This is a genomic window from Candidatus Nitrotoga sp. BS, from assembly GCF_927797785.1.
Taxonomy (GTDB): domain Bacteria; phylum Pseudomonadota; class Gammaproteobacteria; order Burkholderiales; family Gallionellaceae; genus Nitrotoga.
This window is the reverse complement of sequence record NZ_CAKMLL010000050.1, coordinates 1-51,133: the sequence shown is the minus strand read 5'-3', so window position 1 is coordinate 51,133 and position 51,133 is coordinate 1. Positions and strand designations below refer to the sequence as shown.

Here is a 51,133-nt window from a genome sequence, read left to right as displayed (position 1 = left end):
ACAGGCAACGTAAAGCCAATTTAAATTTATTAATGTAGACACCATGGAATTAATCGGAAGGAGAGCAGGTACGTTCGGCGAAAAATATTTCACCTCCCCGAAAAATTGGTCTGCTACAACCTTAAGTATGAATATGGACTAGCGCTTCCAGCTTATTTTTCGCCGCGCCGCTGGCGATAACTTCTTTTGCTTTCTGTACACCTTCTTGTAGCGTTGCAGTTAACCCCGCCACATAAATAGCCGCACCAGCGTTAAGCTGTACGATATCACGTGCGGCACCGGGCTGGTTATCCAGCACCGACAACAGCATCGTGCGCGCCTCATCGGCATTGGCAACGCGTATGCTGTCCAGCGGTGCTGCCTGTAAACTGAAGTCTTGTGGTTGCACTAAGTATTCGAGTACCGCACCGTTGATCAGTTCTGCAATATAAGTTGGTCCGCTAATTGAAATTTCATCCATGCCATCTGCACCATGCACCACCAACACGTGCTGACTACCTAATTGCTGCATTACGTGTGCCAATTTTACAGTTAGATCCCGCTGGAATACCCCTATTACTTGGTTCTGTGCGCCTGCCGGATTAGTAAGCGGACCCAGCAGATTGAACAGCGTGCGCACGCCGAGTTCGCGCCGCACTGGAGCAGCGTATTTCATCGCGCTGTGATGATTGGGCGCAAACATGAAGCCCACGCCAAGCTCTTGCACGCAGCGCGCCACTTGCTGCGGTGTGTGATTGACATTAACGCCAAGCATTTCCAGAATATCGGCGCTGCCGCAGGTGCTGGAAACGGAACGTCCGCCATGTTTGGCTACGCGCGCTCCCGCTGCCGCAGCGACCAGCGCACTGGCTGTGGAAATGTTAAAGGTCTGCGCACCATCACCGCCAGTGCCGCAGGTATCAATCAAATGCTTATCATCCTGCACCGTCACTTTGTTCGACAGCTCGCGCATTACCTGCGCTGCCGCCGCAATCTCGCCGACAGTCTCTCCCTTCATGTTTAATGCGACCAAAACTGCTGCGATTTGAGCTGGAGTCAGCTTCCCGCCCATAATGTTCCGCATCAACTCGAGCATATCGTTATGCGGCAAGTCTTCACGCTTAAGCAAGCGATTGAGTAGGCTGGCGTAGTTCATTAACGTTCACCGCGCAAAAAATTAGCAAGTAGCTCGTGACCATATTCAGTGAGAATGGATTCCGGATGAAATTGCACCCCTTCTATCGCCATTGTTTTGTGACGTACTCCCATGATTTCGCCGTCTTCAGTCCATGCAGTAATTTCCAGACAGTCGGGCAGGGTGGCTCGTTCGATCACCAACGAATGGTAGCGTGTAGCGGTGAGTGGGTTTGGCAGGCCTTTGAAAACACTACTGTTGTTGTGAAAGATGGCTGATGTTTTGCCGTGCATTAGTTGTTTGGCATGAACTATCTTTCCACCGAATGACTGGCCGATGCTCTGATGGCCGAGGCACACCCCAAGAAGGGGGATGCGGCCGGCGAAGCGTTGAATGGTAGCGACCGAAATTCCTGCTTCGTTGGGCGTGCATGGCCCTGGTGAAACCACGATACACTGCGGTTGTAGCGTCTCAATCTGTTCCAGTGTAATCTCGTCATTGCGATGCACAAGCACATCTGCGCCTAGCTCGGCGAAATATTGCACCAAATTGTAGGTGAAGGAGTCGTAGTTGTCTATCATTAGCAACATAGTTATGCCTAATTATATGATTTATTAGTGTTATAAATAAAACATGTCCTGATTAGCCATGAAGCTTAGCCAGCGTAATCGACAAGTTTGAATGAGGAGCAAGATATGCTCATTTCGGCGAATGGTGATGTGAAAGTTGGATCAGAGACGTGCAGTTTCAAATGTTTTTTCAAATTTACGGATGATGAAATTGCGCGGCTGAACATTTTGTCTAATCAGGGAATTTGTTAACTGGCAAGCGTCAAGGCTATATCGTAAAATAATTGAAGCCAGCTCTTTAATCCGATAGCTCGGTATTGGGTTGCACTTCGCTAGCGCCCGAAACCTGGGTTGATTCTGATAAACGGCTTGCGAGTACCTTGTCAATTCGTTTTCCGTCAAGATCAATAACCTCCAACCGCCATTGTTCCCACACTACGACGTCAGCCACATTAGGCGGTCGTCCAAGCAACCACATCATCATGCCGCTAAGCGTATGGTATCGACCCTTATCTTCTTCAGGAACAGACTTCAACTCTAATTCATCTTTCAACTCGGGCACTGGAATCATTCCATCCAGTAACCACGAACCGTCTTCGCGCTGAACCGCCCAACGATCCGTATTATCGAGCGATATGAATTCGCCAGTAACCGCTTCCAATACATCCTGAAGGGTGACCAAGCCCTGAACCTCGCCATACTCATCTATGACGAAAACCATGTGAGTACCTGACGCTTGGAATTGAGCCAGAAGTTCCAATCCAGTTAACGATTCGGTCACGAAAACGCATGGGTTTACCTGTGCGGTCAGATCGGGTCGCCCACCATTAATTGTCTGGCTGAACAGTTGCTTGAAGGAGGTCACTCCCAGCAGGTCGCTCAAGCTACCCCGGCAAACTGGGAAGCGTGAATGATCAGATTCTGCTATCCGTAAGAGATTGGCCTCCAATGGCTGGTTGATATCCAGATATTCTATATCCGCTCGAGGGATCATGAGGGAGCCAACTTGTCGTTCATCCAGGCGGAAAACGTTGCGAACCATATCATGTTCGTGCCGCTCAATAATTCCTGCTTCGGAACCTTCTTCCAGCATTGCGTGAATTTCTTCTTCCGTTAAGCTACGTTCCACTTGCTGACTCATTCCCATCATTTTCAGAACAGCATCAGTAGATGTCGACAGTAATTTTACGAACGGGTGCGTAATTAATGCCAAGATGTGGATGGGTCTGGCCACTAGGCGCGCAATCCCTTCCGGGTTAAATTGAGCGATGCGTTTGGGTACTAGTTCGCCGATTACAATGGATAGATAGGTAATCACCACAACAACCAAAACGGTTGCGCCCAGCTCGCTTGGGCGTTGACTAACGCCGAGCGTTTGCAGCCATGCTGCAAACGGGGAAGCAAATACCGCCTCGCCAACGATACCATTCAGGATGCCGATTGAGGTGATTCCGATCTGAATGGCGGAAAGGAAACGTGTTGGATTTTCACCCAGACGTATCGCCACTTCTGCCGAGGCGTCGCCGTCTGCCGCTAGACGTGCTAGGCGTGAGTGTCGAGAAGTCACAAGGGCAAGCTCCGACATGGCGAAGATCCCGTTTAGCAAAATTAGGGTTATCAGGAACAGTATATCCATGAGATTATTCGAAAGAATGGTAATGAGGAGATGACTTGCAAATAACGGAACGGCTGCTTTGGCTGAGGGATTGCCAAATGAGAGATGGACGGAAACATAATGCCCGAGTAATTGAATTTGCTACAGTCTTGTAAATTAACAAGAGCAGCAATTCCATTCCGCCGCTACGTTTTTTTCCGAACACCAAAAAGATGACGATAACTCGAACGGTGAATAGACGGGAGAGCAGATAACAAAATAAGTTCTCTACTAAGGAATATCCCCAATTTAGTTTGCTTGTACTAATTTCAGTGGAAGATATATATGTAAGTAAACGATTACTACTGATATTCATAGGGCGGAGTAAAACCCCGCTCCTCCTGTCCATTATTTTAATGACAGACATCATAACAGACACTAGTAAAAATTTGTTAACAATTTGATTTTTATGTAAATTATTATAATAAACGTCTTTTTTTGTTTCAAATAAACGTTAATAATGTAGCTTTTAGCTCTTCAGGTAATCGGCTAAACGCAGTTGAAGTTTAACCACCGTAAATTAGGTTACTATTTTTAAACGCGACAATTTTAAAACTATCCCTTAGGCTTTTTCGAGACTCCAACTTTAAAGTTATAAAAATTACAATTGCTGCTATGGCATTGTCATCGGTTTGAGTTCGCATGGTATCTGAAACAGCTCACGATCTTCAAGGCGGATGGCGGTAAGTGTGCCGCCCCACAAACAACCGGTGTCGAGCGCAATGATTTGAGGGGTAACTTTCAACCCTAGTGCCGACCAATGTCCGCATACTAATGTTGCATTGGCGCTGGCGCGCCCTGGCACATCAAACCACGGCATGTATCCCTCGGGTATATTGTGCACCTCCCCCTTAAATTTGAATTCCATTTCACCGTTCGGGGTACAAACGCGCATGCGCGTGCAAGCATTAGTAATGACGCGCAGGCGCTCGTAACCGCAAAGGCCATCTTCCCAATGGTCAGGATTGTTGCCATACATGTACACGAGAAAATCGTGGTAGTGTTTACCCACTAATGTAGCCTCTACTTCATGCGCCAATTGTTGTGCCTGGTCCACCGTCCAGTTCGGCAGCAACCCGGCATGTACCAGGACGAAATCACCCTCTACATATAGCAGACGCTGCGCACGTAGCCAGGTTAGCAATTCGTCTCTGTCGGGCGCGTCAAGAATGTCATGTAGTGTGTCGCTACGGTGTAATTTGGCTGCGCCTTCAGCTATTGCAAGCAAGTGTAGATCATGGTTACCCAGCACGGTGATGGCGGCATCACCTAACGATTTTATTAGACGCAGTACGTTCACCGAATCCGGCCCGCGATTCACCAAATCACCTACCAGCCATAGCCTATCTATTGCTGGGTCGAAGCATATCTTCTCCAGCAACCGCAAAAGCTCGGTGTAACACCCCTGTATGTCTCCTACCGCGTAGGTTGCCATTATTCGCGAACAGTCAGTTTTTGAATTTTCTGTGCACTATGGATGTAAGCTCGGAGGATTATATGCCGAATATTTACAGTAAATTCGTGGCGAGTTGCATTTAGTGTCATATTGGTTTTTTTTCACCATTAAAATCTGGGCAATATTCTGGTACCCATTGTGTCAAGGCATGTTTAACTTCTGCATCGTCCTGTGTAGCGTCGGTATTGAACCAAATCAATAAATTTCCCAACCATGCTGCGTTCACTTCACGAGCCTGTGCGATGCGCAATTTTATATGAGGTGTGGGTAAAGTGTGCTCATTGTCAGCCAGCAATTCCTCATACAGCTTTTCACCCAAGCGCAGGCCAATGAATTCAATCCGGATATCATCCTTGCTTAGGCCGGAAAGACGAATAAGGTCATTCGCCAGATCAACAATTTTTACCGGGTCGCCCATGTCCAATACAAATATTTCTCCGCCTTTGCCCATTAAACTGGCCTGCAATACTAATTGCGCAGCTTCCGGAATCGACATGAAATAGCGTGTAATGTCCGGATGTGTGACAGTAATTGGTCCACCCTTCGCAATCTGTTCGCGGAACTTTGGAATGACGCTACCAGTGCTGCCGAGAACGTTGCCGAAACGCACCATTATGAAGCGCGTTCCGCTAGGTTGCTGCAATCCCTGACATACCATTTCTGCCAGACGTTTACTCGCCCCCATCACATTGGTTGGGTTGACTGCTTTATCGGTAGAGATTAATACAAATTTCGCTACATCATGACGCTGTGCAGCTGTGGCGACCGACCATGTGCCTAGCACGTTATTGCGTATCGCCTGCCAAGTGTTATGTTGCTCCATGAGGGGAACATGCTTGTATGCGGCTGCGTGAAAAACCATCGCCGGCTTATACTCAGAAAAGACTTGATCAAGACGGGCAGTATCACGTACATCGCCAATCAGGCAAACAATTTCCAGGTCATCAAATTTCGCGACCAGCTCCTGTTCCATGTTATACAGTGCAAATTCACTCAACTCGAACATCACTAAAATACGCGGTTTGAATTGTATGATCTGGCGACATAATTCAGAGCCGATGGATCCGCCGGCACCTGTTACCAGCACGGTTTTTCCGGTGAATAATTCGTGCAGCCCGGCCGCATCCAATTGAACCGGATCGCGCCCCAGCAAGTCATCCAGCTCCACGGCACGCAATTGCGAAATGGCAATACGCCCACTTAGCAGATCATCGAATGACGGCACCGTTAGTACCTTGACGCTGGCCTGATTGCAAATTTCAACCGCACGCTTGCGCACTTGGTGTGAGGTCGATGGCATGGCAATAATGGCTTGCTTTACACTTATGCGTTCCGCCCACTGCGGCAGGCTATCCAGCGCGCCTAGCACCTTGATCCCATTGAGGATACGCCCATGCTTATCAACATTGTCGTCCAGAAAACCCACCAGCCGCCAATCGCGGCTACGAGCCAGTTCCTTGGACAAGCCTACGGCTGCATCGCCCGCTCCTAACACGAGTACTGGTTCTACATTTAATTTAAGATTGCTATACAAGCCATGCTCTTTCCAGAGACGGTAAATAAAACGGCTTCCGCCCATTACAAGTAGCAAGAGCGCAGGGTTAATCACCAGTACCGAGCGAGGAATTACGGCATTGATACGAAACATCCATATCACCAAGGGAATCAATGAGGCAGCCATCAGCACCGCCAAAAAAATTCGGCGCAAGTCAGTTACACTGGCATAGCGCCATAGGCCACGATATAAGCCAAAGCGCCAGAAAACGATACCTTGCAATGGCACTACCCAGATCAGGGTGTGCAGCATCTCATTAATGAAGTGTGGTGGTGGTTCGAAATTGAAGCGCAACAGATAAGCTAAGCTCCAGGCAAATGCGGCCGCCACGAGGTCATGCAACATGGCCAGCAGGGTACGTGAATCTAGTTTAGCCACGCTGGCTTCGCTGAAATGCTTTCCAACGATTATCTAAGATCAGCATTAGCCCACCATACACACCACCCCATATCAGGAACAGAAGCCATGGCCATTCGGTGGACTGACTCAAATACCAAACGGCAGATGCGCCCACCGCAAGCATCAGAGTATATTCAAAAAATGCGACATTACGATGCCCCCAACCGATCTGCACCAAGCGTTGATAATAATGTTCGCGATGTGCTTGAGAGATTTTTTCACGACGCAACATGCGTTTCAGCAAGGTGACACTAGCATCTATGATGAAAGGAGAGAATACCAACAACGGAAACCATCCAGGCCATAGTTCCTGTTGCCAGCCCCACAATCCCATCGCGGCAGATAAAAAACCAAGAGGAATGGAGCCTGCATCACCCATGAAAACTTGAGCCGGATAAAAATTGTAATAAAGCAATCCCAAGCCAGCGGCACCTATTGAGAAATTTAGCATGGCCTGAGTATCTGCACCATGCATCAGCGCTGCTACGCCATACATGGTGAAACCGAAAAACGCCATACCTCCAGCCAAACCATCTGATCCATCCATGAAATTGAATAAATTTGTCATCCAAACTACGCACAGCATCACGAGTAAAGTCGTTGCAATACCCTGCGCCAGCAAACCCGAGCCGAGCACCAGAATCGCAGCAGCAGTGATGTGCGCTAACAAGCGTTGTCTTACTGGCAGGCCGCGTACGTCATCTAGTAAAGAAACAGCAAACAGTAAAAGCATGGGCAATACCACCCACCAAGCTAAGGACATCACCATTAATCCCCAGGCAGACAGGAGTCCTGCCATCAATCCTACTCCGCCAACGCGCGGAATTGGTGTCTCATGCAATGAGCGCTCATTGGGGATATCTTGAATTTTTTTACCGGTTTTACTAAATACAATAATAGTAATCACCAACATCGTGATTAGTGCTGCGATCATAGGAGCGAAATGCGACATGGGAACGTTACTCTATAACAAAATTGATAATTTCCGCGCAATCTACTTTCATGCGAGGTGGTTACCGTATGGAAAGTTGCTTAACAAACCCTCGGCTATGTTGGTATACTTTTTTCAACAATTGATAGCAACATAAGTAACATATGTATTAGCTTTTCTTACCTAAGCGTCGGTGCGACTCTGCAGTCGCTTGCAGCCCCTGATGCAAAGTATAAGGAGGAACCCACTTTAAATCACGGCGGATTTTACCACTATCGACCTGCAACGAGCCGAGTAACCGTTCGACTTGTTTAGATTTGCCGAATAACTTGCCCAGCTTACCTAACCAGCTTGACGGGAACGGAAATAGGCGTGCCGGACATTTCGTCGCGCCTCTTAATTGGCGCAATAAATCTGGGGTGGAAACATCCTCACCATCACATACTAAATAAGTTTGGCCTGCGGCGACAGGATGGGTTGCACAGCTTATCAAGGCATCCACTAGGTTTTCAACGTAAATCAAGCTGCGACGGTTATGTACAGAAGCAAATGGCAAAGGAATGTGTGTGGCCGCCACCTTTAGCATTTGTGCAAAGTTGCCTTTCACGCCAGAACCATATACCAATGGAGGACGCACAACAACAATTTCCATGCTGGTTTCTTGGGTAATGCGCCACAACGCTTGTTCGGCTTGCCATTTCGAGATACTGTAAAAATCTTGTGGGCAGGGTTCATCCAACTCTGTAAATGATTGAGTTGTGCTGGTCTGCTCGCCATTCACCTTGATCGAGCTAACGTAGACTAGCCGCTTCGCCCCAGAACAAGCTGCCTGCCGAGCGAGATTTAAAGTGCCGTGCAGGTTGACCTTAAGAAACTCCGCCAGTGGATCGGTAGTGCTCTCGTGCATTACATGCACTCGTGCGGCAAGATGAATCACTACATCCACATCGCGTAATGCCTCAGCCCAATTCGTCTTACTATCAATAGCGCCAATGATTATGGTTTCCGCTTTTTCAATCACTGAACTCCTTGAACGTACTGTCGCGCTTACAGATTGTCCTCGACGCAGCAATTCAGCACAGAGTGCTTTACCAACAAAGCCAGCAGCCCCGGAGATCATAAATTTCATGATGACAGCTTACGACTAAGCATAATTAAGTTGGATTAGCTTTCATTGCGCTACCGTACATTTGTTCATGGATTTTCTTTTGTCAAACGCAACCATAATATTTTTAAAAACAAAGAAGAACAAAAAAATCGCATCATGCTCATAAGATGCCACTGAAAATACTTGAAGCTGTGATGACTAGTCCTACGAGCAAGGTGAATCACCTTGGCATCAGGACATAAGATTACTGCATAACTCTTGAGTCTCAACCTCGCGCATAAATCTACGTCTTCATAATAAAGAAAGTATTGCTGATCAAATCCACCTAGTTCTTTGAATACGTCACGCGGGAATAACATGAACATCCCGCCCACCCAATCAGGAAATATCGAACTATTTTCTACAAGATAATCACTGCCTTTACATCTGCCGAATGCTTTGCAAAATATCTTGAGAGGCGTCGGGAAACGGCGGGCGCTGTCTTCTATCTTGCCGCTCATATTGAATATGAGCGGCGCAGACATGCCAACTTTAGAATCCTGTAGGCACGCAAGCAAAGCTTTAAATGGGTCGCTATTCAACCGGATATCTGGATTCATTACACAAAAGAATCGTCCCTCTGCGTATGTAAATGCTTGATTGTGATTGGTAGCAAATCCCATAGGAATGGGGTTGCGAATAATTTTTATTGGAAATGAAAAACTATCTGCCGCGAAGGGCAGTATCTCATCCAGGTTAAGTGTGAGTATCAATTCGATCAATGAAGCCCGGCAATGGCGGTTGATATCATGCAGTAGACATTCAATCAACTGAATTTGTGCATGACTGACAACAGAAATGGAAATTTCAGGGGGCTGCTTCGCGGCAATTTGGTTCATCAAAAATAACGAACCTGACGTACTTGAGTAACTTGCCTCGCTGTTAGGCTTTTATCCATAAAGTCTGTTCCGCTGGTGAGGAGCGATAATCACACATACCCTTTGGGAAAAATAAAATTAAGAAAGGACATCAATTCCCGGCAGATTAAAACGCCAGTTTTCGCTTCAGCTCAGATTCGATTAATAAATATTATTAACCGCAAGACCAAATTATCAAACCATTTTTGCCGCCATATTTCTTGGGATAGTACTAACTGAACACGACACCACAGTGATGATTTTGCTGCGATAAATTTATCGAGAGTTAATCTTTGAGATAAAGGGATGCTCTTTTCAAACAGATTTAAAAAAATGGAAGCTTGCAACCAAGCTTGCAACCAAAGCAATCCTCTTCCGCTGTAAATAAATCTATGCATTTTTCTATTTAATTCATCAAACATATTCGCGGTTGCGCCAATGGTATTATTTCCGTGCTGTCGATATTTAATATTGGAGTAACTATCAAAAACAATTTCGCCAAAACAAGAGAGAACTAAATAGCACCACCAATCATGCATCAACACTTTACTTGGAAGGTGCTTACATATAAGTTCCACTGCTTTTCGATTAAGTACCATCGTACAGCCGGTAGCAATATTTTCAACTAAAGCATTGCCAAAGCCAACTTTTCTTGGTGTATTGGTAAATCCAATATGGTTTAATTGTTCATCTACAATTTCTAACCTGGAGCAAAATAATGCCGGACGGTTATCGGCGACAACTAACAAGGCCGTAACCGCATGTTCAATTTTATGAGGTTGCCAAACATCATCTTGATCACAAAAAGCAATGTATTCTGTTTCAGTTAACGCAGCATTATGCAGTAACTTAAAGAAACTCAAGGCTGGGCCCAGGTTTTCATGCTCTCTTAATATATCTATGCGCCCACTTAATTGCTCATTTTCTAAAATGCTTCTTGTTGAATCCGACGATCCATCGTCTCTTACCAAAATCCTAATGTTCGGATAGGTTTGTTCATACAATGAATTTAGTTGCTGCTGAAGATACTTGCTCCCATTGTATGTAGAAAGTAGCACTGTGACCTTATTTGGTTTGGATACCTTTGGCGTCATCGTTTAGTTCCACCCTTGACAAATCTACCTGCTTCAATCATGGACTCTTCCATATAGATGTGTCCCGGTATCTTCTACATCTTTTATTGCCTGTATGGAACTTCTGAAACTCGCCATACTAGACTTGAGTCATCGTCAAATTATTTCTAATGTTTAGATTTTACCTACGCTAAATGATTAATATTGGGTTTTTATATCCCATAAGTTAATTATTACATTGCCACACTTAACTTCAAAACGTCACAGATACACTTATCGTTTAACAATTTCGATGTTTGGGAGCGGAAACACCAAGTTTACTCCTCTGTATTTATCATTTTCTTGGAAGAACTTTCTAAAATGCCATGGCAACACGATCAGGTAATCCGGTTTTTGCGATAGCAACTCTGCTTCTGGAATGATGGGTATCCATGTGCCTGGGGTATAACAGCCATATTTTTCTGGGTTAACCTCACCAACAAATGCAATATCTTCCCCTGTAACTCCGCAATATTGCAATAATACATTTCCCTTCGTAGATGCACCGAGTGCCGCGACTTTTTTATTTTTTACATGAGCTGATCTAACGAAAGCCAGTAAGTCATGTTTCGTTTTAGCAATACGTTCCGCAAATTTTTTATAAGGCGCAAGCGTATCTAGCCCATTAGCATGTTCGAGATCGAGAATTTTTTTCACCAAAAGAGCTGGTATTAAATCGCCATGCAATTTTGATACCGTGATTGAGAAGCTGCCGCCATTAACTTCATTGAACTCTACATCAACAATCTTGAAGCCCACTCTATCAGTCATCCATTTGATCTGGCGCAGGGCATAAAACTCAACATGCTCATGACAAACTGTGTCATATGAGTTCATCTCAAGCATCGTCGGCATATAGCTTTGTTCAAATACCCAAACTCCATCATCAGCAAGTATGTCATACACTTGTTGCATAAAATCCGTTGGGTCTTCCAGATCGTAAAACATTGAGAATGAAGTGACTACCTTGGCTTTTCTCTTTGGAAAATGTTCATTCACTAAAGCTGAAGAAAAGAAATCTGGAATTAGCTGAATGTGCGGTGGGTAATAGCTGTGAAATTTAATTCCCGTCGGGTCAATGCCTACCAAATCTAGCCCAGAGGACGGATATGCCTGTAAAGTAGTACTGTCGTTACTACCAATATCAATAACAAGATCGCCTTTGTGTAATTCAACCTGCTCCAAGATTTTTTTAACCTTGTTGCTGAGGTGAGCTACCATGCTTGCGTTGAGGCCGGAGCGATAACCATAGTTCTCGCCATACATCTCATCAGAATTGTAAGAATGCTCAAGCTGCAATAGCCCACAGATATCATCCCCACCTATGCATTTAACCAAACGCAGCGGGCCTGCCGTAAGTTTTGAACTCTTCTCACGCGGGAATATCCCGGTCAGCATCTGCACCCCCAAATCGAGCACACATTCCAGATGTTTATTGCCACAAATTCTGCACTTTTCAATTTTTTTGAACATTAACTGACTCCTATCTTTGTTGCGCCAGGCTGTTCAATGAGCTTACGCAAATCGGCATCCACCATTCTGCTAACCATCTCGTGAAATCCTATCTCAGGTATCCAGCCAAGCTGATTTCTCGCCTTCTTGGAGTTTCCCACTAGCTGTATTGATTCAATGGGACGATAAGAAGCAGAATCCTCTCGGACATAGTCGCGGTAATCCAAATTGAAATGCCCAAAGGCGATTTCACAAAGTTCTCGCACCGAGTGCGTTTCACCAGTAGCAACCACATAATCATCCGCGTCCGGGTGTTGCAACATCAGCCACATTGCGCGCACGTAATCTCCCGCAAATCCCCAATCACGGCGCGCATCAAGATTTCCCAGGCAAAGCTCATTCACCAGTCCCAGTTTAATCTTTGCCACTGCATGTGTTATTTTCCTTGTTACAAAGCCTAACCCACGGCGTGGACTTTCGTGATTGAACAAGATTGCCGAGCAGCCATATAATCCATAGTGCTGGCGGTAAATCTGGATCATCGAATGCGCATAAAGTTTTGCCGCGCCATATGGAGTGCGAGGTCGAAATGGCGTTGCTTCTAATTGAGGACTTTCGAGTGCATTGCCAAACATTTCACTGCTCGACGCCTGACAGAAACGGATGTTTGCATCCACTGTGCGAATGGCATCCAAAATACGAGCAACCGCTAGCCCATTTACCTCTCCGATATCGACAGCATCATTGAACATTCCTGTTCCTGACGAATAGGCGGCCAAATTATAAATCTCCGTTAAGCGATATTCAGCTAATATTTCTGCCATTCGACATTGATCCAACATATCCCACACGACCAACTCAACACGCTGCATTAATGCTGTAGGGAGCGTCTCTTTTGCATTTTGCATATCTCTAACTGCACCAATGACACGGTAGCCTTTTGTAAGCAACAGCTCTGCCATGTATGAGCCATCTTGACCAGTTATACCGGTGATTAAGGCTGCTTTCATAGTATATTTTAGAGAAATCGGGTCAAGAAACGACTGGCCCAAGTAGCATGCCGACTACGTGAAAGCTCATACAGTCCTGAACGGGCATTTCTATTCATACAAACACAGTAAAGACTGGCAAGGAAATTTGCAATGGTGGCAGGGAACATTGCAATTGCCATATACATCCCACGAGATAGGCCCTTCGTCTTATCTTCAATAAAATGGTGATACTCAGACATGGCATATCCCCCGGTAGCTCTATATAAAATGAGCTTTTTAATTAGCCTCCATGGCTCTTTAGAGCACACAACAGACTTCGATTGATCTGAGAAGTCGGGAAACGACCAAATCAACTGCGGCCATTTGAACATCCAAATTTCGAAACCTCGAGATGTCCACATTGCATTGCCATAACGTATAATTATTAGCGGGTCCGCAATAACCTTGACTCTATTTATAGGTGGATGCTGGAAGATGACGCCGACATGAATGAATAATGTTCCGTAATAGGACGAACGGTCTCGCTCATGCCATAGATTACGTTTAATGACGACCCCACCGATAAATGAAAGACAATTCCCCACTTCGGAAAAAAATTTTTCTCCATCCTTTGCTGTATATTCCCTGTCACTCGCAAACTTGAGAAAACGAGTTTTAAGCACTCTTGAAAAATCAATATTTCTTATTTCTGAATTTACAACGACTAGGTCAAATGCTCCATTGATAGACTCCAGAACACGAGAAATAGCCTTGGGATACAATAAATCGTCATCGGTCATCAGCCAACAATATTTTCCCCTTGCATAGCCAACAGCCTTATCATAGTCACCGTCTACCCCCGAATTTTCTTGCTCACGGAAATAACGAATTTCAGGATAACGCAACAAATACTGTGCCATCACTTCAGGAGTGTTGTCCGGTGATGCACCATCCACAATAACAAGCTCAACATCAGACACCATCTGACCAAGGATGGAATCCAGTGTCTCACCAATAAATTGCCCTCTGTTGTAGGTTGAAATGCAGATGGATAATTTCGGGAGGTCCATGTTGCCGTTAAGATAGTTAGAGTTACTATTCATTGTTCTTTAGGTTATTCAAACAGAAGACCCTCATATAACATACGATGCTTGTCCGCAATTTGCCGCCATTCATCTCTGTCAATATCGGCATGATATTCCCGCCGCATTCCCGCATAAACAGCGAGAGCCAGCTTCATCTCTTGAATATCATCCACTTTTGCGAAGTACACATTACACTTTTTAACATATCCGTTTTGGGTTAGCGATGTTGTTATTACAAACGCTCCATTTAACACCGCTCCATGAATCGAGGTATTCCATTCGCCGCCACCAGTTCGAAAAGGTAGAATTACTGCATCCGCAACTGCCAGCAACGCCGACACATCAGCAGCAGGAAGAAAACCGGTGATAATCACCTTTTCTGACCATGATTCAGCCGAAGCTCGCCTCATAATTTCATGCCGACAAACCTCTTCCTTGGCAATTTCTCCTGCTATAACAATTTGATCTGAAGCAGGATCAGCAATTTCAAATAACAGCTCAACGCCCTTGTGGGGATATACGAAACCAAAGAATACAATCAGCCGTTTCTGGTTTTTCAAATATTTTTTCTTTAAAATGTTCTTTTCCCGCTCGTCAAGATCAACGCGAGGAATAGCCGATGCATTAGGTATGAGCACCGTCTTTTTTTTCCATAAGGCCCAACGAAGATGTGGATGCAAATTTTTCTCATACTGTGTGCGTACAAACACTAACCCACCAGGCACAATTGACTTTAAAAAAAGTTTTGGCGCATTTCGCCTGCTATACCCTTCGTGCCAAGTCTGCACAACCTTTTTTCCTATTAAGTAGGAAATCATCGGCAACACCCAAGGCAATAAACCATTGCCGTAACCTTGAGTCGGATATTGAACGTGCACAATATCTGGTGACCAATGCAGAATGATTTTTATAACCTTAACTGCTTCAAAAAGACTCCAATTCTTGATGACAGGAAAAATTTCAATTTCAGCGGACTTACCCTTTGCCCCACCAGATATACTTGTAAGTACGCCAACATGGATTTCCGGATCAACAGCGAGTGCTTCGGCCAAATTGTAGGTGTAATCGCCAACACCACATCTCATTAGCGGAAAGGAGCCTGTAACTAGCAACACACGCATATTTAGACCAACTTTGTAAGCACCAACCATCCAAAGGTGTACTGCTTCCCTGCACAATCAATGGGTTTATCTTTACCGTCATGCATCATCTCGCCGACTGGATATAATCCATAACCAGCTGCTTCAGTGACGAAATTTCTGATTTCATCCTTTGAAAAAATCTTCCAATCCATGTCAAAAAATTTTTTGCCGGTCGTATCAATTTTCTCTGACCAATAATCAAACGACGCAATAAAATAACCACCCGGGTTTAAAAGACGTGACATCTCCTTCAATAACGATTGCCCATCAAAGCCATGTTCAATTACTGAAATTGATGTAATCGCCCGGAATGAGGCATCTTTAAATTTTGTGTGCATGAAATTGGTAAGCTCATACCGGATATCATTTTGATATGGCATTTTCTGCAAATCAGGATTTAGATCGGCACCTGTTAAATTTGAATAACCTAGTTTGTGCAGTGCAATAATGACCTCTGATGCATAGCACCCAATATCAAGTATCGGCTCATTTTTTTTTACATTGCTCTCAAGAAAATCTACAGTGGCAAGTACATCCCAACTCTTTACCATATCTCCTATCGCCACCCCGCGCACTAGCCCAAGCTTTCTCATTAGAGATCGCAAGGGTGATTCGACAAGAGATACCCCTTTGTTTGCCAGTACTTGACGTGCTTTGCTTATTTGCAATTTATTTTGTAAAACTTCCATAATCATCACAATCTCCTTCTAAGTGCTTTATTAACTTTTATCTCAATCATGGGATTTTTCTCATCAGAAAAAAAGTTGTTTTGCACAGCGAACCTTAAACGCGGTGACAATAAAATGACTAACAAAAAAGTAAAAAATGCCAATCCACTCCCGATAAATAATTCCACGTTGTTAGAATACCCCCACTCGCGAACTTCGCCTCCCACAATTCCTACCACCAACAGTGACAAACAAAGTGGCATTCCAACATCCCACAACAACCACTTCAAACCAAGCCCTTTTAATAATGTCTGGTGCGTGAACAATGTACCAATTAATAAGTATATACAACTGGATAATGCCCACGCTGTAGCTCCACCAATAACCCCGAACTGCATAGCGAGCAAAATGGTCAACGGTATCATAATGATTACCAATATGACATTGATCATAAGTGGCAAGCGCGTCATGCCAAAAGCTAATTGCAAAGCATAAGGAAAATGCATAGCCCCATTTAACGCGGTACCGATCAAGAGTAACGAAACTATTGGAGCCATGCTCGACGCAAACGACAAGTTTCCGGTCCACAATGCAAGTATTTCTTCAGCAAAAACAGCGATAGCCGTTGCTATTGGGAAAAGGGCTGCTAAAAGTAAACGAGTCCCTGACCGATACAGCTCAATCAGCTTTTCAGTATCTCCAATAACGACAAGCGCGGACAGGCGCGGGTAAATAATATTAAAAGTAGGCGTAAGCAATACATACAAGCCATTTGCAACTACCCCGGCTAGCGCATAACGTCCAAAATCTTCCAAACTAAGTATTCTACTTAACAGTACCTTGTCCAATTGCATCAGGATGATTCCCGATACTGCAACTCCGCTCATGCCTGCAGAAAACCGCCATATCTGTTTTAGCTTATCAATGTCGAATCTTATATCCTTTAATCGTCCTATTACCCGCCATGCTGCCCATCGCATAGTTGTCGCATAAACGAGCCCGACCCCAGCTTGCCAAATAAAGAAAGCCTCGATTGTCGGCGCCACAAAGGCAAGCACCATCACGGCGCCCAAGCTTCCTAGTGTCACCATCGCAATATTGATGCCGCTCGATATTGTCAAGCGTTGCGCCCCTATCAAGGCACCTTGATATAATCCAATTGGCCAGCGGCAAGCAACAACCAACCCCATCAATATTACGGCATGTTCGATTGTTTGCTGAGAAAGAGATTTCGATTGTAGCCAGTGTTCCGTAATCAATGGAGCCAATAACACAATCAACAAAGAAATTATTCCAGCCATTCCCCAATAAACGATAGCAAGTGTGTGTAGTAACTTCCCGGCTTCCTTTAAATTTCCCGATGCCGAGTGCCGTGCGACCTCCCGGTTAATCGTTGGAGCTAATCCCATATCAAGAAGGGAGAGCAGTGCCTGAGTCGTTACAAAAAAACCGATCAAACCATAGGCTTCTATTCCGAGGTATTTAAGATAAAAGGGAACTACTGCCAAGCCGATCAGCGCCGACCAGATCGAGTTTGCTAATCCTGCAAATAGGTTTCCACTCAGCCTCATGTTGGGAAATTCACGGGAGTCGTGTCATTAGAATGCCCATTAAATCGTGCTGCCGTCCAAGTCGTGATGGCCCACAATGCAAATCTTGGATTCAAGGGGCAAATGACAAACGATTCAGGGTTCAAAGCTAGTGGCACGTGACGAGGTTTACGAGTGTAGAGGGTTTTATATTTATTTTTTTTATGGATTTCAAATTTAAAATCAATCTCCGTTAACGGCCGATGGGAAAATACTCCAGTCCGTGTGCACTTACTGCAGCCGACTCATACATGCTGCGGCCATCGAAGATTAGTGGGTTTTTGAGCTGGGTTTTGATTGTTGCGAAGTCCGGATTATGGAATTCTTTCCATTCAGTGACGATAACCAATGCATCCGCATCTTTACAGGCTGTGAGCGGATTGTCTGCATAAGAAATTCTGGGGTCTGTGCTAAAGATTCGTTGTGCTTCTGGCATGGCTACCGGGTCATAGGCAGTAACGGTGGCACCTGCCTCTAATAAATCTGAAATCAGCTTGCGACTCGGAGCGTCGCGCATGTCATCGGTGTTGGGCTTGAAAGCAAGGCCCCAAATGGCAAAGTTTTTTCCAATGAGATTAGTGCCAAATCTAGCTTTTATTTTGTTTGTGAGGACTTTTTTTTGTGCATCGTTAACTGCTTCTACGGCATTAAGTACTTTAAGGGTAATGCCGGCGTCGTCATTGGCAGTTTTGATGAGTGCTTTTACATCTTTAGGGAAACATGATCCCCCATAGCCGCAGCCTGAGTAAAGAAAATGGTAGCCGATGCGGGAGTCGGAACCAATACCTAGTCTTACCATTTCAATGTCGGCACCGAGTTTTTCTGCGACATTGGCCAGTTCGTTCATGAAGCTAATGCGGGTGGCGAGCATGGCATTGGCGGCGTACTTAGTCAGTTCTGCACTTTTGACATCCATGACAATAATACGGTCATGGTTGCGATTAAATGGGGCATATAGTTCCCGCATTTTTTTTATGGCGTGTGTATCATCGCCACCGATGACGATGCGATCCGGGCGCATGAAATCTTCGATCGCCGCGCCTTCTTTAAGGAATTCGGGGTTGGAGACGACGCTATATTTAAGTTTAATACCGCGCTTATTCAACTCATCTGCGATAACTGCGCTAACTTTGTTGGCGGTGCCAACAGGAACCGAACTTTTGTCTACGATTATTTTGTCTTTGGTCATACGGCGGCCTATGTTTCTGGCCGCTGCCAAAACATATTGCAGGTCAGCGGAGCCGTCTTCATCAGGTGGAGTGCCGACGGCAATGAACTGAATACGGGCATAAGCAACTGCGCGGTCTATGTCTGTGGTGAAGCTGAGGCGGCCAGCAGCGACGTTTCGGCGCACAACGTCAATTAAGCCAGGTTCGTGGATGGGAATGTCCCCGTTTTCCAGTATGCGTATTTTTGCTGGATCGAGATCAAGGCAAAGGACATGGTTACCGACCTCTGCGAGGCATGCGCCACTGACTAGTCCTACATAGCCGGACCCTACAATGGTGACTTTCAAGCGTTATCTCCAATATTAATAAAGCCTGCGTAGAGTGTTCTATGATCTTCTGTAAGCAGCAGTAGGTTTATCATATTGCGAAAATCCGTGCATGACGCTGCATCTGTATAGTCTATATGAAATAAATAATTCGTTGGTAATGCGGTTTTATAACCTTTGCGTAAATCCCAACACACTGTAAGTGCATATCAATATTCATCTCTTGGGCTGCGGTATTCACCGGGTGATCGGACGGTAAAATTAAATAAGAAGACGTGGTCTTTTGATGCCATGTACGATATTACCTTTAATTCAGCAGGAAATCGGCCAAATAGGTAACGTTTAATCCAGTGATGCCAGCAGTCAGCGCTGCTTCATTTATTTAGCAACTTTCATAAAAATTTACAGCGGGCAAGATTCCCACTCCTTGAATATTGGATTGCGGATTATAATTCAAGCTAAGTATCTCCAGAAATGTTTGTCAACAACCTTTTGAAAGTCGCTATGCTCTATCCCGTTATTTTGTCAGGAGGTTCTGGCACCCGTTTGTGGCCTTTATCTCGTGCGGCATTACCCAAGCAGTTTTTGCCGCTAGTTTCCGAACAAACATTATTTCAGGAAACATTGTTGCGCCTTAAAGACTTTCCCAGCATCGCTGCGCCATTGGTTATCTGTAACAACGAGCATCGCTTCCTCGTAGCCGAACAATTGCGCGCTGTTAGCGTTAATCCTTTATTGCAGGTGCTTGAGCCATTCGGCCGCAATACTGCACCTGCAGTGGCTATTGCTGCACTCGCCGCACAAGCTAGAAATACTCAGGCAATTTTGTTGGTGCTGCCTGCAGATCACCTTATTCAAGATATTTCAGGCTTTCACACGGCGATTCAATCAGCCTTTGCGTTGGCACAACAAGATAAGTTGGTGACCTTCGGTATCACACCTAATGAACCCGCTACAGGGTTCGGCTATATTGAACGGGGAGCAATACTAGCAGCCGGTGAAGACAGTTTTGAGGTGGCGCGTTTTGTGGAAAAACCAGATTTGGATATGGCTCAAAAATTTGTGGCTTCAGGAAAGTTTTTTTGGAACAGTGGCATGTTCGTGTTCAAGGCATCCATCTACCTGACTGAGTTGCAACGCTACCGCCCGGACATTTATCAAGCCGCACAACAAGCATGGCAACATAGTACTAGTGATCTGGATTTTTGTCGTCTGGATGAAAAGGCTTTTGCCTCCTGCCCATCGGATTCTATCGATTATGCAGTGATGGAGCACACTCAAGCGGCAGCTATGGTAACAGTGGACATCGGCTGGAGCGATATCGGTTCATGGGCATCACTCTACGATGTCAGTCCACAAGATGAGCAAGGCAATGCTTTGCGTGGCGATGTTTATACTGCTGAAACCACACAAACGTATGTTCGCGCCGAAAGTCGTATGGTGGCAACTATCGGCGTGCGAGATTTGGTCATTGTGGAAACTGCCGATGCAGTATTGGTGATGCATAAAGACTTTGCCCAGGATGTAAAACATACCGTTGAATATCTTAAGCAGGCTGAACGCACCGAGCATCTGATTCACCGACGTGTCTATCGCCCGTGGGGCTATTATGAAGGCATCGATATAGGCGACCGATTCCAGGCCAAGCGCATTATGGTAAAGCCCGGTGCAAAATTGTCTTTGCAGAAACACCATCATCGCGCCGAACATTGGGTTGTGGTTTCCGGTTATGCCAAAGTGACTCGAGGCGAGGATATCCTGCTTCTACAAGAGGACCAGTCCACTTATATTCCTATTGGCATGAAACACCGTCTGGAAAATATTGGCACCGGATCGCTTTATTTGATTGAGGTTCAGTCTGGCTCTTATCTCGGCGAAGATGATATCGTGCGATTTGACGATGATTATAAACGTAGTTAATCCCCTTCCAGTTGCATTGATGAATTGAAGGTGGCAATTAAATTTATAACTGAATATTTCATTTGGATAAATGCTTTCGCTTGTCTTTAAGAATGTTGCATAGAAAAAATATTGCGCGAGATCATCACTGACACGAAAGACCCAAACTAAATTCGGGGTGTGCAGATGTATGAAAGCCGTTTGTATGGTTCCCCTCATTCTTGATGATTCGCCCGCATTTCTTGCTGGTCTGCCAAATCAACTCTGGTTGTATGATATTCGCTTAGTTATGTTTAACCCTCGCCGGACTTATACTGTTTTGCTGTGGCTTTTTTTGCCATATATATTTTTCCATCTGCTCTGGCGTGCACGCAAACAACGTGAGTACTTGCAGCATATTGACGAGCGTTTCGGGCGCTACTCTGCTCGCAGTGATAAGCCGTTGATATGGCTGCATACTGTATCAGTTGGAGAAACGCACGCAGCGGCTAGCTTGGTGCAACGTTTGCAGAAAAGTTACCCGCATCATCAACTGCTGCTTACACACACCACCCCGACCGGCCGTGTAGCTAGTGAACAGTTATACGGCAATGATGTCCTGCGGGTTTATTTGCCTTACGACTACCCATTTGCTGTCAAACGTTTCTTGCAGCATTTTCGCCCACGCATCGGAATCTTGATGGAAACCGAAATCTGGGTTAATCTGATCCATAGCTGCCACACTATGCAAATTCCCTTGTTGCTGCTTAATGCACGGTTATCCGAGAAATCTGCTGCACGTTATGCGCGCTATCCGAATTTGACACGATTGGGTTTGAACGAACTGAGCGCTATTTCTGCGCAAAGCGAAGTTGATGCCGAACGCATAACTGGATTAGGTGCAAATAATGTATCTGTCATGGGCAATCTGAAATTTGATATTCAACCTCCATCGGTGATGCTGAAACTGGGTGCAGAAATGCGTACCCAGTTTGGCAAAGACAGGAAGGTTTTTCTGCTAGCCAGCACGCGCGCCGGAGAAGAGGTGCTGTTAATATCAATGCTCAAGCAAGTAGATATTGCCTATCTGCTAACCGTTATTGTGCCACGCCACCCGCAGCGCTTCGACGACGTGGCTGAGATGCTCACCCAGCAAGGTATTCGATTTCAGCGCAGAAGTGAAAACTGTCCGGTTGCGCCAGACACTCAGGTGGTATTGGGTGATAGTATGGGAGAAATGTTTGCTTATTATGCCGCCTGCGACATTGCCTTCATTGGCGGCAGTTTGCTGCCATTTGGAGGGCAAAACCTCATTGAGGCTTGTTCAGTAGGAAAGCCTGTGTTTATCGGCCCACACACGTACAATTTCGCGCAAGCCAGTCAGCTTGCTGTCGAATGCGGAGCAGCCGTGCGCATACGGAATTCAGCTGACTTAGCGCAAGGTTTACAAAACTTACTTGCCCATCCCGATCAACTGATAAAAATTGGCCACGCCGGACTACATTTTGTCCGCACCCATCGTGGCGCTACAGAGCAAGCGTTACGGCATATAAACTATTTTCTTGATAGCCACGTCTAGTAAAATCATGCAAGTTAAAACGACATATCAATCCTCCAAGACATGAATAAAATCCTTATTACCGGCGGTGCCGGCTTTATTGGCTCCGCAGTTATTCGCCAATTGATCACGGAAACTGACGCTACGGTTATTAACGTCGATAAGCTGACCTATGCAGGCAATTTACAGTCTTTGAAATCGGTAGCAGACAATCCCCGCTACCGCTTCGAACATGTGGATATTTGTGATGCTGCTGCAGTCGCGAGCCTATTTCATGAACATCAGCCGGATGCGGTGATGCATTTGGCTGCGGAATCCCATGTTGATCGATCTATTACCGGCCCAGCAGCCTTTATTGAAACTAATATTATTGGCACTTACACCCTCCTGCAAGCAGCACGGGAATACTGGAGCGAGCTTTCTACGGAACGAAAAAACGCTTTTCGTTTCCACCATATTTCCACAGATGAGGTATATGGTAGCCTAGGTGAAACTGGTTTTTTTACCGAAAATACCGCTTACCAGCCAAACTCACCTTACTCGGCAAGCAAAGCGTCTTCAGATCATCTGGTGCGTGCTTGGTATCATACTTTCGGCTTGCCCGTGGTTACAACCAACTGCTCCAATAATTACGGCCCTTATCATTTCCCGGAGAAGCTGATTCCGTTGATCATTCTGAATGCGTGCAATGGTAAGCCGCTACCCATTTATGGCAAGGGCGACAACATCCGCGATTGGTTGTATGTGGATGATCATGCGCGTGCCTTGCGTCTGGTACTAGAGCGGGGCCGAGTGGGGGAAACGTACAATATCGGTGGATGGAATGAAAAATCCAATCTGGAAGTGGTTCATGCAATTTGCGCTATTCTAGATGAGCTCCGTCCTCAAGGCACGCCGCATACATCCCTTATCACCTACGTGCAGGACAGGCTCGGACATGATCATCGCTACGCGATAGATGCCGGTAAAATTGCCCATGAACTGGGCTGGAAACCGCTGGAAACTTTTGAAACGGGGTTGCGTAAAACAGTGGAATGGTATCTAACAAATCCAGACTGGGTTGATGCTGTAATTAGTGGAGAGTACCAGAATTGGATCCAACAAAATTACGGTGACAGGGGAACATCATGAAAGGCATCATACTCGCCGGTGGCTCCGGCACCCGACTTTACCCAGCTACCAGATCCATCTCCAAGCAATTATTGCCCGTTTATGATAAACCAATGATTTACTATCCACTGACCACGCTTATGCTGGCCGGCATTCAGGATGTTTTGATCATCTCTACTCCGCAGGACATACCGCGTTTCGAACAGCTGCTAGGGGATGGCTCACAGTGGGGAATGAATTTTTCCTTTGCTATACAGCCTTCACCGGATGGGCTCGCTCAAGCGTTTATAATAGGCGAGTCTTTTATCGGAAATGATTCCTGCTCATTGGTGTTGGGAGATAATATTTTTCACGGTCATGACTTTGAAAAAAAGCTTTCAGCCGCCAGAACCAAGCTAGAGGGCGGCACTGTATTTGCCTACCATGTCCATGACCCAGAACGATATGGAGTAGTTGAATTTGATGCTACGGGTAGCGCAATCAGTCTGGAAGAAAAGCCTGTCATGCCCAAGTCCAATTATGCCGTAACGGGTCTTTATTTTTACGATACCAACGTAGTTGAGATTGCTAAATCCGTTAAACCTTCTACACGTGGTGAATTGGAAATTACAGCCGTCAATCAGATATACCTCGATGACGGAAAGCTGGATGTGCAGGTAATGGGCCGTGGCTACGCATGGTTGGATACCGGGACGCATGATTCGTTGCTGGAGGCTTCACTATTTATTCAAACGCTAGAAAAACGTCAAGGCTTGAAAATTGCCTGCCCTGAAGAGGTTGCATATCGCCGAGGTTATATCACGATGGAACAAATGGAACGGTTGGCTGAGCCATTGGCAAAGAATGGCTATGGTCGGTATCTGCTTGATATTCTAAAAGAGAAAGTTTAATAAATATGCAAGTTATAAAAACTGCAATAGCCGATCTTTTAATTATAGAACCCAAAGTGTTCGGTGATGCGCGTGGATTTTTTTTCGAGAGTTTCAATCAGAAAGTCTTTGAGAGCCTCACAGGACTATCCGTCAACTTCGTCCAGGATAACCACTCCCGATCGGCACAGCATGTGCTACGTGGACTGCATTATCAAATCAAACAACCACAGGGAAAATTAGTTCGTGTGGTGGCAGGAGAGGTATTTGATGTGGCAGTGGATATCCGTAAATCATCACCTACCTTCGGTTTATGGGAGGGTGTTATTCTTTCAGCAGAAAACAAACGGATGTTATGGGTGCCGGAAGGGTTTGCCCATGGCTTCATTGTGCTTAGCGAGTATGCAGAATTTCTATATAAAACAACAAATTATTGGGCGCCTGAAGATGAGCGATCTATTTTATGGAGCGATCCCGACTTAGCTATTGATTGGCATCTAAACCAGAATGCTCCTATTTTGTCCAAAAAAGATCAAGAGGGTTCGCTTTTTATCAAGGCGGAACTATTCCCTTAAAAAATTTTTGGTCGTGGGCCGTCAAAGTGGGATCACATGCACTAACTCAATTTTTCTTCGAGCCATCAGCCGAAAAACATTCGGTTGCCCAGCCGTAAAAAAATTGTGGATTCTTTTCGATGTTTGTGCCGTTTGACTCAAATAGTGGCGCTTACCCCCTCCGCAAATGCTAAGGCAAGCCTCTTCCCTCCGGCTTGCGCAAACCGCATCAAGCATACATTCTCAGCTAATCTAATATGAGGCGCAAAGGCGAATGCATCTGTTCCGGGCGGTGGCTTTGACGTGCCTCAAGGTCATGGTCATCATAACGGCCTGTTCATCAGGAAAGTCAACTGTGATGGCGGCGCTGTCTTGCCCACAGCATCAGATTGCTGGAGTAGCTTGAATACAGTCTTCGCGCTTTAGCGGATGTCGCTATCGTCTGTGCGATCAAGCTGAGGGCATTGCAAAGTTGTGACAGCCTAAGAATCAAGGTGATATCCAGGCTTGCTATCATTTTGACCAACGACATGCTTGGCAGGGTGTTTTTTGACACTCAGTAATAAGCTCCAATAAAACCCGTGAAATGGCGCGATGATGCCAGCTCAGCAAAACTGGATCAAGAAGCTGCCATGCACAGCTTTAACCGTCTTGCTATAGCAAAATATAAGTAAGGATCGAATTGCGAACTTTATACACTCAAAACCTGTCGAAGCACTTTTTGAAATATATTCAAGGAGGGAGTAGTTACGAAAATTGTTTGTTTAACCGGTGAGCTATTAAATGAAGTTACAAGCCAAACATATTGTTCGAGAATGTAGGTATGGTTATAGATCACTGTAGGTGATTGTTTCTAAAAAATACAATGCACCCTCAAAATTATCCTGCAGGTTGTGAACCATTTTTCAATTAGTGGTTCCTGACAATAATGAACTTGACCGTGGTACATTACGGTGCCCATAGATAATGGCGGTATAAGATTTAAATATGAATAAAATTTTCACCTCAATCATTTTTTGAAACGGAGAAACCATGAAGTTAGTTTATATTTCAACCCTACTAGTCGGTGCCCTCATGGCGTTTTCTGACGTATACGCGGCTGGCTCCACGCTGAGCGTAACCTGCAAAGGTGATGACGTTGGCGCGGATGTGTTGGTTAATGGCAAATTTAAGGGCGAGTGCCCTGTGGACGTGCTGGTACAGGAAGGCAAACTAAAGTTGAAGGTGCAAAAGGAAGTTGATGCTTCCCATGCACGCGTATTTGAGCAAGAAATTCGCTTGGGCGAAAACGTGATCAAAACGGTCGAAGTGGTATTGGGTGCGCCGCAAAGTAACGTCAAAGGCTTGCGTCAAGGGCCAGCGCAGTCGAGCCTGGGACAGGTTGAGTCGAAGAAGGGGGCATTGCTGAGTGTCATCTGTAAAATTGATGATACGGGCGCTGAAGTGTTTGTCGACAATATACTCAAGGGCGTATGTTCGCTGGACGTGCAGGTGCCTGAGGGCACGCATAAGTTGCGGGTACAAAAGAAAGTTGATGATTGGAGTGATCGCATATTTGAACAAGAAGTCCGTGCAGGAGATGGTGCGATCAAAAAGATCGAGGTTCAATTAGGTGCGGCGCAACTTAATGCTGCAGGTAAACGACGCGAACCTGAGCAGGTTGAGGTTAAAAAAGGAACGTTCAAAGATTGCCCAACCTGTCCAGAAATGGTTGTCATTCCCGCAGGAAGTTTTGACATGGGATCCGAGCACGGTGATGAAGCTCCTGTTCATCGGGTTACGCTACCGTCTTTTGCCTTAAGTGCAACCGAAGTTACCCGAGCTCAGTATGGTGAATTCGTGAACGAGACTAAATATGAGGCGGGAACATGTTGGGCAGTCAACGAAATGGGCATGGTTGAAGAACGAGTTGGCCGCAATTCGGGTGACTTTAACTTTCGTAAAGGCCTTGAGGGCGACAGCCAGTTTGACAAGAGCCCGGTTTCCTGTGTTAACTGGCATGATGCAAAAGCCTACGTCAAATGGTTGTCAGAGAAAACCGGAAAGAACTATCGTCTGCCATCAGAAGCGGAATGGGAATATGCAGCCCGCGCCGGTACAACAACCTCCCGCTATTGGGGTAACGAGGTCGGACAAAACAATGCTAATTGCAGCGATTGCGTCACCAAGTGGGATGGGAGTGATTCCCCTTGGATTGGAGGACTAGCTTCCCCAGTCGGCAGTTTCAAGCCCAATGCTTTTGGATTGTACGACATGCTTGGCAATTTATGGGAATGGACGGAGGATACATACCATAATGATTATAAAGGTGCGCCAACGGATGGAAGTGCTTGGGTGCAAATAACGACTGGCCAAGAGAGGTCTGTTGGACGAATTATTCGCGGCGGAGCTTGGAAAGTCAATTCGTTGTTTATGTCGGCAACTTACCGTTTGGGAAGTGCTGAGGTAAGACGTGATGAGCACAAAGTTGGGATCCGTCTCGCTAGAACGCTCCCATAAATATAGTGTACAAGCTTTTGTTATTTATCTTTTTGCGTAAGGAATACAGGCAATTGAGGTAAGTAACGTGAAGTGGTTGTTGGATTAGGGTAGCCTTAGCAAGATATATATCTTGCTAAGGCTCTTTTACCGTTAGCTATTGAATCCAGAAGGATAATTTTTGATTGGTGTTTAGAAATGTACGACTGTGCAAAACAATTGTCACGCGACATTTTAAACATATTCAAATAGTCGCATGAGTTTGAATAGCGAATGATGATTAGCCTTTACTAAAACTTGATGAGCCTCTTTATTTGTTTATAGTAGGGGGCGTAGTTTAATTGATGGTCTCAAGCTATAGAGTCGGCCATTTAGTAATACGATTTGCTATACCTGCGAAGATTTGAATCTGGATATTGTGCCAATCTATTTGGTGGCCGTTTCTATAGCTTTGGATTTGTTCTGGTGAACTTCAAATAGTATACAGAGTGGCAATACTGTGTTTTTCTAATCCGGCTGCGAAGTTTGAGCCGTGCTTATCCGGTTCTCGCACACAAGCGTATAAGTCGCGTATTGATGACTCATGCAGTCGCTTGGTGTAGCGCGTTTTGAGTGGATGTCGACTCTCGGTTTATGCGAATAGATTTTATGGTCCATCGATTGGATCCTCTGCTCGGCATCAATTCAGCTCAGGGCATTGTGGGTGCTAACCGGATAAGCATGGTGTGAGCTTCGTGCTTTGAAATTAAGTTATTGTTGAGGTTTAATTTCATCCATGGTTTTTATTGTGACAAATTTATGCTCTAAATGAGAATCTGCACTCCATCAATTCTAAATCCAAATAGGATGCTGAAGGGGTTGTTGCCAAGAAGATATAGAGAGCCCCAAGTTTTGCTATGAAATTTCCTTTTAAAACGGTCGCACTGATTGGAAAATACAAGGCACCGGAAATTACAGAGCCGCTGTTGCGGCTGGCTACCTATCTGTCCGAACAAGATATTTTTGTCGTGGTGGATAGTCTCACGGCCGAGCACCTAAAGCCGCATGACTATAGTGTCATGGCTCTGGACACGATGGGGGATGAGGTTGATCTGGCAATTGTGTTGGGCGGCGATGGAACCATGTTGAACATTGCGCGTACCTTGGCGCCCCTCGGTATTCCGCTAGTAGGAGTGAATCAAGGGCGGCTAGGTTTTCTTACCGACATTTCGCTTGATACTATGCAGCAAACAATAGCCGCTATGCTGGGTGGTAATTTTGTCATTGAGCAGCGCATGTTGTTGGCTACATGTATCTTGCGCGATGGTGTGCAAGTATTTAATTCATTAGCGTTCAACGAAGTAGTGTTACACCGCGGCAATGCCAGCAGCATGGTTGAATTTGAGGTGCGCATCGACGGTGAGTATCTGTATCTTCAGCGTGCAGATGGTTTAATTGTAGCGACCCCTACGGGCTCAACAGCATATGCGTTATCCGCTGGCGGCCCTATCTTGCATCCTTCACTTGACCTTATCGTTCTGGTTCCTGTCTGTCCGCATACTTTAAGTAATCGTCCTATTGTTGTTAAAAGCGAATCGCTGTTGGAAATTCTGCCGCACCGCATTTCGGATGCGCGCGTACATTTTGATAGTCACGCTTATTTTGACTTGCAGGAAAATGACAAAGTGGTGGTGAGCCGTCATAAACAGCCGGCCTGTCTGTTGCATCCGGTAGGGCATAGCTATTACCATACATTGCGTGAAAAATTGTTCTGGAATAAGACATTGTAATGTTGAAATTTCTTAGTATCCGCGATTTTGTCATCGTTGATTTCCTAGAGCTTGATTTTTCTTCCGGCTTCACCGCACTCACCGGCGAGACCGGTGCGGGGAAATCCATCTTGATTGATGCCTTGACGCTGGCATTGGGCGGGCGTGGAGATACGGTCATGGTGCGTAGCGGTTGTGAGCGTGCCGAAATCAGTGCGGAATTCGATATAGCTGACTTGCCTGAAGTGCAATCCTGGTTGTTCGAGCAAGAGTTGGTAGGTGATACAAATGTATGCCTGTTGCGCAGATTGCTGGATGCCAACGGGCGTTCGCGCGGTTTTATTAATGGGCGAAGCGCCACGTTGCAGCAAATGCGCGATGCGGGTGGGTATCTGCTTGATATCCACGGTCAGCATGCGCATCAGTCCTTGTTACATCCCGATGCTCAGCGCGATCTGCTGGATGGTTATGCCGGCTTGATAAGCAAGGTGGAAGAGCAGGCGGGATTATTCCGCGAGTGGCAAATGTTGCATCGCCGCCATAAAAAGTTGGAGCAAAGCGCTGAAGCGGTGGCTAGCGAGCGTGAATTACTGTTGTTCCAGCGGCAGGAGCTGGAGATGCTGAGCTTCAGTGTGCCAGTGTGGATAGAATTACAGGCCGATTATGCGCGACTGTCGCACGCCACTGACCTGCTGGAAACCGCACAGTTTGGCGTGGAAGTATTAAGTGAAGCTGATACTGCCTGTCTTGCGCAATTGAATGCGCTTACTGCTCGTTTACGCGTGGGCATAGAATTCGACGAATCATTGCAGGACGCACTTAACATGGTGGAAAGCGCCCAAAACGATTTGCAGGAAGCTGTGTATGCATTACGCCATTACTCACAGAAAGTTGATGCTGATCCGCAAAAATTACGCGAGCAAGAACAACGTATGGCAGCGGTGGTGGATGCATCGCGCAAATATCGGGTAACGCCGGAGCAATTGCTCGAAGCTTTGCAGCGTATTGTCGCGCGGCTAGATGATCTGGGTAGCGATGCTGATCTTGCCATATTGGCGCAGCAAGAAGCTGCCGCACTTAAAAATTATTTGTCTGCTGCGAAAAAATTGGGCGCAGAGCGCCAGAAAGCAGCTGAAAAATTATCGTGTGAAATTACTGCTGCAATGCAGACTCTGGCCATGCAGGGTGGTAAATTCGCCGTGGTACTAAAACCGCTTGCCGAAGGGACTGCGCAGGGGTTGGAAATGCTCGAATTTCAGGTGGCGATCAATCCCGGCTCGCCGTTGCGGAGTTTGGCAAAAGTTGCCTCTGGTGGCGAATTATCACGGATTAGTCTGGCGATACAGGTAGCTGCTAGTCAGGCAGCTACCGTGCCCACGCTGATCTTTGATGAGGTGGATAGCGGCATAGGCGGGCGTGTGGCGGAAATCGTCGGTGCTTTGCTTAAGCGCTTGGGGCAGCGTCATCAGGTGATGTGCGTAACGCATTTACCGCAGGTAGCAGCGATGGCTGATGCTCAATGGCAGGTGAGTAAGTCCATGCGAAACGGTGCCACTGTGAGTACCATCTCTATCCTTCAGCAAGCGGAGCGTGTCGAGGAAATTGCACGCATGTTGGGCGGAGTAACAATTACTGATACCACACGCAAACATGCGGCCGAAATGCTTGAGGTTGGACTCGGTCTGCCGTCTAGCAGTGGCTTTGATGTATCATGCTGAAGTTCCGTTATCAATGGTTTTTACTATGCTCATTAAGTTAATTATTGTTTCTGTGTTGCTCGTTTCGTGCAGCGAAATGACTATGCCCAAGCTACCCACGTTCACTGCGCACAAGATGGAAATTAATCAAGGAAATATGGTTACTCCAGAGATGCGTCATAAACTCAAGTTGGGTATGACGCGATTGCAGGTGCAGGCTATCCTTGGTACGCCACTGGTCAATGACGTCTTTCATGCTAACCGTTGGGATTATGTGTATAGGCTTGAAAAAAAGGCCAAATTGCTTGAGGAGCAACGTATGACGCTATATTTCGAAGGTGAATTCCTAACTCGTATTGACGATGGCAATATGCCCGTGCTGCCTATAGTGGTCGTGCCCGTATCAGTTGAGCCACCAGTCGGCGCGAATTAGCTCTGAGAATAGTTAAGGAGTAGCCATGAATAAAATAAAAGTCGCAATTGCTGGTTGTAGCGGGCGAATGGGTAAAGCTTTGCTCGAAGGCATATTGCAGTCTGATGATTTGACATTACATGCGGCTTTGGAGCATGCCTCAAGTGTGCAGCTAGGGAAGAGTGCTGGAGAGTTGGTTGGTAGCACATGTGGCGTGAAGATCACTGCTGATGTGGAGGACGCTTTGCAAGGTGCGAACGTATTGATTGATTTTACTCGCCCAGAAGGAACGGTGCATCACCTTGATATATGTACGAAACTTGGCGTGCCTATGGTGATAGGCACCACGGGTTTTTCTGCGCAGCAAAAGGCACAACTGGGTGCTGCAGCGCAGCAAATCGGTATCGTGTTTGCTCCCAATATGAGCGTAGGTGTAAACCTTACCTTTAAGTTACTGGAAATGGCATCCAAAGTGTTAAGTCATGGCTTTGATATTGAAATCATCGAAGCGCATCACCGTCATAAAGTAGATGCGCCCTCTGGCACCGCGCTAGGTATGGGAGAAGTCATTGCAAAAACTTTAGGGCGCGACCTTGCTAAATGCGCTGTATATGGTCGTGAAGGCACAACTGGTGAACGCGATCCGTCAACCATTGGCTTCGCCACTGTGCGTGGTGGCGACATTGTGGGAGACCACACTGTATTATTTGCAGGCACAGGCGAACGTATAGAGATTACTCACAAGGCTAGTAGTCGCGCCACTTTTGCTCTCGGTGCGCTACGCGCCGCCCGTTTCTTGCAAGGCAATTCAACGGGGATGTATGACATGCAGGATGTGCTGGGGTTGAAGTAAGTGCATAGGTGGGGCGTCTCAACTAGATGAAAATTAATATCCACACAATCATTTTGCTTACCAATTGTGCTCAGATGTGAAAGATGGCTACATGATTGCTAATGTCTCCCGCTGTGAGCAAGCGCTTGTTAAATTTGATGCCGTTAACGCTGCGGATCCTAATCAGGATGTTTTTGAGGGTGTGATTTATCCAAAAGAATTGCTCTATTCTAAACGCATGACTGCCGTGCTTAATGATTATGAGCCTGATGCTTCCGAGGCATTGCAACTGGCGGCGCGTTGCCAGCATATCTGTCGCTGGAAAATTCCACGTAACAATTATCCGATGGGTAGGGTGGGATACAAATGTTGGCGGATTGAATTGTATAAATTCCACGGTGAAATTACTGGTGGAATTATGCGCGAGGTAGGCTACGATGAGGACATGATTGCTTACGTGCAAGCACTGCTACGCAAAGAAAAGCTCAAAACTAACCCGGAAAGCCAGATATTGGAAGATGTCGTTGGCTTGGTATTCCTTCAGTATTATCTGGTAGATTTTGTTAACAAATATAACTATTTTGAAGAAGAAAAGCTGCTTAACATTCTTCGCAAGACTTGGAAAAAAATGTCCGAAAAAGGCCACATAACTGCATTGGAACTTAATTTCACAGCAGCGGTGCGGGGGGTAATTAATAAGGCTGTGTCCGCAAATCATGTTGTTGGATAGTTTCACCGATCGCCATAGTCAGCTCCAGTACCGTGCACCTGTTTGTGCGAGAGGTCGCGCTGGCTAGCTGCGCATCCAGCGCGACCAATTCAACTGCTACACTATTACGATGATCTGGCGCCAGTTGCCGCAACGCGGCAGTGGTTCGTTTCAATTCCGGCCTCCTCATTCTGCCTTCTGCATGAACTAGTGAACTAGTGCATATACGCCGTGACACAAAATATACACACCAGAGTAGCTCACCAGATGGGCTACCAACATGATTTACGAACACAGTTTTTGCATTTGATACCCCCTCCGCTCTCAGGTATAATTGCTGGATAGCAATGGCGGGATGAACGATCGGTTCGTCCCGCTTCTTTATGTCATTCAAGCTGTTAGCTGGAATGTTTCATAAATTAGCGCGTGGTCTTTTGGTTGTCAAGCAAGGTTTTGTTCTTTCGGGTGTATGGCTCCGTTCGTTCACAAGGCTGGCTAATCAAACAAGTAAGGTTCGCTGGGATGGAAAGTATTTCCCAGATCGCAAAATCTTGCGTGATCATCACGTAAATTTATGCAATGTTCAGGCTAGTAGCTAGCCTTGGAGAATATCTGGTGTCGCAAACGAACCCTGCCATTCTTGTGCTTGCCGATGGAACGGTGTTTCGTGGTACTGCCATTGGCATTTCTGGCATGTGCGTGGGCGAGGTGGTTTTCAATACCTCGATGACCGGCTACCAGGAAATTCTTACGGACCCTTCTTACTGTAAACAAATTGTTACCCTGACTTATCCCCATGTTGGTAATGTGGGTGTAAATGTTGAGGACGAGGAATCGCGCCAGGTGTTTGCCAGTGGACTGGTGATCCGTGATTTGTCCTTGACGGTGAGCAACTGGCGCAGCACGCAATCACTTTCCGATTACCTCAAAGCCAATAAAATAGTGGCGATTTCTGACATTGACACCCGTAAGCTAACGCGCATTTTGCGCAGAAAGGGTGCTCAGAATGGCTGCATTTCTACCGATATGGACGTGGAGGCGGCGCGGCAAGCGGCGCGTGACTTTGTGGGACTAGCCGGGATGGATTTGGCGCAGCATGTCTCTTGTGAAAAAAATTACGATTGGACGCAGCGAGAGTGGAATTTGAAGGACGGATACAGCAGTAATGTGCAATCTGAGTGTCATGTGGTGGCATATGACTTTGGCACTAAACACAATATTCTGCGCAAACTGGCCGAACGCGGCTGCCAGATTACCGTTGTACCTGCTAAGACCAGCGCCGAAGATGTCTTAGCACTTAAGCCGGATGGTGTGTTATTGCCAAATGGGCCTGGTGATCCTGAACCATGCGATTATGCTATCGCTGCAACGCAGCAATTTTTACGCGTGGGTATGCCGTTGTTCGGTATTTGCCTGGGACATCAGATTCTTGGCTTGGCAGTGGGAGCTCAGACTGTGAAAATGAAGCTTGGTCATCGAGGCGCAAACCATCCTGTTCAGGATATACAGAGTAAACGTGTGATGATTACAAGTCAGAACCACGGATTTGCGGTGGACGCGGCGACCCTGCCGGCGAATGCGCGAGTGACACATGTTTCTCTGTTCGATGGCACGCTGCAGGGCTTCGAGTTGATCGATAAGCCTGCGTTTGGTTTTCAGGGTCATCCCGAAGCAAGCCCCGGCCCACATGATGTGGATTATTTGTTTGATCGCTTTTTAGCGCTGATGCGCAAGAGTTCCTGATATGCCCAAACGTACTGACATAAAATCTATCCTGATCATCGGAGCGGGTCCCATTATCATTGGACAGGCATGTGAATTTGATTATTCCGGCGTACAGGCATGTAAGGCGCTGCGCGAAGAAGGTTATCGCGTGATTCTGGTGAACTCGAATCCTGCCACCATCATGACCGATCCAAACATGGCGGATGCTACCTATATTGAGCCGATCACTTGGCGGATAGTGGAAAAAATCATTATCAAGGAAAGGCCGGACGCGATTCTGCCTACCATGGGTGGGCAGACCGCATTGAATTGCGCGCTAGATTTGGCTAAACACGGTGTGCTGGAAAAATATGGCGTAGAAATGATAGGCGCCTCGCGCGAAGCTATCGATATGGCGGAAGATCGCGAAAAATTTAAGCAGGCGATGACGCGTATTGGTTTGGGATCAGCCCGCTCAGCGATTGCGCATAGCATGGAAGAGGCATTGCAGGTGCAGCAGGTGATGGGCTTCCCTACCGTTATTCGACCATCCTTCACCATGGGTGGCTCGGGCGGCGGCATTGCTTATAATCGTGAAGAGTTCGTTGAAATTTGTGAACGCGGTTTGGAGGCTAGCCCCACTAAGGAGTTGTTGATTGAAGAGTCACTGCTTGGCTGGAAAGAGTTTGAAATGGAAGTGGTGCGTGACCGTGCTGACAACTGCATAATCATTTGCTCGATTGAAAATTTAGACCCGATGGGTGTGCACACTGGTGACTCCATCACTGTGGCACCTGCGCAGACGCTGACTGACAAGGAATATCAGATCATGCGCAACGCAAGTATAGCCGTGCTACGCGAAATTGGCGTGGATACGGGTGGTTCTAACGTGCAGTTCGCCATTAACCCCGAAAATGGGCATATGGTGGTAATAGAGATGAATCCGCGTGTATCGCGCTCTTCGGCGCTTGCATCCAAGGCTACCGGCTTTCCAATTGCCAAAGTGGCGGCGAAACTGGCGGTAGGGTATACGCTGGACGAGTTAAAGAACGACATTACGGGTGGGGCAACTCCGGCTTCATTTGAGCCGACAATTGATTACGTAGTGACTAAAATTCCGCGTTTCGCTTTTGAGAAATTCACGCAGGCCAATGACCGTTTAACTACACAGATGAAATCTGTGGGCGAGGTGATGGCAATCGGTCGCACTTTCCAGGAATCGTTTCAAAAGGCGCTACGCGGACTGGAAGTGGGTGTCGATGGGTTAGATGGAAAAACAAGCGATCAAGAATTAATTGCCGCTGAATTGGGCACGCCGGGGCCAGATCGTATCTGGTATGTAGGAGATGCTTTTCGCATAGGCATGACGCTGGAAGATGTGTTCAATCTGAGCAAAATTGACCCTTGGTTCTTGACGCAGATCGAAGACTTGATCAAGCACGAAGTTGCGCTGTCAGGCCGTACGCTGCAGTGCTTGGGTATGTCAGAAATGCGAGGATTAAAGCGCAAAGGTTTTTCGGATAGTCGCTTGGCCAGGTTGCTGGGGAGTGATGCCGCTGCCGTGCGCGCGTGCCGTCATGCACTGGGTATTCACCCAGTGTTCAAGCGGGTGGACACATGTGCCGCCGAATTCGCCACCGATACTGCTTACATGTACTCTACTTATGAAGAGGAATGTGAGGCACAATCTACGACCAGAAAAAAAATTATCGTGCTGGGTGGTGGGCCTAATCGAATTGGTCAAGGGATCGAATTTGATTATTGCTGTGTGCATGCTGCACTGGCGTTGCGTGATGATGGGTATGAGACCATTATGGTCAATTGTAATCCAGAGACAGTGTCTACTGATTATGATACGTCCGACCGTCTGTATTTCGAGCCGCTGACGTTAGAAGATGTGCTGGAAATTGTGGCTGTGGAAAAACCGATCGGCGTGATTGTGCAGTTTGGGGGGCAGACGCCGTTGAAACTGGCGCGTGGATTAGAGAAAAACGGTGTGCCTATCATAGGCACCACGCCGGACATGATCGACTGTGCGGAAGACCGTGAGCGGTTCCGCCTGATGTTGCAGCAATTAGATTTAAAACAACCGCCCAATCGCACGGTCAGCTCCCCGGAACAGGCGGTGCTGGCAGCCCAAGCAATTGGCTACCCGCTGGTAATGCGACCCAGCAACGTGTTGGGTGGGCGTGCCATGGAAATTGTTCATACTCAGCCTGATTTGGAACGTTATATGCGCGAGGCAATAGAGAGCGCTTATATTTTTCCAGAACGAATGCCGATTTTGCTTGACCGTTTTCTTAATGACGCGATCGAGGTCGATGTAGATGCGGTAAGTGACGGCACAGACGTGCTGGTCGGCGGTATCATGGAACACATCGAAGAGGCTGGTGTACATTCTGGCGACTCAGCTTGTTCCTTGCCACCTTTTAGTTTGCCGTCAAAGCTTCAGGAGGAGTTGCGCCGCCAGACCAAGGCAATGGCTAGAGCACTGAATGTAGTCGGCCTGATGAATGTACAGTATGCCATTCAGGGTGAATCTGTATTTGTACTCGAAGTAAATCCGCGTGCCTCACGCACAGTACCCTTCGTGTCAAAAGCTACCGGAATTCCGTTGGCCAAGGTGGCTGCACGTTGCATGGTTGGTATAACTTTAGCGCAGCAGGGCGTGACTAAGGAAGTTATTCCGTCGTATTATTCAGTCAAGGAAGCGGTGTTCCCATTTATTAAATTCCCGGGTGTGGATATCATTCTTGGCCCAGAAATGAAATCCACAGGGGAGGTGATGGGTGTGGGTGATACCTTTGCCGAAGCCTTTGTTAAATCACAATTGGCGGCAGGAGTCAAACTATCGTCTGCCGGCAAGGTGTTTATCAGTGTGCGAGGTGCAGATAAGTTGGGGGCTGTGGAAATTGCCAAAAGCCTGCGCGATATGGGTTTTACCGTGTTAGCTACGCGTGGTACTGCTGAAACATTAGTGGCCGCAGATGTTGCGGTGACTGTGGTGAACAAAGTGGCAGAAGGTCGTCCGCACATCGTGGATATGATCAAAAACGGCGAGATTAACTTGATTGTTAACACCGTGGACAGTAAGCGCAGTGCGATGCAAGATTCATATTCAATCCGCCATGCCGCATTGCAGGGACGTGTGACTTATTACACCACGTTGGCTGGTGCACGTGCAGCTTGTCTAGGCATGCAGCACATCGCTGAATTAAATGTGTATGACTTGCAGACGCAGCATCAGCGTCTGACTCATTAAAAACGTAGAAGGAAAACCAGTATGAGCAAGATTCCATTAACAGTGGTAGGTGCTGAGCTATTGCGTAACGAACTACATCACTTAAAAGCTGTGGATCGCCCGTGGGTTATAAATGCCATTTCCGAAGCGCGCGCACAAGGTGACCTGTCGGAAAATGCTGAATATGAAGCGGCTAAAGAGCGTCAAAGTTTTGTTGAGGGGCGCATCATAGAGTTGGGTAGCAAGCTGGGTAATGCTCAAGTTATAGATCCAAAGACCCTTAACGCGGATGGTCGTTGTGTGTTTGGCGCGACCGTGAAGCTGGAGGATCTCGCAAGCGGCGATGTAGTGAGTTACCAGATTGTTGGAGATGACGAAGCTGACATCAGACAATGCAAGATTTCCATCAGCTCTCCGATTGCGCGTGCACTGATAGGCAAGTACAGCGGAGATGTTGCTGAAGTTCAAGCTCCAGGCGGAGTTCGCGAATATGAGATCGTGAATGTGCAATACATTTAAGTCTTCTCAGCTACCGTTGGTAGCCCAAGAAGGTGAGCCCCTTCCTCGCTTGCGGCAACCTCGCTGCTTCCAGGGGGGCATATGGCCACATCGTGGGAGGTTTAGCGGCTCCCCAATTGTTTTTTGCTGAGCAGTTTACCTTTGTGCTTTGCAGGTTTATTCTTGGGCACATCTTCTTGTGGTTGGTATACCACCAGGATTTTGCCAATATGCTGCACCGCTACAGCGCTTAATTGCGTGCAAATTTCTTCCAAGATAACCGCGCGAGCTCCTCGATCCTCATTCATAACCCTGACTTTTATTAATTCATGGCTCTTCAGTGCGCAAGAAATTTCTCCCAGTACAGTGGGAGTCAGCCCCGCTGATCCAATCATAACGGTGGGTTTGAGCGGATGGGCGCGTGCTTTGAGGTTCTGACGTTGTAATACAGATAGTGTTAGCAATTTTATTGGCTCCTGATAAGGCTGGCATTTTAAACGATGAAACGATCCAAAAGTAGCAAACAGTGGATGAATGAACATGTGAATGATTCATATGTGCAGCGTGCGCAGAAAGAAGGTTATCGCTCGCGTGCGGCATACAAATTATTGGAAATTGATGAGCGTGACCACTTACTCAAACGTGGTATGGTGGTTGTTGACTTGGGTGCGACCCCAGGCGGTTGGTCGCAAGTCGCTGCCAGCAAGGTGGGCGAGGGTGGCAAAGTAATTGCAGTCGATCTTTTACCATTGCATCCGATACATGGCGTGGAGTTTATTCAAGGTGATTTCCGCGAAGAGAGTGTGATGGGGCAAATAGAGGGTAAGTTAGGTGGCAAAAAAATTGGACTTGTAATTTCAGATATGTCCCCCAATATTAGTGGCGTCAACATGACCGATCAGGCGCGTGCCATGCATTTGGCAGAACTAGCGCTGGATTTTTCATTATTCCATTTGCAACCAAGCGGCGCATTTCTGGTGAAAGTGTTTCAAGGCGTAGGTTTTGAGGATTATATTAAGCTGATGCGCAGTTACTTTGATCGTGTAGTGACGCGCAAGCCGGATTCTTCGCGCGACAGAAGTAATGAACTATATCTCTTGGGAACCTCAAAGCTTGAGAACACATTTTAAATGTTTAAATTTCTGAGTTGATATTAAATGCGAAATAAGCTTAATACGCAGTATGCTTTGAACATGTAAGCGGTAGAACCTATAGATTAACGCAGTATTGCAATATTGATGGGTATATAGTGATGCCCTTGAGTAATCGGGTCAGACGTAGTCTAATGGACGCATGGTAGCAATTGTGCGCTGGTTTAAGGAGTAACTTTGAACAACTTGTTTAAAAGCATTGGAATTTGGATGGTCGTGGCGTTGGTGCTGATGACCGTATTCAATCAATTCAACACGCGCCAGCAGACCTCGCAGACGCAGATGGATTACTCGCGCTTTCTGGAAGAAGTCAGGCTGGGAAGTATCTCTAAGGTCATTATCGAAGGACGTATGCTGAAGGCTGTTACTAGTGATGGTAAGCGTATTGTCAGCTATGCGCCGCAAGATTTGTGGTTGGTATCCGACTTGATCAAAAATGGTGTTGCGATTGAGGCTAAGCCGGAAGAAGAGCAATCTTTTCTGATGAGCATTTTTGTTTCGTGGTTCCCAATGCTGCTACTCATTGGCGTGTGGGTTTTTTTCATGCGCCAAATGCAAGGAGGTGGCAAAGGAGGCGGGCTTTTTTCTTTTGGCAAGAGCAAGGCGCGGATGCTGGACGAGACTAAAGAACGTGTTACCTTTTCCGATGTGGCAGGCTGCGATGAGGCCAAGGAAGAAGTATCCGAGATTGTAGATTTCTTGCGCGACCCAACCAAATTTCAAAATTTGGGTGGTCGCATTCCGCGCGGGGTGCTGTTGCTAGGTAGCCCCGGTACCGGTAAAACACTGCTGGCAAAGGCCATTGCAGGCGAGGCTAAGGTGCCATTTTTCTCAATTTCAGGTTCTGATTTTGTAGAAATGTTTGTCGGTGTGGGCGCGGCGCGTGTGCGTGACATGTTCGAGCAGGCAAAAAAACAGGCGCCGTGTATTGTGTTCATTGATGAAATTGACGCAGTCGGTCGCCAGCGCGGCGCGGGCTTGGGCGGCGGCAATGATGAGCGCGAACAAACTCTGAATGCGTTGCTAGTAGAAATGGATGGTTTTGAAGGAGCTAGCGGCGTGATTGTAATCGCTGCGACCAATCGTCCCGATGTGCTTGACGCAGCACTGTTGCGTCCGGGCCGTTTTGATCGCCAAGTAGTAGTACCGTTGCCGGATATTCGTGGCCGCGAACAGATTCTGACGGTGCATATGCGTAAAGTGCCTGTTGCGCCTGATGTGAAAGCCGATATTTTGGCGCGTGGTACACCCGGCATGTCTGGAGCTGACTTGGCGAACTTGGTAAACGAGGCGGCACTTTTTGCCGCACGGAGTAGCAAGCGATTCGTAGAGATGGACGATTTTGAGGCAGCCAAAGATAAGATCATGATGGGTGCGGAACGACGCTCAGTCGTTATGCCTGAGGAGGAGCGTCGTAACACTGCTTATCATGAGTCTGGCCATGCTGTTGTGGCCAAGTTGCTACCCAAAACTGATCCGGTTCACAAGGTCACCATCATTCCGCGCGGACGTGCACTGGGGTTGACCATGCAATTGCCAGCAGAAGACCGTTATAGCATGGACAAGAATCGCATACTTGATACGCTTGCGGTATTGTTTGGTGGTCGTATTGCGGAAGAAATTTTCATGCATCAAATGACTACCGGAGCTTCCAATGACTTTGAGCGTGCCACTGAAATGGCGCGTCGCATGGTAACTCAATGGGGTATGTCGGAAGCTTTGGGAACCATGGTATACGGCGAAAATGATGGCGAGGTATTTCTAGGCCGATCCGTGACTACCCATAAAAATGTTTCAGAAGCGACCATGCAGAAAGTGGATGAAGAAATTCGTCGAATTATTGACCAGCAGTACGCATTGGCTCGGGGACTGATTGAAGCTAATAGGGACAAAGTCGAAGCGATGGCGCTAGCATTGCTGGAGTTTGAAACTTTGGATTCTGACCAGCTCGACGATATTATGGCTGGCAAACCGCCACGCCCGCCCAAGGTCGTCCAGTCAAGTAAAGATACGCAGCCGCCTAAGGATGCGGCGCCAACGGCATCGGAAGCTCCATCCGCTCAGCCAGCGCCAGAAGCTTGAGTAGCTGAATAGTATAGTTTAAGGGGAAGAGTGGGGTGCATGTTTTCGCGCATCTTTATGTTTCCACTTCCCTTTTTTATTTTCTCTTCACCTGACATATGCTTCTCCACTGCGGCTTATTCAAGCTTGATCTATCCCGCACTTTGGTAATGGGTATTGTCAATGTCACCCCCGACTCATTCTATGATGGCGGCCATCATTCGCAACGCGATGCAGCGCTGGTTCATGCACATCAACTGATTCAAGAAGGCGCTGATATTCTCGATATAGGCGGCGAATCCTCGCGTCCTGGTGCGCAACCGATCAGCGTGCAGGAAGAGTTGGATCGTATTATGCCGGTGATTGAAGGTTTGCAGGGTGCCTTGGTTCCCCTTTCGGTGGATACCTATAAACCAGAAGTGATGCGCTCGGCATTGGTGGCAGGAGTAAGCATGATTAATGATATCCACGCGTTGCAGCAACCGAGTTCGCTGGCCGCCGTGGCTGCAAGCGATGCAGCGGTGTGTCTAATGCATAAGCAAGGCCTCCCCCAGACTATTCAGCAGTCGCACTATCAGGATGTAGTGGCAGAGGTGCTTCAATTCTTACGTTCACGTATAGTATCCGTGCAAAAGGCAGGTATCGCTAGGGAACGTATCATGGTTGATCCGGGTTTTGGTTTTGACAAAACCTTGGCGCATAATCTCGCCCTGTTAAGGCGTCTGGATGAGTTTTCTGTTTTGGGGGTGCCTCTACTAGCCGGTATTTCACGTAAATCCATGCTGGGAACAATTACTGGGCAAGACGTGGAGCACCGAGTGCACGCCAGCGTTGCAGCAGCGTTGCTGGCAGTGATGCGAGGGGCATGCATGGTGCGCGTGCATGATGTGCGTGCTACAGTAGATGCTTTGAAAATTTTGTACGCGGTGAAGGAAGTCGACTTGTGAGCAAAAAATTTTTTGGTACGGATGGTGTACGCGGACGGGTAGGTGAATATCCTATTACGCCGGAACTTGTAATGCACTTGGGCTATTCCGCAGGCAAAGTACTTGCTTCTGCAGATTGGCAATTGTCACATGGTGAAAATCCAGGAGTACTGATTGGCAAGGACACGCGTATATCTGGATACCTGCTTGAATCGGCTTTGCAGGCGGGTTTGATTGCTGCCGGGGTAGATGTTTATCTGGCAGGACCGGTGCCAACGCCTGCAGTGGCTTATCTAACTCGGGCATTGCGTTTGCAGGCAGGTATTGTGATTTCTGCTTCGCATAATCTGTTCGAAGATAATGGCATCAAGTTTTTCTCCAGCCAAGGCAGCAAGCTGGCAGATGAAATGGAATACGCCATCGAAGCAAAGCTGGAAACATCAATAGAAACTATGCCTTCGGCTAAGCTGGGTAAAGCGAAACGCTTACAGGATGCTGCAGGCCGTTATATAGAGTTCTGCAAGAGTAGCTTTCCCTATGATTTAGATCTGCGTGGTCTGAAATTAGTGGTGGATTGCGCGCACGGTGCTTGCTATCACATTGCCCGACATGTTTTCCACGAGCTGGGCGCGGACGTTGTAACTATCGGTGTGCAACCGGATGGTATAAACATCAATGACGGTTATGGCGCGACTGCTCCGGCCAATTTGCAGCAAGCCGTTAAAGATCATCATGCAGATATGGGTATCGCCCTTGACGGTGACGGCGACCGACTGGTGATGGTGGATGCGGATGGATGTTTGTACGATGGCGACCATCTTCTCTACATTATTGCCAAACATCGTCATATGCAGGGCACGCTTAAGGGCGGGGTGGTGGGGACACTCATGACCAATCTGGCTTTCGAGCATGCAATGCAACGTATGGACGTTCCCTTCACGCGCGCCAAGGTAGGTGATCGTCATGTAATGGAAACAATGTTGCAACAAGGTTGGCAACTGGGTGGGGAAAATTCTGGCCACATCATTTGTCTTGATCGGCATACAACAGGCGATGGCATTATTTCCGCCCTGCAAGTATTGCATGCACTTCGTATTAACCAGCAGACCTTGGCTCAGGCTGTTTCAGATTTGACACTGTATCCACAAATTCTGCTGAACGTACGTGTTGCCAGAGGGGCTGATTGCTCTGCACATGCCAGCATACGTGAAGTAGTGATGGCTGCTGAAACGGCGCTCGATGGTTGTGGCAGAGTATTGCTGAGGCCTTCTGGAACAGAACCGTTGTTGCGTGTCATGGTGGAAGGCGAGGACGGCGAAAAAGTGCGGCACTGGGCGGAAACCATCGCTCAAGCCGTTCGAGAGGTGGGGTAGATAACTTAAGAGTACCTCTAAAAATCAAAATTTTGCGAGTAGCCGCTTCGCGGCTTGCCTGGTTACCCCGCTTTATCACAATACAGCGTTACTCGAAAAAAATTACTGCTTACATAGAACCTCCTCAGTAAGTCAGTAAATATTGTGGCTATAGCTTGTCAACAACCTGAGACATTGAAATATATTTAAGTAGCGTCTTCACATTAAATAGTAAGGCAGATTCAAATCTGAAGCGCAATTTTTGTAAGTGAATTTAGTGGCGATGGCGGTTACTTTGAGACATTTTTGTTAAATTCGTTGTCTAGTTGTGAAGGTTGCTTCGCGCTTCTCTCAGGTGTATCTTTTTGGATATGCTTTTCGACGTTGTCCGCAAGCTTTTTGTCTTCACCGCGATTGGGTAGTGTTAGCTTGAAATTACGCGACAAGGTTTGTGCTTTCAGCACTTCAGCTGCACTCATGAGATTTGCTACATTATTTCGTCCAGAAATACTGGGTTGGTAGCCTTGTGCGGACGCGAGGTTAAACCAGACATAAGCCTGCGTCAGATCACGTTGGACTCCTTCACCAGTTTTGTAAAGTTTTCCAAGGTGATGTTGAGCTTCAGGGTAACCTTTGTGAGCTGCTTTCTCAATCCATTGAGCAGCAGCGGTGAAATCCTGCAAGACGCCATGTCCATTTTGATAAAGCAGGCCGAGATTGAATTCCGCCCCTGCATGTCCCTGCTTGGCAGCTAAATCAAACCACTTTAGCGCTTCCTGGTAATTTACTGTGAAGTCGCCACCTGGCAAGTACATGAGTCCTGCAGCGTATTGATCATCGGCCCTACCCTGTTTGGCTTTCTCGAGTACAAATGTTCTGCTTGGCTTTATTTCATGGGCGATAGGTGGTGCGGCGATAATAGAGTCAGGTTTGGATAATAGATAAATCGTGGCAAAAAATCCTACGCAGGCAAGCAAACCCAAGATGGCTGTGAGAGAAAGCTTAAAAGTTTTACTGAATTTAAAGAAACGATGCTTGCAGTCACGGCAACGGTACGGTGCATAAAGGATATGGTTCATGTGGTCTTCGTTTTTTTTCCACGAAGAGCGGCGCACGTTCAAACTTTCGCAACGCGCGCATATCATTTAGTCAACGTCCAATGTGCGTAAGGCTTGCCGACACTAAAACGATGATCCAGTTTAAGGATTAATGCTGAAGTTTTAGATTGCACTATTTAAGAGCACCTTGCGAAAAAGTCTAACATTTTACACCAATACTTCTTTCATTAATTGTCATCGACGGTAACCAATAGATCAGGTTAAATAAAGTCAGACCCTGAGGTTTTTCCTAAAAATGCGTTACATTTCAATAAAATAAGGTTTATTATCTGCTCCAAAAAAGTACATGCACGGCAGATTTATTGTCACTTTCATCGCAACCAAGCTGCGAAGGAGAGCCCGCCATGCATGTGATCAAACATCTTACACTGCTGAATATTATCATGTCGCGAATCTGCGCCGAGATGGAAATCAGATAGTGCAGCTGAACGATTTCATGGCGTAAATATTGCGTCAGTACCAGTCACTTGCCTTGTTAGGATGGCGTCTGAAGTAGGTCCGAACGGTGTGTGAATCACGTGTTCTTGTGTCTTGGTCAGTGAGCCAAATACATGTAAGATGCTCGTAGATGTAACGAAATTACATCGTTGCCTCTATATGCTATGTGCCGTTTGTAAGTTTGTCAGCGGATTCATACGGTAGCAATTTATTTAATCTTTATAGGAGAATTATCATGGCAAATTTGTCTCAGCTTCTCAAGCGGTCTATTGTTGGTGCTGTAATTACAACTGCTGCATTGGCATCTACTGGATGCTCGACGACGTGTCACAGCAACCGCAGCTGTGGCACATCAAAAAGCCAAGCTAAATGCGGTGCTAAATGTGGCGCTAAATGTGGCGCTAAATGTGGTGCTAAATGCGGCGCTAAATGCGGCGCTAAATCAGGCGCGAGTAGCGTAAATTATTATCGGACCTGCAAAGCAAAATAATAAGGAATAGCTGATATTCAAAAAAGGGGGGCTACCCCCTCGGAATGATCCGTGTTTTGAGCAGATTTCTTTGGAGCAGGTTTGGTGGGTGTAATGTGAGTTACCGATCAATGTTGCGTGCTATGGGTGATACAGAGTTTGTACACGTTTATGAGTATGCACAGCGCAGCGTGCATGCTTGGGGCGATGCCACTCAAAAGTTTGGTTCGCTACTGCAAAACTGGATTAGTGGTAAGGAAGTCCGCGAAGATGAGCGCTATCCCGATCCGGATGTCTTGGATCGTCGTCATGGCTATCAGTTTTTTTATCACTCCCATCGGCATGCAACGGTCGAGCATGGCCACCTTCATCTTTTCTATCACGCTACCGCTTCAGGGAATAGGCGCTACGTTAATGGAGAAAATAATCCATGGCAACGAACAGCCCCATCCCATCTTTTTGCTATTAGCCTGGATAGTCGTGGTCTGCCCGTAAGTTTATTTACGGTAAATCATTGGGTGACTAGTGGCCACTGGCTCAATACTTCCATTATTTTAGCGGCGATTCAACGTTTCCGTTTTCAAATTGAAGGCGAAAACTCGGTGTCGGCCGAGTGGCTCACCGGTTTCGTTGGTATGTACATTCCTATCATCGAATATCTTCTGCATCAAAGGGACACGACACTGTCCAAGCTCGCCAAGATCCATGGCATGAAGGAATCGTTAGAGGATCATCAACACGAAGTGCTGAGTGTAGTAAAAATTGACTGGTTGCGCGATATCCAGGCGCTGGAAAAAGAGTGGGAGCGCCGCAAAATGCCTGGTTCGAGTTGATTCGGGCGAACCAGTTCGTTCTGGTACCTTAGAGCATGGCCACACCTCCGCATCAGATACTTCAGGCTGTTAGGAAGAAAGTTATCTATTACCTGTGCGTTAATATAGTACTGAATCAGTACGCGCTAATATGGTTCTTACGTCAGAGCAATATCAATGGTCAAGTTTTCATAAGGGCACCTCTATAAACCTCCTCGATTTTCACAAGCGCCGAAAGTTCACCACGCCTATAATAGACACAGCCATTCGACGCCCCCCATCCCATGCAAAACGGCCTGTTTGACCTTCAGAACCGCTACGCCAGCCTGTCTGAAGCAGGCGACCCGCTGGAGCGGCTCAACGCCGTCATTGCCCGCTGGGCGAAGAAAAGCGGTCAAAGCCACTATGGCTATAAGAACCCCATCAACATCGACCAGGACACCAAGCTCATCACCGCCGCCGCCTGACCCGCCGCCAGCAACCATGACAGTCAGGTGCTCGATGGGGTGCTGCGCGACGAGGCGACAGGCGGCAAAGAAGTGTGGGCAGATAGCGCCTACCGTTCAGACGAACAGGCGCAAAGCCTCAAGGGAAGTCGGCACGAGAGCCGGATTCATGAACGTGCCTATCGCAACAAACCGTTGACCGAAGCACAAGCGCTGAGCAACACAGAGAAATCGCGCGTTCGTGCACGGGTCGAGCATGTTTTTGGTGCGATGGAAAACGACATGGGCGGCATCTTCTTGCGCAGTATTGGCGCAGCGCGCGCCAAGGGGGGGTGGGCTTGATGAGCTTGACGTACAACCTAAAGCGCATTGAGACGCTGATTCGTTTGAAAGTGTTTGACTTAGACAGGATGGGTGCGCCTGTCGCGCAGGCAATGGTATAAAAGGGGGGTGACCACTCAAAATAGCCGACATCGGCTGGGAGGCAATGAACAAACCGCCGTAGATATTGTAAGTCTCACCGGAACATCATCAAAAAATGAAATTTGATGATGGCGGGTGAAAACTAACGGGATTTATAGAAGTGCCCTTTAAATATTCAAAACAGATTGCCAACTTTAAAAGTTGGCAAAATCCCGGCGAACTACGCTCGAATTTACTTGTATTGCCACATGACAACTATAGACAAGACTGTATATGAAGAAATAGCGCATCAAGCTGCCGAGGAAGACTCGCATTATGTGACCAAAGTTACTGATATGTCAGACCATAAGGAAGTTACTTCCTCTGAGGATATTTACTCGGCCAGCGGGATCAAACTAATTAAAGAGAACACGATTATAGGTAGTAACCTACGTGAAGTATTGATAAAGCATAAGCTGTGTAAACCGATCGACCAAAGCCTTACAGTCCAGAATGGAGTCACGCTAGACTCCCTAGCAAGAGAAGTATCCCTTCTCATTAAAAAAATCCCGGCCTGCAATATTTGGCGGCCTTCAATGGGGATTTACGGGCACTGCCTCAAGAAGTCGTTCTGTTGGTGCTATCACCACATATGGCGTTCAAGCTCACCGTAGCCAAAGAGCAACAACCAGATTTGTTCCAACACCTTCTGCTTGTGACCCTGATTGCCCACTACTTGGCAGTCCGTATAAAACTGTCAGGAATGGACATGGAAAATCTGCTATCTGCAGCCCTATTTCATGACTTGGGAGAGCTTCATATCAACCCTGAAGTGCTGAACTCAAAAAACGACCTCAGTGAAATCGAGCGTCACCACATCTATGCACATCCAATTATAAGCTGTCTTATAGTTCGTGAAGTGGCAGGTATTAACCCAGCTGTTTCAACCGCTATTCTGCAGCACCATGAGAGACTGGATGGCAGTGGTTATCCCTATTGGTTGCATGGTGACAAAATCAGCATTGTAGCTCGCATCGTCAGCATTTCCGATGCCTGTGCTTCCATTTTTGCTCGCTTCGGCAACAGCAAACGAATGAGCATTTGGATTCGCCTGAATTCCAAAAAATATGGCCCTGAACTGCTTTCCTTGTTACTGGAAGGCTTCGGTCCCATAACCATTGACCCCATTGCAACTAACAATGTTGAGCTAACTCGGCTCGAGGCGGCTTCACAACTATTTGAAACATGGGATGAGTTTCGCGCTTTACTGGGTCTAGCAGCTGCTGCTAACTATAGCCCGCCTGGAGAGCTGGAGTTTATGTTCGATCGTATGGCAAGTTTACGTTCAATACTTTTTCAATTCGGTTTCGACCCAAGCGGTTTGGAGTCGCTGATCGAAATCGCAATGACTGATCACCACATTGCCAACGAATTGGCTGTGGTGCTAGACGAAATTGAATGGCAATTCATAGATCTCGAACGGGAAATTTGCCGTCGCAGAGAGCTCATCCGTGTCGCCTTAAACGAAGGTGAGAATCATCATTTCGACAATTGGACTAAAAGGTTGCTCGCCTCCCTCGTAGCAATGTGACATTTTTATTCTGATCTTATCGCTGTTGTTTCGCTGCGAGTTCTGGCCAGATTTTCGAGGTTAGACTGACAAAAGTGCTACTTCCCGTTGATACGCTCTATGGCGAGAAGTTTGGTCTGGTCGGTCAGGTGGGTATAGCGGGCGGTGGTGAGTAGGGAGTGATGGCCGAGAAACTTCTGCACCTCGATCAGGTCGACCCCGGCCATCGATCAGATGGGTCGCATAGCTGTGGCGCAAACTGTGAGGCGTGCTCTTTTTTAGGCCGCAGGCTTCGGTCACTTTGTGCAGAGTGGTTTGCACACCGTCATGATCCAGCAGCGTCCTGGCAGTTGCGGCCACTTTTCTGCCGGAATGGTGGTTGGGGAACAGCAACAACGGGTTGCGATGCGTTTGCCAATACGGCACAGGAGCAGGAGCGTCGCATGCGGCAGCGGAACGAAGCGAGCCTAGTTGCCCTTGGTATCGCGGATATGCGCGCGAGCGCGTGCCGCATCGATATCCGCCAATTGCAGCCGTAGCCCTTCGCCCAGGCGCAGCGCAGGCTATACAGCGTGAAGAAGCACACCCGGTAACTGACCACGCGCGTGGCGATTAATATCCACCGGACTCTCGTCGACCGTGACGACATCCGGCAGGCGTTGGCACCTCGGGGGGTTGATCAGTCCGGGCGCGACCCAAGGCTTGCGCAAGACGTACGGGTAGTAAAACTTTAACCCGTACAGGTCGAGTTTGACCGTACTCCACGCGTGCGACGCCACCAGTTCGGTGAAATACTCCCTCAGTTGTGCCTCGGTCAGGCTGTCGATTTGATGATCGAAGCGCGCGCCGATGCGGCGTAGGGTGCGCGAGTACGCCTCGATGGTCTTGGGCTGCAAACCTTTGAGCTTGAAATGCTTGAGAGATGTCTGGTACTGTTGGTCGAAGTGCAATTGCGATGAAAATGTTGTGCGCATGCTGGCGTGTCCTCATGATTGTGTGCAAAATCAACCCCTCAGAAGACGAGGGGACTAAGAGGAAGCATAAATCGTGGCATCGCAGTTTGGGTTTCCTCCGCGTAGCGGCTTCGTCTAACCAACTAACTGTCAAGTTCTGCCTGTTTATAAAAACGTTTAACAAGTAAACCTGGATTTTCTACGGACCATTTTTTCAATGACTGATGCCGATCCGACACTCAATTCAATAGGTAATTGCGACATTGAATGATTGATTCTGTAAAATCATCCGGCATTTTTTAAAAGACGTTTTCACATAATTCGGTTTACTGTAACGGATTTTTCCTGCTGTGCTTGGGTAAAGAATACCTCCAACAACCCACCTCCCGGGGGATGACAATTTTAAAAATTCATGGTATACACCAAGGAAAGCAAAGGAGTTCCAAAGATAATCGGGGGTTCAATCTTAAGTATTCCCAGTGAGTCCCCGTTTTGAGTTCAAAAGATATCCATTGCTTTCTATCCGCGACCGTTGGCCGTTCCGTTAAAAACATAATACGTGAAAGGATATATGAAAGGGATATGTTTTCTGGTGCTGTTCGCTATTCTAGTGTTACCGCAGCATACTGCCTATGGCCAGAATGGTGAATCCAGTCCGGGTGTAAACACGGCGGAAGATTCCGACAAAGGTGGCGGTTTTGGGGATCTGTTTAAAAAACTCACCGATGACCTGCTGGGCGAAGCCGCCGGCGACTCCATCAAAAAATATGCAGCCCCAAAAATAAAATCCGTCAATTTTGTTGAACGCGGCGCGGATTACCTGATTGTTGATATCACGTATTCGAGAGCCTTTGCTCCAGGCCTTGAGGTGAGTGGTCACGCTTCCCTCAAGGGTCGGAAAATCGATGGTGTCTCTTCCCCCTCAACTCCCCTAACCACCCCCTCCGGTAC

At 47.0% G+C, this 51,133-nt stretch carries 43 protein-coding genes and 1 pseudogene; 23 read left to right on the top strand and 21 right to left on the bottom strand.

Annotation, left to right across the window (positions count from 1 at the left end; translation table 11 throughout):
- Positions 1-121: 121 nt before the first annotated feature.
- The 16 genes from trpD to MJ769_RS05530 form a co-directional block, all read right to left on the bottom strand.
- Complete coding sequence (gene trpD / locus MJ769_RS05605) at positions 122-1,135, bottom strand: anthranilate phosphoribosyltransferase (protein WP_239235033.1); 1,014 nt, start codon at positions 1,133-1,135, stop codon at positions 122-124.
- Entirely contained in the window at positions 1,135-1,704 is a 570-nt protein-coding gene (locus tag MJ769_RS05600) for an anthranilate synthase component II (RefSeq protein ID WP_239235031.1), read from the bottom strand. Before MJ769_RS05600 ends, trpD begins: the two co-directional genes overlap by 1 nt.
- Positions 1,705-1,981: 277 nt before the next feature.
- On the bottom strand, positions 1,982-3,319 hold the full coding sequence (locus MJ769_RS05595; RefSeq protein WP_256445691.1) for a hemolysin family protein: 1,338 nt from the start codon (positions 3,317-3,319) through the stop codon (positions 1,982-1,984).
- A 631-nt stretch (positions 3,320-3,950) separates the two neighbouring features.
- Positions 3,951-4,772, bottom strand: a complete 822-nt coding sequence (locus MJ769_RS05590; RefSeq protein ID WP_239235028.1) for a symmetrical bis(5'-nucleosyl)-tetraphosphatase — start codon at positions 4,770-4,772, stop codon at positions 3,951-3,953.
- A 106-nt stretch (positions 4,773-4,878) separates the two neighbouring features.
- On the bottom strand, positions 4,879-6,693 hold the full coding sequence (locus MJ769_RS05585) for a polysaccharide biosynthesis protein (protein ID WP_239235037.1): 1,815 nt from the start codon (positions 6,691-6,693) through the stop codon (positions 4,879-4,881).
- Between the two features lie 25 nt (positions 6,694-6,718).
- On the bottom strand, positions 6,719-7,699 hold the full coding sequence (locus MJ769_RS05580) for an MraY family glycosyltransferase (protein ID WP_239235027.1): 981 nt from the start codon (positions 7,697-7,699) through the stop codon (positions 6,719-6,721).
- A gap of 148 nt (positions 7,700-7,847) precedes the next feature.
- Positions 7,848-8,807: a UDP-glucose 4-epimerase family protein gene (locus MJ769_RS05575; RefSeq protein WP_239235025.1), complete on the bottom strand. Its 960-nt coding sequence runs from the start codon at positions 8,805-8,807 to the stop codon at positions 7,848-7,850.
- A gap of 65 nt (positions 8,808-8,872) precedes the next feature.
- Positions 8,873-9,664: a glycosyltransferase family 2 protein gene (locus MJ769_RS05570; RefSeq protein ID WP_239235023.1), complete on the bottom strand. Its 792-nt coding sequence runs from the start codon at positions 9,662-9,664 to the stop codon at positions 8,873-8,875.
- A gap of 170 nt (positions 9,665-9,834) precedes the next feature.
- A complete protein-coding gene (locus tag MJ769_RS05565; RefSeq protein ID WP_239235021.1) occupies positions 9,835-10,776 on the bottom strand; it encodes a glycosyltransferase family 2 protein in 942 nt (313 codons plus the stop codon).
- Between the two features lie 252 nt (positions 10,777-11,028).
- Positions 11,029-12,267: a class I SAM-dependent methyltransferase gene (locus tag MJ769_RS05560; protein WP_239235019.1), complete on the bottom strand. Its 1,239-nt coding sequence runs from the start codon at positions 12,265-12,267 to the stop codon at positions 11,029-11,031.
- Positions 12,267-13,256: a GDP-mannose 4,6-dehydratase gene (locus tag MJ769_RS05555; protein ID WP_239235017.1), complete on the bottom strand. Its 990-nt coding sequence runs from the start codon at positions 13,254-13,256 to the stop codon at positions 12,267-12,269. The genes MJ769_RS05560 and MJ769_RS05555 overlap by 1 nt, the downstream gene beginning before the upstream one ends.
- A gap of 8 nt (positions 13,257-13,264) precedes the next feature.
- Positions 13,265-14,287, bottom strand: a complete 1,023-nt coding sequence (locus tag MJ769_RS05550; protein ID WP_239235015.1) for a glycosyltransferase family 2 protein — start codon at positions 14,285-14,287, stop codon at positions 13,265-13,267.
- Between the two features lie 44 nt (positions 14,288-14,331).
- Positions 14,332-15,453, bottom strand: a complete 1,122-nt coding sequence (locus tag MJ769_RS05545; RefSeq protein WP_239235013.1) for a glycosyltransferase family 4 protein — start codon at positions 15,451-15,453, stop codon at positions 14,332-14,334.
- The gene (locus tag MJ769_RS05540; RefSeq protein WP_239235011.1) at positions 15,426-16,139 is read right to left on the bottom strand and encodes a class I SAM-dependent methyltransferase; all 714 of its coding nucleotides are present in this window, start codon (positions 16,137-16,139) and stop codon (positions 15,426-15,428) included. The genes MJ769_RS05545 and MJ769_RS05540 overlap by 28 nt, the downstream gene beginning before the upstream one ends.
- Positions 16,139-17,683 (bottom strand): lipopolysaccharide biosynthesis protein, encoded by a 1,545-nt coding sequence (locus tag MJ769_RS05535; RefSeq protein ID WP_239235010.1) that lies wholly within the window; start codon positions 17,681-17,683, stop codon positions 16,139-16,141. Before MJ769_RS05535 ends, MJ769_RS05540 begins: the two co-directional genes overlap by 1 nt.
- Positions 17,684-17,894: 211 nt before the next feature.
- Positions 17,895-19,217 (bottom strand): UDP-glucose dehydrogenase family protein, encoded by a 1,323-nt coding sequence (locus MJ769_RS05530; RefSeq protein WP_239235008.1) that lies wholly within the window; start codon positions 19,215-19,217, stop codon positions 17,895-17,897.
- Positions 19,218-19,670: 453 nt separating this feature from the next.
- On the opposite strand from MJ769_RS05530, the gene MJ769_RS05525 reads away from it, so the two are divergent.
- From MJ769_RS05525 to MJ769_RS05475, 11 genes are all read left to right on the top strand, one after another.
- Positions 19,671-21,116 carry a mannose-1-phosphate guanylyltransferase/mannose-6-phosphate isomerase gene (locus MJ769_RS05525; protein ID WP_239235007.1) on the top strand — a complete coding sequence of 482 codons (1,446 nt, stop codon included), beginning with the start codon at positions 19,671-19,673 and terminating at the stop codon, positions 21,114-21,116.
- Positions 21,117-21,285: 169 nt separating this feature from the next.
- Positions 21,286-22,653, top strand: coding sequence for a lipid IV(A) 3-deoxy-D-manno-octulosonic acid transferase (gene waaA / locus MJ769_RS05520; RefSeq protein WP_320412146.1), 1,368 nt, complete (start codon positions 21,286-21,288; stop codon positions 22,651-22,653).
- A 42-nt stretch (positions 22,654-22,695) separates the two neighbouring features.
- The gene (rfbB, locus tag MJ769_RS05515; protein ID WP_239235005.1) at positions 22,696-23,763 is read left to right on the top strand and encodes a dTDP-glucose 4,6-dehydratase; all 1,068 of its coding nucleotides are present in this window, start codon (positions 22,696-22,698) and stop codon (positions 23,761-23,763) included.
- Positions 23,760-24,632, top strand: coding sequence for a glucose-1-phosphate thymidylyltransferase RfbA (gene rfbA, locus MJ769_RS05510; RefSeq protein WP_239235004.1), 873 nt, complete (start codon positions 23,760-23,762; stop codon positions 24,630-24,632). The genes rfbB and rfbA overlap by 4 nt, the downstream gene beginning before the upstream one ends.
- 5 nt (positions 24,633-24,637) lie before the next feature.
- Positions 24,638-25,186 (top strand): dTDP-4-dehydrorhamnose 3,5-epimerase, encoded by a 549-nt coding sequence (gene rfbC, locus MJ769_RS05505; RefSeq protein WP_239235002.1) that lies wholly within the window; start codon positions 24,638-24,640, stop codon positions 25,184-25,186.
- Positions 25,187-26,197: 1,011 nt separating this feature from the next.
- Positions 26,198-27,664, top strand: a complete 1,467-nt coding sequence (locus tag MJ769_RS05500) for a formylglycine-generating enzyme family protein (protein ID WP_239235001.1) — start codon at positions 26,198-26,200, stop codon at positions 27,662-27,664.
- 875 nt (positions 27,665-28,539) lie between these two features.
- The gene (locus MJ769_RS05495; RefSeq protein ID WP_239234999.1) at positions 28,540-29,412 is read left to right on the top strand and encodes an NAD kinase; all 873 of its coding nucleotides are present in this window, start codon (positions 28,540-28,542) and stop codon (positions 29,410-29,412) included.
- Positions 29,412-31,109 carry a DNA repair protein RecN gene (gene recN / locus MJ769_RS05490; RefSeq protein WP_239234997.1) on the top strand — a complete coding sequence of 566 codons (1,698 nt, stop codon included), beginning with the start codon at positions 29,412-29,414 and terminating at the stop codon, positions 31,107-31,109. The genes MJ769_RS05495 and recN overlap by 1 nt, the downstream gene beginning before the upstream one ends.
- A 25-nt stretch (positions 31,110-31,134) precedes the next feature.
- The gene (locus tag MJ769_RS05485; protein ID WP_239234995.1) at positions 31,135-31,521 is read left to right on the top strand and encodes an outer membrane protein assembly factor BamE; all 387 of its coding nucleotides are present in this window, start codon (positions 31,135-31,137) and stop codon (positions 31,519-31,521) included.
- A 25-nt stretch (positions 31,522-31,546) separates the two neighbouring features.
- Positions 31,547-32,353 (top strand): 4-hydroxy-tetrahydrodipicolinate reductase, encoded by an 807-nt coding sequence (dapB, locus tag MJ769_RS05480; RefSeq protein WP_239234993.1) that lies wholly within the window; start codon positions 31,547-31,549, stop codon positions 32,351-32,353.
- A 91-nt stretch (positions 32,354-32,444) separates the two neighbouring features.
- The gene (locus MJ769_RS05475; protein WP_239234991.1) at positions 32,445-33,062 is read left to right on the top strand and encodes a DUF4202 domain-containing protein; all 618 of its coding nucleotides are present in this window, start codon (positions 32,445-32,447) and stop codon (positions 33,060-33,062) included.
- On the opposite strand, the gene MJ769_RS14715 is transcribed toward MJ769_RS05475, so the two are convergent.
- Positions 33,025-33,216, bottom strand: a complete 192-nt coding sequence (locus tag MJ769_RS14715; RefSeq protein ID WP_445083072.1) for a hypothetical protein — start codon at positions 33,214-33,216, stop codon at positions 33,025-33,027. The two genes, MJ769_RS05475 and MJ769_RS14715, sit on opposite strands and share 38 nt — an antisense overlap.
- Before the next feature lie 440 nt (positions 33,217-33,656).
- Between MJ769_RS14715 and carA the strand changes: the two genes are divergently transcribed.
- From carA to greA, 3 genes are read left to right on the top strand one after another with little or no spacing between them, the layout of a single operon-like run.
- Positions 33,657-34,784, top strand: a complete 1,128-nt coding sequence (carA, locus tag MJ769_RS05465; RefSeq protein ID WP_239234989.1) for a glutamine-hydrolyzing carbamoyl-phosphate synthase small subunit — start codon at positions 33,657-33,659, stop codon at positions 34,782-34,784.
- 1 nt (position 34,785) lies between these two features.
- Positions 34,786-38,007: a carbamoyl-phosphate synthase large subunit gene (carB, locus tag MJ769_RS05460; RefSeq protein WP_239234987.1), complete on the top strand. Its 3,222-nt coding sequence runs from the start codon at positions 34,786-34,788 to the stop codon at positions 38,005-38,007.
- Positions 38,008-38,028: 21 nt separating this feature from the next.
- Complete coding sequence (gene greA / locus MJ769_RS05455; RefSeq protein WP_239234985.1) at positions 38,029-38,505, top strand: transcription elongation factor GreA; 477 nt, start codon at positions 38,029-38,031, stop codon at positions 38,503-38,505.
- A gap of 101 nt (positions 38,506-38,606) precedes the next feature.
- On the opposite strand, the gene MJ769_RS05450 is transcribed toward greA, so the two are convergent.
- Positions 38,607-38,948, bottom strand: a complete 342-nt coding sequence (locus MJ769_RS05450; protein WP_239234984.1) for a YhbY family RNA-binding protein — start codon at positions 38,946-38,948, stop codon at positions 38,607-38,609.
- 36 nt (positions 38,949-38,984) lie between these two features.
- Here MJ769_RS05450 and rlmE point away from each other — a divergent pair, with 36 nt between their 5' ends.
- From rlmE to glmM, 4 genes are all read left to right on the top strand, one after another.
- On the top strand, positions 38,985-39,614 hold the full coding sequence (rlmE, locus tag MJ769_RS05445) for a 23S rRNA (uridine(2552)-2'-O)-methyltransferase RlmE (protein WP_239234982.1): 630 nt from the start codon (positions 38,985-38,987) through the stop codon (positions 39,612-39,614).
- A gap of 198 nt (positions 39,615-39,812) precedes the next feature.
- Positions 39,813-41,717 (top strand): ATP-dependent zinc metalloprotease FtsH, encoded by a 1,905-nt coding sequence (gene ftsH / locus MJ769_RS05440; RefSeq protein ID WP_239234981.1) that lies wholly within the window; start codon positions 39,813-39,815, stop codon positions 41,715-41,717.
- Positions 41,718-41,815: 98 nt separating this feature from the next.
- A complete protein-coding gene (gene folP / locus MJ769_RS05435) occupies positions 41,816-42,643 on the top strand; it encodes a dihydropteroate synthase (RefSeq protein WP_239234979.1) in 828 nt (275 codons plus the stop codon).
- A complete protein-coding gene (glmM, locus tag MJ769_RS05430; RefSeq protein WP_239234978.1) occupies positions 42,640-43,995 on the top strand; it encodes a phosphoglucosamine mutase in 1,356 nt (451 codons plus the stop codon). The genes folP and glmM overlap by 4 nt, the downstream gene beginning before the upstream one ends.
- Before the next feature lie 269 nt (positions 43,996-44,264).
- On the opposite strand, the gene MJ769_RS05425 is transcribed toward glmM, so the two are convergent.
- Positions 44,265-45,053, bottom strand: coding sequence for a tetratricopeptide repeat protein (locus tag MJ769_RS05425; RefSeq protein ID WP_239234976.1), 789 nt, complete (start codon positions 45,051-45,053; stop codon positions 44,265-44,267).
- A gap of 1,062 nt (positions 45,054-46,115) precedes the next feature.
- Here MJ769_RS05425 and MJ769_RS05420 point away from each other — a divergent pair.
- From MJ769_RS05420 to MJ769_RS05405, 4 genes and pseudogenes are all read left to right on the top strand, one after another.
- Positions 46,116-46,832: a DUF6969 family protein gene (locus MJ769_RS05420; protein ID WP_239234975.1), complete on the top strand. Its 717-nt coding sequence runs from the start codon at positions 46,116-46,118 to the stop codon at positions 46,830-46,832.
- A 263-nt stretch (positions 46,833-47,095) separates the two neighbouring features.
- Complete coding sequence (locus tag MJ769_RS05415) at positions 47,096-47,278, top strand: hypothetical protein (protein WP_239234973.1); 183 nt, start codon at positions 47,096-47,098, stop codon at positions 47,276-47,278.
- A 15-nt stretch (positions 47,279-47,293) separates the two neighbouring features.
- Positions 47,294-47,599, top strand: a pseudogene (locus MJ769_RS05410) (transposase); the annotation flags it as partial.
- Positions 47,600-48,296: 697 nt separating this feature from the next.
- Complete coding sequence (locus MJ769_RS05405) at positions 48,297-49,250, top strand: HD domain-containing phosphohydrolase (RefSeq protein ID WP_239235034.1); 954 nt, start codon at positions 48,297-48,299, stop codon at positions 49,248-49,250.
- A gap of 77 nt (positions 49,251-49,327) precedes the next feature.
- Here the strand turns inward: MJ769_RS05405 and MJ769_RS14425 are convergent, their stop codons facing one another.
- Both MJ769_RS14425 and MJ769_RS05400 read right to left on the bottom strand, forming a co-directional pair.
- Entirely contained in the window at positions 49,328-49,456 is a 129-nt protein-coding gene (locus tag MJ769_RS14425; RefSeq protein WP_256445690.1) for a hypothetical protein, read from the bottom strand.
- 336 nt (positions 49,457-49,792) lie between these two features.
- Positions 49,793-50,203 carry a site-specific integrase gene (locus tag MJ769_RS05400; RefSeq protein ID WP_239234969.1) on the bottom strand — a complete coding sequence of 137 codons (411 nt, stop codon included), beginning with the start codon at positions 50,201-50,203 and terminating at the stop codon, positions 49,793-49,795.
- 550 nt (positions 50,204-50,753) lie between these two features.
- On the opposite strand from MJ769_RS05400, the gene MJ769_RS05395 reads away from it, so the two are divergent.
- On the top strand, positions 50,754-51,133 hold a 380-nt coding region (locus MJ769_RS05395), incomplete at its 3' end, for a hypothetical protein (RefSeq protein ID WP_239234967.1).

Excerpts from the sequence above, each read along its gene's own strand:
- trpD (WP_239235033.1), bottom strand. The coding sequence starts at position 1,135 with ATGAACTACGCCAGCCTACTCAATCGCTTGCTTAAGCGTGAAGACTTG.
- MJ769_RS05600 (WP_239235031.1), bottom strand. The coding sequence starts at position 1,704 with ATGTTGCTAATGATAGACAACTACGACTCCTTCACCTACAATTTGGTG.
- MJ769_RS05595 (WP_256445691.1), bottom strand. The coding sequence starts at position 3,319 with ATGGATATACTGTTCCTGATAACCCTAATTTTGCTAAACGGGATCTTC.
- MJ769_RS05590 (WP_239235028.1), bottom strand. The coding sequence starts at position 4,772 with ATGGCAACCTACGCGGTAGGAGACATACAGGGGTGTTACACCGAGCTT.
- MJ769_RS05585 (WP_239235037.1), bottom strand. The coding sequence starts at position 6,693 with ATGTTGCATGACCTCGTGGCGGCCGCATTTGCCTGGAGCTTAGCTTAT.
- MJ769_RS05580 (WP_239235027.1), bottom strand. The coding sequence starts at position 7,699 with ATGTCGCATTTCGCTCCTATGATCGCAGCACTAATCACGATGTTGGTG.
- MJ769_RS05575 (WP_239235025.1), bottom strand. The coding sequence starts at position 8,807 with ATGAAATTTATGATCTCCGGGGCTGCTGGCTTTGTTGGTAAAGCACTC.
- MJ769_RS05570 (WP_239235023.1), bottom strand. The coding sequence starts at position 9,664 with ATGAACCAAATTGCCGCGAAGCAGCCCCCTGAAATTTCCATTTCTGTT.
- MJ769_RS05565 (WP_239235021.1), bottom strand. The coding sequence starts at position 10,776 with ATGACGCCAAAGGTATCCAAACCAAATAAGGTCACAGTGCTACTTTCT.
- MJ769_RS05560 (WP_239235019.1), bottom strand. The coding sequence starts at position 12,267 with ATGTTCAAAAAAATTGAAAAGTGCAGAATTTGTGGCAATAAACATCTG.
- MJ769_RS05555 (WP_239235017.1), bottom strand. The coding sequence starts at position 13,256 with ATGAAAGCAGCCTTAATCACCGGTATAACTGGTCAAGATGGCTCATAC.
- MJ769_RS05550 (WP_239235015.1), bottom strand. The coding sequence starts at position 14,287 with ATGGACCTCCCGAAATTATCCATCTGCATTTCAACCTACAACAGAGGG.
- MJ769_RS05545 (WP_239235013.1), bottom strand. The coding sequence starts at position 15,453 with ATGGTTGGTGCTTACAAAGTTGGTCTAAATATGCGTGTGTTGCTAGTT.
- MJ769_RS05540 (WP_239235011.1), bottom strand. The coding sequence starts at position 16,139 with ATGATTATGGAAGTTTTACAAAATAAATTGCAAATAAGCAAAGCACGT.
- MJ769_RS05535 (WP_239235010.1), bottom strand. The coding sequence starts at position 17,683 with ATGAGGCTGAGTGGAAACCTATTTGCAGGATTAGCAAACTCGATCTGG.
- MJ769_RS05525 (WP_239235007.1), top strand. The coding sequence starts at position 19,671 with ATGTTTGTCAACAACCTTTTGAAAGTCGCTATGCTCTATCCCGTTATT.
- waaA (WP_320412146.1), top strand. The coding sequence starts at position 21,286 with ATGAAAGCCGTTTGTATGGTTCCCCTCATTCTTGATGATTCGCCCGCA.
- rfbB (WP_239235005.1), top strand. The coding sequence starts at position 22,696 with ATGAATAAAATCCTTATTACCGGCGGTGCCGGCTTTATTGGCTCCGCA.
- rfbA (WP_239235004.1), top strand. The coding sequence starts at position 23,760 with ATGAAAGGCATCATACTCGCCGGTGGCTCCGGCACCCGACTTTACCCA.
- rfbC (WP_239235002.1), top strand. The coding sequence starts at position 24,638 with ATGCAAGTTATAAAAACTGCAATAGCCGATCTTTTAATTATAGAACCC.
- MJ769_RS05500 (WP_239235001.1), top strand. The coding sequence starts at position 26,198 with ATGAAGTTAGTTTATATTTCAACCCTACTAGTCGGTGCCCTCATGGCG.
- MJ769_RS05495 (WP_239234999.1), top strand. The coding sequence starts at position 28,540 with ATGAAATTTCCTTTTAAAACGGTCGCACTGATTGGAAAATACAAGGCA.
- recN (WP_239234997.1), top strand. The coding sequence starts at position 29,412 with ATGTTGAAATTTCTTAGTATCCGCGATTTTGTCATCGTTGATTTCCTA.
- MJ769_RS05485 (WP_239234995.1), top strand. The coding sequence starts at position 31,135 with ATGCTCATTAAGTTAATTATTGTTTCTGTGTTGCTCGTTTCGTGCAGC.
- dapB (WP_239234993.1), top strand. The coding sequence starts at position 31,547 with ATGAATAAAATAAAAGTCGCAATTGCTGGTTGTAGCGGGCGAATGGGT.
- MJ769_RS05475 (WP_239234991.1), top strand. The coding sequence starts at position 32,445 with ATGATTGCTAATGTCTCCCGCTGTGAGCAAGCGCTTGTTAAATTTGAT.
- carB (WP_239234987.1), top strand. The coding sequence starts at position 34,786 with ATGCCCAAACGTACTGACATAAAATCTATCCTGATCATCGGAGCGGGT.
- greA (WP_239234985.1), top strand. The coding sequence starts at position 38,029 with ATGAGCAAGATTCCATTAACAGTGGTAGGTGCTGAGCTATTGCGTAAC.
- rlmE (WP_239234982.1), top strand. The coding sequence starts at position 38,985 with ATGAAACGATCCAAAAGTAGCAAACAGTGGATGAATGAACATGTGAAT.
- folP (WP_239234979.1), top strand. The coding sequence starts at position 41,816 with ATGCTTCTCCACTGCGGCTTATTCAAGCTTGATCTATCCCGCACTTTG.
- MJ769_RS05425 (WP_239234976.1), bottom strand. The coding sequence starts at position 45,053 with ATGAACCATATCCTTTATGCACCGTACCGTTGCCGTGACTGCAAGCAT.
- MJ769_RS05415 (WP_239234973.1), top strand. The coding sequence starts at position 47,096 with ATGCAAAACGGCCTGTTTGACCTTCAGAACCGCTACGCCAGCCTGTCT.
- MJ769_RS14425 (WP_256445690.1), bottom strand. The coding sequence starts at position 49,456 with ATGGCCGGGGTCGACCTGATCGAGGTGCAGAAGTTTCTCGGCCATCAC.
- MJ769_RS05400 (WP_239234969.1), bottom strand. The coding sequence starts at position 50,203 with ATGCGCACAACATTTTCATCGCAATTGCACTTCGACCAACAGTACCAG.